Source organism: Chryseobacterium oleae (genome assembly GCF_900115055.1).
Lineage (GTDB): Bacteria > Bacteroidota > Bacteroidia > Flavobacteriales > Weeksellaceae > Chryseobacterium > Chryseobacterium oleae.
The window spans coordinates 230,686-283,409 of the sequence record NZ_FOVD01000007.1 but is presented as its reverse complement, the minus strand read 5'-3'; the positions used below and the strand labels follow the sequence as shown (position 1 = coordinate 283,409).

Annotated in this window: 46 protein-coding genes and 2 tRNA genes (1 of these 48 running past the window's edge); 18 read left to right on the top strand and 30 right to left on the bottom strand. The window is 37.8% G+C overall.

Translation table 11 applies throughout. From position 1 onward, the window contains the following. Positions 1-471: 471 nt before the first annotated feature. Entirely contained in the window at positions 472-633 is a 162-nt protein-coding gene (locus tag BM143_RS24360) for a bacteriocin-like protein (protein WP_165571882.1), read from the bottom strand. 264 nt (positions 634-897) lie between these two features. Between BM143_RS24360 and BM143_RS19885 the strand changes: the two genes are divergently transcribed. Further along, positions 898-1,170, top strand: coding sequence for a bacteriocin-like protein (locus BM143_RS19885; protein ID WP_090026674.1), 273 nt, complete (start codon positions 898-900; stop codon positions 1,168-1,170). A gap of 179 nt (positions 1,171-1,349) precedes the next feature. Beyond that, positions 1,350-1,538, top strand: coding sequence for a bacteriocin-like protein (locus BM143_RS19880; protein WP_090026672.1), 189 nt, complete (start codon positions 1,350-1,352; stop codon positions 1,536-1,538). A gap of 98 nt (positions 1,539-1,636) precedes the next feature. Here the strand turns inward: BM143_RS19880 and BM143_RS19875 are convergent, their stop codons facing one another. Beyond that, positions 1,637-2,587 carry an isopenicillin N synthase family dioxygenase gene (locus BM143_RS19875; protein WP_072925790.1) on the bottom strand — a complete coding sequence of 317 codons (951 nt, stop codon included), beginning with the start codon at positions 2,585-2,587 and terminating at the stop codon, positions 1,637-1,639. Positions 2,588-2,671: 84 nt separating this feature from the next. Between BM143_RS19875 and menD the strand changes: the two genes are divergently transcribed. After that, entirely contained in the window at positions 2,672-4,348 is a 1,677-nt protein-coding gene (gene menD, locus BM143_RS19870) for a 2-succinyl-5-enolpyruvyl-6-hydroxy-3-cyclohexene-1-carboxylic-acid synthase (protein ID WP_090026670.1), read from the top strand. Here menD and BM143_RS19865 read toward each other — a convergent pair. Both BM143_RS19865 and BM143_RS19860 read right to left on the bottom strand, forming a co-directional pair. Further along, positions 4,345-4,971 carry an aminotransferase class IV gene (locus BM143_RS19865; RefSeq protein ID WP_047452811.1) on the bottom strand — a complete coding sequence of 209 codons (627 nt, stop codon included), beginning with the start codon at positions 4,969-4,971 and terminating at the stop codon, positions 4,345-4,347. The two genes, menD and BM143_RS19865, sit on opposite strands and share 4 nt — an antisense overlap. Further along, positions 4,955-5,932, bottom strand: coding sequence for an aminodeoxychorismate synthase component I (locus tag BM143_RS19860; protein WP_090026669.1), 978 nt, complete (start codon positions 5,930-5,932; stop codon positions 4,955-4,957). The genes BM143_RS19865 and BM143_RS19860 overlap by 17 nt, the downstream gene beginning before the upstream one ends. A 47-nt stretch (positions 5,933-5,979) precedes the next feature. On the opposite strand from BM143_RS19860, the gene BM143_RS19855 reads away from it, so the two are divergent. From BM143_RS19855 to BM143_RS19840, 4 genes are all read left to right on the top strand, one after another. Continuing rightward, positions 5,980-6,702: a hypothetical protein gene (locus tag BM143_RS19855; RefSeq protein ID WP_090026667.1), complete on the top strand. Its 723-nt coding sequence runs from the start codon at positions 5,980-5,982 to the stop codon at positions 6,700-6,702. Positions 6,703-6,775: 73 nt separating this feature from the next. Beyond that, positions 6,776-7,513 carry a beta-carotene 15,15'-monooxygenase gene (locus BM143_RS19850; protein WP_034726827.1) on the top strand — a complete coding sequence of 246 codons (738 nt, stop codon included), beginning with the start codon at positions 6,776-6,778 and terminating at the stop codon, positions 7,511-7,513. 6 nt (positions 7,514-7,519) lie between these two features. Continuing rightward, complete coding sequence (locus tag BM143_RS19845) at positions 7,520-8,611, top strand: AI-2E family transporter (RefSeq protein WP_090026665.1); 1,092 nt, start codon at positions 7,520-7,522, stop codon at positions 8,609-8,611. Position 8,612: 1 nt separating this feature from the next. Continuing rightward, a complete protein-coding gene (locus BM143_RS19840) occupies positions 8,613-8,843 on the top strand; it encodes a DUF3820 family protein (protein WP_090026663.1) in 231 nt (76 codons plus the stop codon). Positions 8,844-8,927: 84 nt separating this feature from the next. Here BM143_RS19840 and BM143_RS19835 read toward each other — a convergent pair whose 3' ends face one another. The 6 genes from BM143_RS19835 to BM143_RS19810 form a co-directional block, all read right to left on the bottom strand. Then, a complete protein-coding gene (locus BM143_RS19835; RefSeq protein WP_090026661.1) occupies positions 8,928-9,593 on the bottom strand; it encodes a hypothetical protein in 666 nt (221 codons plus the stop codon). A 19-nt stretch (positions 9,594-9,612) separates the two neighbouring features. Further along, positions 9,613-10,293 (bottom strand): hypothetical protein, encoded by a 681-nt coding sequence (locus tag BM143_RS19830; RefSeq protein ID WP_139222080.1) that lies wholly within the window; start codon positions 10,291-10,293, stop codon positions 9,613-9,615. Positions 10,294-10,702: 409 nt separating this feature from the next. Further along, positions 10,703-11,434 carry a hypothetical protein gene (locus BM143_RS19825; protein ID WP_139222079.1) on the bottom strand — a complete coding sequence of 244 codons (732 nt, stop codon included), beginning with the start codon at positions 11,432-11,434 and terminating at the stop codon, positions 10,703-10,705. A 748-nt stretch (positions 11,435-12,182) separates the two neighbouring features. Continuing rightward, positions 12,183-14,174, bottom strand: coding sequence for an excinuclease ABC subunit UvrB (uvrB, locus tag BM143_RS19820; protein ID WP_090026655.1), 1,992 nt, complete (start codon positions 14,172-14,174; stop codon positions 12,183-12,185). A gap of 151 nt (positions 14,175-14,325) precedes the next feature. Further along, positions 14,326-16,098, bottom strand: a complete 1,773-nt coding sequence (locus BM143_RS19815) for a M56 family metallopeptidase (protein ID WP_090026653.1) — start codon at positions 16,096-16,098, stop codon at positions 14,326-14,328. A gap of 3 nt (positions 16,099-16,101) precedes the next feature. Continuing rightward, complete coding sequence (locus BM143_RS19810) at positions 16,102-16,473, bottom strand: BlaI/MecI/CopY family transcriptional regulator (RefSeq protein WP_090026651.1); 372 nt, start codon at positions 16,471-16,473, stop codon at positions 16,102-16,104. Between the two features lie 106 nt (positions 16,474-16,579). Between BM143_RS19810 and BM143_RS19805 the strand changes: the two genes are divergently transcribed. Then, a complete protein-coding gene (locus tag BM143_RS19805) occupies positions 16,580-17,797 on the top strand; it encodes a PQQ-dependent sugar dehydrogenase (RefSeq protein WP_090026649.1) in 1,218 nt (405 codons plus the stop codon). Positions 17,798-18,124: 327 nt separating this feature from the next. Here BM143_RS19805 and BM143_RS19800 read toward each other — a convergent pair whose 3' ends face one another. The 9 genes from BM143_RS19800 to BM143_RS19760 all read right to left on the bottom strand — a co-directional run bounded on the left by BM143_RS19800 (position 18,125) and on the right by BM143_RS19760 (position 29,277). Continuing rightward, entirely contained in the window at positions 18,125-20,557 is a 2,433-nt protein-coding gene (locus BM143_RS19800; protein WP_090026647.1) for a TonB-dependent receptor plug domain-containing protein, read from the bottom strand. 162 nt (positions 20,558-20,719) lie between these two features. After that, positions 20,720-21,877, bottom strand: coding sequence for a pyridoxal phosphate-dependent aminotransferase (locus tag BM143_RS19795; protein WP_090026645.1), 1,158 nt, complete (start codon positions 21,875-21,877; stop codon positions 20,720-20,722). 5 nt (positions 21,878-21,882) lie between these two features. Then, positions 21,883-22,962, bottom strand: a complete 1,080-nt coding sequence (locus BM143_RS19790) for an FAD-dependent monooxygenase (RefSeq protein WP_090026643.1) — start codon at positions 22,960-22,962, stop codon at positions 21,883-21,885. 243 nt (positions 22,963-23,205) lie between these two features. Then, the gene (locus BM143_RS19785; protein ID WP_034726836.1) at positions 23,206-24,582 is read right to left on the bottom strand and encodes a tryptophanase; all 1,377 of its coding nucleotides are present in this window, start codon (positions 24,580-24,582) and stop codon (positions 23,206-23,208) included. A gap of 91 nt (positions 24,583-24,673) precedes the next feature. Further along, positions 24,674-25,291: a DUF502 domain-containing protein gene (locus BM143_RS19780; protein WP_034726837.1), complete on the bottom strand. Its 618-nt coding sequence runs from the start codon at positions 25,289-25,291 to the stop codon at positions 24,674-24,676. Positions 25,292-25,314: 23 nt separating this feature from the next. Continuing rightward, entirely contained in the window at positions 25,315-25,893 is a 579-nt protein-coding gene (miaE, locus tag BM143_RS19775) for a MiaE family protein (protein WP_090026641.1), read from the bottom strand. 253 nt (positions 25,894-26,146) lie between these two features. After that, positions 26,147-27,100: an alpha/beta fold hydrolase gene (locus tag BM143_RS19770; RefSeq protein WP_090026639.1), complete on the bottom strand. Its 954-nt coding sequence runs from the start codon at positions 27,098-27,100 to the stop codon at positions 26,147-26,149. An 82-nt stretch (positions 27,101-27,182) separates the two neighbouring features. After that, a complete protein-coding gene (locus BM143_RS19765; RefSeq protein WP_090026637.1) occupies positions 27,183-28,271 on the bottom strand; it encodes an acyltransferase family protein in 1,089 nt (362 codons plus the stop codon). A 118-nt stretch (positions 28,272-28,389) separates the two neighbouring features. Then, complete coding sequence (locus BM143_RS19760) at positions 28,390-29,277, bottom strand: neutral zinc metallopeptidase (protein ID WP_090026634.1); 888 nt, start codon at positions 29,275-29,277, stop codon at positions 28,390-28,392. Positions 29,278-29,650: 373 nt separating this feature from the next. Here BM143_RS19760 and rplU point away from each other — a divergent pair, with 373 nt between their 5' ends. The 3 genes from rplU (at position 29,651) to BM143_RS24355 (ending at position 30,869) form a co-directional block, all read left to right on the top strand. After that, entirely contained in the window at positions 29,651-30,226 is a 576-nt protein-coding gene (gene rplU / locus BM143_RS19755; protein ID WP_072925762.1) for a 50S ribosomal protein L21, read from the top strand. A 12-nt stretch (positions 30,227-30,238) separates the two neighbouring features. Further along, complete coding sequence (gene rpmA, locus BM143_RS19750) at positions 30,239-30,496, top strand: 50S ribosomal protein L27 (RefSeq protein ID WP_034726841.1); 258 nt, start codon at positions 30,239-30,241, stop codon at positions 30,494-30,496. 199 nt (positions 30,497-30,695) lie between these two features. Next, positions 30,696-30,869 carry a bacteriocin-like protein gene (locus tag BM143_RS24355; protein ID WP_449384779.1) on the top strand — a complete coding sequence of 58 codons (174 nt, stop codon included), beginning with the start codon at positions 30,696-30,698 and terminating at the stop codon, positions 30,867-30,869. Between the two features lie 120 nt (positions 30,870-30,989). On the opposite strand, the gene BM143_RS19745 is transcribed toward BM143_RS24355, so the two are convergent. Beyond that, positions 30,990-33,518, bottom strand: coding sequence for a DUF5686 family protein (locus BM143_RS19745; RefSeq protein WP_228430897.1), 2,529 nt, complete (start codon positions 33,516-33,518; stop codon positions 30,990-30,992). 538 nt (positions 33,519-34,056) lie between these two features. On the opposite strand from BM143_RS19745, the gene BM143_RS24250 reads away from it, so the two are divergent. Further along, positions 34,057-34,191: a hypothetical protein gene (locus BM143_RS24250; RefSeq protein ID WP_262484255.1), complete on the top strand. Its 135-nt coding sequence runs from the start codon at positions 34,057-34,059 to the stop codon at positions 34,189-34,191. Positions 34,192-34,558: 367 nt separating this feature from the next. Here the strand turns inward: BM143_RS24250 and BM143_RS19740 are convergent. From BM143_RS19740 to BM143_RS19715, 6 genes are all read right to left on the bottom strand, one after another. Beyond that, positions 34,559-34,635: transfer RNA gene (locus BM143_RS19740), tRNA-Asn, on the bottom strand. Positions 34,636-34,771: 136 nt separating this feature from the next. Then, positions 34,772-35,491 carry an AAA family ATPase gene (locus BM143_RS19735; RefSeq protein WP_090026630.1) on the bottom strand — a complete coding sequence of 240 codons (720 nt, stop codon included), beginning with the start codon at positions 35,489-35,491 and terminating at the stop codon, positions 34,772-34,774. A gap of 136 nt (positions 35,492-35,627) precedes the next feature. After that, a complete protein-coding gene (locus BM143_RS19730; protein WP_090026628.1) occupies positions 35,628-38,798 on the bottom strand; it encodes a S41 family peptidase in 3,171 nt (1,056 codons plus the stop codon). Positions 38,799-38,916: 118 nt separating this feature from the next. Next, positions 38,917-38,993, bottom strand: a tRNA-Asn gene (locus tag BM143_RS19725). Between the two features lie 81 nt (positions 38,994-39,074). Then, complete coding sequence (gene rseP, locus BM143_RS19720) at positions 39,075-40,556, bottom strand: RIP metalloprotease RseP (protein WP_090026626.1); 1,482 nt, start codon at positions 40,554-40,556, stop codon at positions 39,075-39,077. 103 nt (positions 40,557-40,659) lie between these two features. Continuing rightward, positions 40,660-41,100 (bottom strand): DUF6646 family protein, encoded by a 441-nt coding sequence (locus BM143_RS19715; protein ID WP_090026624.1) that lies wholly within the window; start codon positions 41,098-41,100, stop codon positions 40,660-40,662. A gap of 106 nt (positions 41,101-41,206) precedes the next feature. On the opposite strand from BM143_RS19715, the gene BM143_RS19710 reads away from it, so the two are divergent. Continuing rightward, the gene (locus BM143_RS19710) at positions 41,207-41,959 is read left to right on the top strand and encodes a nitrilase-related carbon-nitrogen hydrolase (RefSeq protein WP_090026622.1); all 753 of its coding nucleotides are present in this window, start codon (positions 41,207-41,209) and stop codon (positions 41,957-41,959) included. A gap of 54 nt (positions 41,960-42,013) precedes the next feature. On the opposite strand, the gene BM143_RS19705 is transcribed toward BM143_RS19710, so the two are convergent. From BM143_RS19705 to BM143_RS19690, 4 genes are all read right to left on the bottom strand, one after another. Then, positions 42,014-42,313 carry a thioredoxin family protein gene (locus tag BM143_RS19705; RefSeq protein WP_034726850.1) on the bottom strand — a complete coding sequence of 100 codons (300 nt, stop codon included), beginning with the start codon at positions 42,311-42,313 and terminating at the stop codon, positions 42,014-42,016. A 61-nt stretch (positions 42,314-42,374) separates the two neighbouring features. Beyond that, positions 42,375-42,752, bottom strand: coding sequence for a rhodanese-like domain-containing protein (locus BM143_RS19700; protein WP_090026620.1), 378 nt, complete (start codon positions 42,750-42,752; stop codon positions 42,375-42,377). 1 nt (position 42,753) lies between these two features. Beyond that, positions 42,754-44,163 (bottom strand): MBL fold metallo-hydrolase, encoded by a 1,410-nt coding sequence (locus tag BM143_RS19695; protein ID WP_090026618.1) that lies wholly within the window; start codon positions 44,161-44,163, stop codon positions 42,754-42,756. Between the two features lie 114 nt (positions 44,164-44,277). Continuing rightward, positions 44,278-45,348 carry a hypothetical protein gene (locus tag BM143_RS19690; RefSeq protein WP_139222078.1) on the bottom strand — a complete coding sequence of 357 codons (1,071 nt, stop codon included), beginning with the start codon at positions 45,346-45,348 and terminating at the stop codon, positions 44,278-44,280. A 137-nt stretch (positions 45,349-45,485) separates the two neighbouring features. Here BM143_RS19690 and BM143_RS19685 point away from each other — a divergent pair, with 137 nt between their 5' ends. The 5 genes from BM143_RS19685 to BM143_RS19660 form a co-directional block, all read left to right on the top strand. After that, positions 45,486-47,012 (top strand): helicase HerA-like domain-containing protein, encoded by a 1,527-nt coding sequence (locus BM143_RS19685; RefSeq protein ID WP_090026614.1) that lies wholly within the window; start codon positions 45,486-45,488, stop codon positions 47,010-47,012. Between the two features lie 396 nt (positions 47,013-47,408). Next, positions 47,409-48,632, top strand: a complete 1,224-nt coding sequence (locus tag BM143_RS19675; RefSeq protein WP_090026611.1) for a 3'-5' exonuclease — start codon at positions 47,409-47,411, stop codon at positions 48,630-48,632. A 66-nt stretch (positions 48,633-48,698) separates the two neighbouring features. Beyond that, positions 48,699-49,373: a hypothetical protein gene (locus tag BM143_RS19670; RefSeq protein ID WP_090026609.1), complete on the top strand. Its 675-nt coding sequence runs from the start codon at positions 48,699-48,701 to the stop codon at positions 49,371-49,373. Positions 49,374-49,616: 243 nt separating this feature from the next. Beyond that, entirely contained in the window at positions 49,617-50,816 is a 1,200-nt protein-coding gene (gene lysA, locus BM143_RS19665) for a diaminopimelate decarboxylase (protein ID WP_175548931.1), read from the top strand. Between the two features lie 667 nt (positions 50,817-51,483). Next, a protein-coding gene (locus tag BM143_RS19660; protein WP_090026608.1) for a thiamine pyrophosphate-dependent enzyme crosses the window boundary here: on the top strand, positions 51,484-52,724 show its 5' portion. It continues 493 nt past the right edge of the window; only the first 1,241 of its 1,734 coding nucleotides appear in the window; its start codon is at positions 51,484-51,486; its stop codon lies off the right edge, out of view.

The following is a 52,724-nucleotide window of genomic DNA, read 5'->3' as shown; positions in this document are numbered from 1 at the left end:
TACTACTACTACAGAACATCACTTATCATTCATCATTGATCCATAGATTTGCAATAAGCAATAAGCAATAAGCAATAAGCAATAAGCAATAAGCAATAAGCAATAAGCAATAAGCTTGTCTTCTATATTTTTCCTATATATTCAATATGAGCGGGCTTTAGCCCGCTTACACTGTATACCCAATACAATAGGCTTTAGCCGAAACTTAAACGAAACAATATTCCTTCCCTTATTTTCCGGTAACTATAAAAAGAATCTGCTTAATCTGAAAGATCTGCGCGAGATTGTATCCAATTAAAAGGGAAATTAACTTTAACATTTTAACTTCGTATTTATTGTATAACTTATTTTAGCTTTATTGATAGTACTCGAGCCTTATTAGGAGACTTTATACAGAGAATGGATAAAATTATAGATAAAAAAAAACCGCTCTAAAAGAGCGGTTTTCTTATTCTTTCTTATTTTTCGATCTTACATAGTGTTGTCCGGACATTTGAAGTCATCACTGCAAGTTGCGCAAACTACGGTACCGTTACAGTAATACATACAAAATTCAGGTTCAGGAAGTTTAATTGCTCCTGCACCGGAGATGCTTTTTAATTGACCTTTGTCTAGTTTTTTTAGATTTTTCATATTGTTTTAATTAAAAATTTGATAGTAAAGTAAAGATAATTAAAATATTTTTAAGTAAAATAAAATGTGGTAGGTTTTGCTATTAAATTTTATGGGATTATAAATATTAATCAACATAAATTTAAAATTGATGCATAAGATTTCATCATGTAGTGAATAAATTGGGTTAAATCTTTGGTTATTAATTAAAAATATTTAATTTTAGATCAATCAAAGCGGTATCCGAAAAGCTTATAGAGTAGGAAACATCAAAAACAAAGAACTATGAAAAATTTAAAAAAACTTTCTCGTGTAGATCAAAAGAAAATTTCTGCCGGAGACTTAACTCCATCATTCTGTTTTGAAGGGGAAGGGCCGGGAACTGGAGGATGTTCATCAGGACACATCTGCTCAGGCGGAAGATGTGTACCGTATGTAGACCCCGGAACTGGAGGAGGGGGGCCTGGACAGGGTGGTGATACCTATACATGTATTTGCCCATGGGGAACTGTTACGCAGACTACTCCATGTCCGGAGTTTTATTGTATAACGGGATAATTTTGGAAAGTAATGAAGCCTGAAGATAAAACAGAGAAGTTATAAAGAACAATTTTAAGCAACTTTATAGCTATTTCAATGGTTGAGTTGTCTAAACTTAAAATAACCATTAAAATAATAGCTTTTCAGTCTGTTTTACTCGTTTCCGATGTCTTCAGTAATTAATACAAACTATAACTATGAAGAATCTAAAGAAGATTGAAAGAAAAGACCTGAAAGAGATCAGTGGAGGATCAAGAAATTGTTTTGAAATTAGAGATACTTTCGAAGATCCCTGTGCAGAATTGAATAGTATGGGAACAGGATGCTACCGTTTTAACAGCTGTAGCCTTTCCTGTGAGAGAATGTCTTGCGGAATTGGTTTTTAACCAAGCTTCCACGATAAAAATAAAAGTCAATAATTAATCTGAAGGTATCAACACAAGGCTGATAACCGGAATACAGATTAATTATTGACTTGTTTATATTACTTTTTGATAAGTCCTAATTCAATAAGTCTTTCATGTAAAAATTCTCCCGCCGTTGTATCTTCGTATAACTTAGGATTGTTTTCGTCAACACAGTTTTCAAGAGCATTTAACGACATTCCGCTTACGGGATGCATAAAGAACGGGATTGAGTACCTTGAAGTCCCCCATAATTCTCTAGGCGGGTTAACTACTCTGTGAATGGTAGATTTCAATTTGTTGTTGGTATGTCTTGACAGCATATCTCCGACATTGATCACCAATTCATCCGGTTCTGCAATGGCATCGATCCAGTCTCCGTTGTGGTTCTGAACCTGTAAGCCTTTACCCTGAGATCCCATTAAAAGAGTAATCAGGTTAATGTCACCGTGAGCAGCAGCTCTTACTGCGTCATCTGGTTCCTGAGTGATGGGTGGATAGTGGATAGGTCTCAAAATAGAATTTCCTTCTGCGATTTTATCATCAAAATAAAATTCATCCAGACCAAGATAGATAGCCAAAGCTCTTAATACAGACTGACCTGTTTTTTCAAGCATCTGGTAGGCTTCTTTTCCTACTTCATTGAATTTTGGAAGTTCATCAACGATGACGTTGTCCGGATACTCTGATTTGTACTTTGAATCATCAGACACATACTGTCCGAAATGCCAAAATTCTTTTAAATCACCTTTTTTGAAACCTTTGGCGGTTTCTTTACCGAATCCTACGTAACCTCTCTGGCCACCGATTCCTGGAATTTCATACTTCTGCTTCGTTTCTACGGGTTGGTCAAAAAAGTTTTTAACCTCTCCATAGAGTTCATCTACTAGTTTGTCATCAAGAAAATGGCCTTTTAAGGCTACAAAACCAATTTCTTCATAAGCTTTTCCGATTTCATTTACAAATTTCTGTTTGCGTTCCGGGTTGTCCGAAAGGAAATCACGCAGGTCTACACTAGGTATTTTATCCATTTTTAGAAATTTACGAATTACAAAATTACATTTTTTTTGATTGAAATGATTTTAAAATAGGTATTTATCCGTTAAATTTGCTGTATGAAAAAATATTCTTCTAAGAGAAGTATTCAGATACTTGCCCATCTTCTTCAGCAGTACGGAATTTCAGACGTCATCATTTCCCCGGGATCCAGAAATGCACCCCTGGCAATTCATTTTTCAGAAATTGATGCCTTCAACTGTTATAGCATTGTAGATGAAAGAAGCGCAGCTTTTGTAGGAATTGGAATGGCTATAAGTGAAAAAAAACCGGTGGCAATAACTTGTACAAGTGGTTCTGCCGTGGCCAATTATTATCCTGCGGTAACTGAAGCTTTTTACCAGAATGTTCCGCTTTTAATCCTTACAGCCGACAGACCTACCGATTTTGTCGATATTTTTGACGGGCAGACGATCAGACAGAAAGATATTTTTCATCAGCATTCTTACGGTGACTTCCAGCTTATAGAAGACAGCAAAGAGAATGCGGAAGACATTAATTTTGACATTATTAAAAAAGCCATCGAGCTCTGCTTTGAAAAACAGGGACCGGTGCATATCAATATTCCTTTAGAAGAACCATTGTACGAGTTGGTTTCTGAACTTCCTTCTTTCCCGACTGTTGAAAAAACGATCAGACATAAGGAATACGAGATTCCGTCTAACTTAATTGCAGACTGGCATACTTCGCAAAGAATTATGCTTTTGGTCGGAACCAGAGACTACAGTCCGGAATTGGAAAATCAATTGACGCAACTGGTGAAAAATCATTCTGTGGTTGTATTGAGTGAAGCCAACTCCAATCTGTATCATGAAAAGTTTTTCAGACATATCGACCGTTATATCTTTAATTTTACGGAGGAAGATTATAAGACCTATGCTCCGGATCTTCTGATCACGGTAGGGCAGAACGTTGTTTCCAAGAAAGTAAAACAATTTCTGAGAAATGCACGCCCGAAACAACACTGGCACCTGGATGAAGTATGGCAGCCGGATACCTATTTTTCTCTGACGGAGAAAATCGAGGTGAAGCCGGAAGTTTTCTTCTCTAAACTTTTAAAGTTCATCAATCTTGAACCGAGACCTTATTTTAATCTTTGGGATGTTTTAAGGGATAAAAAAGATGCGAAACACGAATTATTTCTGAATAAAGCTGAATTTTCAGATTTTTATTTCTTTAATAAAGCTTCGCAAACCATTCCTGAAAACTATAATATCCATTTCAGTAATTCTTCAGCGATCAGATATGCACAGCTGTTTGATTTCGGAAAGAGAAAAATCTACTGCAACAGAGGAACCAGCGGGATAGACGGTTCTACCTCTACGGCGATGGGCTTTGCAATTAAAAACGCAAACCCCACACTGCTTATTACCGGAGATTTAGGCTTCTTCTATGATATCAACGGACTTTGGAACCAGTATATTCCACCATTCGTAAGAATCATCATTTTCAATAACGGGGAAGGAAATATCTTTAAGATTATTCCGGGGCCTGGAAATGCGAATCCAAATACGCTGGATGAATTTATCGCGACCAAACACCGAAAGCATGCTGAACATTTGGCCAAACATTTCGGATTCTCCTACATCAAAGTGGAAGATGAACCAACATTGGACAGGGTCCTTGAGAATTTCTTCAAGCCCGATCTGCAGCCGAAAATCCTGGAAGTAAATACCTACGGGAAAAACAGCGCAGATGTTCAGAAGGCCTACTTCGAATTTATGAAAGGAAATTAAAGATCCAGATATTCTTCATTCCCCGGCAGATTGTTAATTCTGTCGATCGGGTAAATAAACATATCATCAAAATCATTCAGGGCATTAATCAGTTGGAAATGAGAAAACTGCTTAATGTTCTGAAGGGTGATTTCTGTTTCTTTTATCTTCTTGTTTTTCAATAGGTTCTGTCTCTGTACTCCGTTCAGAAGGTAAGTATTCGGCGTGAACCAATCCTTACCTTTAAGGAAAAGAATGTTGGAAAAAGAAGTATCGGTAATATGATTGTTTTTGACAATAATGATTTCCTCCGCTTTAGATTTCATCTTCATTTTCTCCAGCTCCTTACGGTCCTCAAATTTGAAAGAATAGTCGAAGCTGTTGTTTTCCACCAGCTGAAAGCTCTGTATCTCAGGAATGGCGTACGGAATCATCTGGGTACGGATCCTTTTGTCAAGATCATAGGAAAGTCTCAGCTTAAACAGACCGTCTTCGTCATGCTCAAGGTTTTTAAAGATCTTTCCCAGATCAATAGACCCCTCCTTTCCGAAATGGGCAAATGTCTGGTTGACACGTTTTTGATGTAGATCTAAAAGGAAAATCTCCTTATCTTCTACTTTTATGCTTTCAATGAATTGGGACATAGATTTTATTTTTCATTTCCTGATATTCGTCTTCTAACCTGCTCATGTGTGTTATACCGCCACCGCTTTTGAAATAAAGCTTATCTCCTTCTTTTTCTATAAAGCGTATCATAACGCAACTGTCCAGGTTTTCACCATCAAACCAGCCGCATACTCCGGTATAATATCCTCTGTCGTATCCTTCTGCTTCTAAGATTATTTCCAGCGTTTTAGGCTTTGGAGCCCCAAGAATGGATCCGGCAGGAAGCAGTTTTTTCATCAGGCTTCCTATCCTTCCTGCAAATTCAGGTTTTATGGTTCCCGAAATTTCAGAACTCATCGCATACAGGTCTTTCTGTTGCGTTCTGATGAGATCTATATGCTGGAACTGATCCACTTTCACATCGTGAGCTACCATACTAAGATCGTTCCTCAAAAGATCAACCACCGTATAATGCTCTGCCTTTTCTTTTTTATCGTTTTTCAAAACTTCAGCCGCATTTTCCAAAGATGCATCAATAGTGCCTTTCATTGGATACGTTAAAATTTTGCCGTCTATAATCTTTACAAAAGTTTCAGGAGAAAAAAATACAAAAAAATCTTTAGAATACACTTTGTACTTCGCAATTGAATGATAAAAAATTTCATCAAGGCTTAAATTCGTCTGAATTTCCGTTTTTCGGGTATAATTGGTAAGATAAGAATTTCCGAGGCGAATATTTTTCTGTACTTTTTCAAATCCTTCTTTAAAAATTTCAAGGGATTCTGGCAAGGGATTCCACTCAATTTTTTTATTGAGAACGTGTTCCTGTTTTGAGTTTGAAAAGCTTTGGAAATCAATCAACAAGCCTGATTTTTCAATCTCACTTTCTGGATAGACTTCTACATTTTCCGCAAGGAAATCGATCATGAAAAAGAACGGTACCTTCTGAAGGGAAAGTTCGTCCATTTCCAGAAATTTTTGATGATTCATTGAAAACATCCTGCAAAAATAATTAATGATGATTACTTTTGTGTAAAATTTTTTTGATGCAGAGTAAATATCCACAGAAACCGGGAATAGATTTTATATTGAAGCAGGCTTTTTTCTACTGGAACAAGACACTTTTCTTTCAGTTAGTATTTTCAATCTTTTATTTTGGAATTTTTTTCACCGTGCTTTTCTTCTTTGATGGGAGGTATGGAATTTTAGGGCAGTATGCAGAAGCTGCAAAATATGCAAAAGACGGTTTGGAAGCCTATTCTGCACAGGTTATAAAAATGCAGTCTACTCCGGGATTTCAATATTTTTCATGGGCAATTATGGGGACATCCATCTTCCTTTATCCTCTGAACATAGGTTTTTTCCAGATTTACAGAAAAATTGATCTGAATGAAAAACTGGAATTGGGAGATCTTCTTGTAGGCTACAATGGATTTAATTTTTTCAAATACATCGGCTATTATATTTTCTGGTCATTTGTTTATTTGTACACCCTTCAGACAATCATTCTCGCTATAGTCTGGGTTTTTGTGACTGTGTTTGTGGCTCCGCTTATGTTTTTTAACAATAAAAGGATTTTTGAAGCCATTTCTTTGAGTGTTCAGGCCTTGAGAAGATATTTCCTGGAAATATTGGTATGCACTATAGTGGCTGTTTTCTTTAAATATATCGGTTTCACCTTATTTTTTGTAGGCGGTCTGTTTACATTTCCTTTCTGGAACGCTATGATTTATTCTTTGTACAAAACAGTTTTCTCTGAAAAAAGCTAAATTTTAAAAAGGTTTAATTATGTTTTTCTGCCAAAAAAAGTTAATTTTGGTAAAAATCATTAAATATTAAACTATGTCAGAATTTAACGAATTTGACCAACAAGGGTCCGTTCCAAACAGAGATACGGGATCCATCATTTCGCATTCCTTTGAAATGTTTAAAGGAGTTTTCCTTTACGGAATCGTAGCGATGGTAATTTACATGATAGCAGGTTTTGCGATCCAGTTTCTTACCGGGTTCAATTCTGCTTCCATGATGGAGGAGATGAAAGATGCCGGCGGAGATTATTCCAACTTCAGTTACTGGAATGTTCCTGGGTTTTCATTGTATCTTTCCTTATCAGGTTTACTGGGTCTTTTGCTGGCTCCTTTGTATGTAGGTTTGATCTACATTGTTAATAAGTACAATACCAAAAGCCAGATCGATTTTGCTGATCTATTCATCGGATACAAGCAGAATTTTGTGAATATTCTGATCTATGCTGTTATTTCAGGGATTATTTCTACGGTTGCGATGTCATTGTGTTTCTTCCCTATTATTTTTGTTTATCCATTTCTTTTACTGGGTTATCCCATCTTATTATTTGAAAACGCATCAGCAACTGAAGCTTTAGGGAAGTCTTTCAATATTGCCAAAGAAAATTATGGAACGTTTCTTGGAGTGACAGTATTGGGAGCACTAATCTCCTTTGCAGGAATTATTCTGTGTGGTATCGGTATTCTTGTAACCGCTCCATTCATGATGATTGTGATGTATTCTGCATACTGTGCTTTTTTAGGAAAGCCAAGACAGATTGAATTTAAAAAATAATTATAAATGATAAATAAGGATAAACAGATAAGCAGCGTTGCGATAAAACAGGTCGCTCTGCTGGCCATTATTTTGGTTCTGGCCGGGTTGATCTGCTTTAACCTTTCGCTATTCATACCGTCGGTGCTTGGGGCTATCACCATTTATGTGGTCTGCAGAAGATACAATTTCTACCTGCAGGAACAGAGAAAGTGGAAACCCTGGCTTTCAGCGCTTGTGCTGATGCTGGCGAGTCTTGTTATCCTTATTCTTCCTATCTACTTTATTGCTGATCTTCTGATCGAGAAATTAGGAAATGCCCAGGCGTACATGGCTAAATTCAATGTATTTCTGGATAAAATTCATTCCTATGTTTATTCAAAGACAAATTTTGATTTTCTCAGCAAAGAAAATATGGATAAACTAAAAAGTTCTGCCGGAAGAGTTTCCACATCAGCGCTAAGCGGGACATTCAATACCCTTACAGTGGTGATGTCCATGTATTTTATCCTTTATTTTATGCTGGCCAGTCCGAGGCTGTTTGAGAGAATTCTGAGTTCATCTGCACCTTTGAAAAGAGCGAATATTTCTTTGATCGGCGAAAAACTTAGAAAACTGATTATGGCCAATGCCATTGGGATTCCCGTAGTAGCATTAGGGCAGGGGATTGTAGCGCTTATAGGATACTTCATCTTTGGAGCACCCAGCGCGGTTCTTCTTTTTGCTTTAACGGCTGCTGCTTCCATGGTTCCGGTTGTGGGGGCGGCTATTGTTTATGTGCCGGTCTGTATCTTTATGATTGCAGAAGGGAATACAGGCCAGGGACTTGGTCTTGCAGCTTACTGTTTGATCGTTGTAGGTCTTACGGATAATCTGCTTCGTTTTACACTCCTGAAAAAACTGGAAAATATCCATCCGCTGAATACCGTATTCGGAATTATCATGGGGATGAATTTATTTGGTTTTATGGGGCTTATCTTTGGACCGATCCTGATTTCGTTTACCTTACTGCTTATTCAGGTTTACAGAAATGAATTTTCAGATGAAGATACGCCGCCAGAGCTTGAACTGCCGGATAAAGATAATGATCAGGGAAATAAAGTTAATTTAATCGTATAAAGTGGAAGGAGTCAATTCAGAAATACTAAAAGAGATCTGCATCATGAAGATGCCTTTCGGAAAATACAAGGGAACAGTGCTTGCTGATTTACCTGTCAGCTATCTTGAATGGTTCAACAGGAAAGGAATGCCCCCGGGAAAATTGGGAATGCAGCTGGCCACGGTGTATGAAATTAAACTGAACGGTCTGATGGAACTTCTGATTCCGATCAGAGCTTCAGTAAAAAAATAAAATTACAATTCGCGTTTGATAGAGATCAAACGCGAATTTTTTTTATGGCTTGTCTTAAATGATTCCAAATTTTGGAATCATCATTTAATTTGTTCTTACATCTGCAGCTACATATTTTTTCTTAATAAATAAAACATCTACAAATTGGGTTTCATTAAAAAAAGATATATCCCCGAGGATACGCCAGGTTCCGGATGATGCCCCTTGAGCCCTCAATCTGAAGCCAAATTGATATTCGGTACGAAAAATAGATGATACTGGGATATTGTTTACATCTGTCACAAGTGTGGTCATCCATCCGGAAATAATGGCTTCCCAGCTGGAAACAGACATACCGGTATCAAACCCCAAATTACCACCTTGACCAGATGCCCAGTCTCCAATAGTAAATCTTTTGATCACCATCATCGAAGTAGAGGCATCTAAAGAATTAAAACCGGAAGGGGTCGTATTATTAGGAACCACATCTGAGAAGGTAGTGCGACCAACAACACCATCGTTATTCATAAGTAAAGGAGTGGCTGCCGTAAAGGTCTGAGTGGGAGATGTGCGGGAATGGGTATCTGTTCCTGTGGTATAGATGGAGTTAGCTACGCCTGTGTTGGGCAAAGATCTTATCCTTAACGTACCTTTTACATCGAGATTTTCTGTTGGGGTATTGGTGTCAACCCCCGCTTTTCCCGTTTGTGCAGCTAGCAGATTGGTGGATCCTGCAAATAAAATAGAGAATAAAAGTTTTAAATGTTTCATTTCGTGATATTTTACAGCATTAGTTTGTTCTTGTTTCTGTAGCTACATTCTTTTTACTGATAAAGAGAACATCTACAATTTGTGCTTCGTTGACGGTTGCAATGTCGCCGATGATGCGCCAGGTAGCTGCTCCTCCGGTTTGCGCTCTCATTCTGAACCCAAACTGATTAGGTGTTCCAAAAATTTGACTGGCTGAAGATGCAGTAGAATTATTGGTAAACGTACTCATCCAACCGGATAAAATCGCTTCCCAGTTGGCAACCGACATGCCTGTGTCGAATCCTAAATTACCGTTTTGTCCTGAAGCCCAATCTCCAATCGTAAACCTCTTGATCACTAACATGGCTCCGGAGGTGTTTGTCGTGTTAAAATTAGGAGCGGTATTATTAGGAACCAGATTTGAAAAAGTAGTGGTTCCTAAAACCCCGTTGGTGTTGATCATTAAGGGAGTGGTTCCTGTAAATGTCTGGGTTGGTGTTGCCCCGGAATGAGCGTCTGTACCTGTCGTATAGATCGAGTTAGCTGTACCGGTATTCGGTAAACTTCTTACTCTTAAAGTACCTTTGACATCGAGGATTTCAGTAGGTGTTGTCGTGTTAATCCCTACCTTTCCTGTCTGAGCAAAAACTGAGTTTCCTATGACGATCAATAAGATATTCGGAAACAAATAAAATGGAGATGTACGATGTGATTTTTTCATAAAATTGTGTTATAAGACGTTGAACTCTATTGCTGTATGGTGAGAAATATTTCACCCGAACAAACTTATAAAGTTTACAGAATTTTTCAAATTTATAATTGAGAATTCACCAATTACACCCTATGAAAGATGTATTGCCCGCTTTTTTATTTAAATTTTATGTAGAAAAAAAGCATTAATAAAAAATTATGTGTAAATCAGTTTTATATCACTATTGTTTGATTTATTTAAAGTATAATAGCATAATGAGTCTATTTTAGGGCCGCTTTAAAAATATCAATGAACAGGACTTGGGAATCTTCATCTTATCTATCCGGAATGGAAGGCTTGCTTGGGAAGATGATGAATGTATTGATGACCGTTGTCAGATTTGTTTTTTTCTTAAATTTTAAGGAAATAGGTTGATATTCTAAGGCTTGATTGCAAGCAATGTATTTAACAGAAATGTGCCTGCCCATGCATTATAAAAATGATCAGTTCTGGCAATAGTAACGGTAAGCCTTGATTTTCCTGCAACAGTTTGTAACGAGATAAAAGAGGCAACAAATACATCCGGAAACCCGGCGTTATTACCCGCTGTTAGTAGGGCGAAAATATTGCTGGCGTTTCCGAATGCTGGACCTTCATATTCATAAACTATTGTCATTTTTGCAGGAGCAGTAGAAGATGAATTAAATGATGTTTTTTGTACAACCCACCAGTTATCTGAATCATAGGCGGTATTGGAATGGTTATTAAAATCTGCCGTAAACTGATTATGCGGTGGGATTTTTAATTGAAAGCTTTGTAATGATACATTGGAAGCTTTTGTAGTGCCTAATGTTCCATCTGCCTTCATTACTACAGCACTGGGAAAATCTATTACATTGCTCCCATTAAGAGGCTCTCGAACCCTGATATTACCCTGTACATCAATTTTTTCCGTGGGCGCATTAATCCCTACCCCTACATTCCCTGAAGAAGTTACAATAACGTCATTCAACTGCTGAGCGGTAGTAGGTGGCGTTACAACAGTAGAGGGATTGTCTTTTGCTGCGTCTACGTGAAAAACTCCCTGCGGTCTAGCGGTGTTAATTCCTACCTGACAGTAGGCTATACCCGATAACATAGCGATGAATAAGGTAAAAACGTTTTTTTTCATAATATTGCTTTTTGATGATGCCTTGAATGTCTTTTATATTGTGAAGTTATTTCACCGTAGCAAACCTATAGAGTTTGTCATATTTTTCAAATTTAAAATTGTTAATTCATCAATTTTGCCTTTAAAAAGGGTGTAATAAGCTTTTTGAATTTAAATTTTATAGTCAAAAAAAGCATAGATAAAAAATTATATATAAAAATTTATTACATCACTTTGTATTGATTTATTTTAGTATTTGAAAAAATAATGATACTATTTTATAATATCTTTAAAAATACTCATCAGCAGTACTTGCTGATCAACTGGAAACACAGCTAACCCATATTTAAAATGGCTAATTTGTCAATTCGCACTTTGAATTGTTATTTTAGATTGAAGCTTTATTATAAAATGAAAATGAATAAAAAAATAAGGGTGGATAATTATCACCTATTACATGAAATTGAATGGCTTTAACTTCTTTTGACGCAGAAACTGAGTTTTTGTGAATAGTTGAACATATATGTTTAGGGGCGGCATCTTCGATGCCGCCCCTAAACTGTTTTTAATAATGTAAGAATTCCGAAGCTGGAAGAGAGAAGCTATCCCAGTCCCAAGAGAAATTTGCAGTTTAGTTTTATTAATTTTTTTTAATCAATTTAACTGCTAGAGCCAGTTGTGAATTGTGCTACGCAAGTGAAGAGTGAAAACCCTTTAACTCCAAAATAACTCATCATTTATAACTCATAAATTCTCAAAATTCTCAAACTTATTCTCTCAGCGCTGCAATCTCATCTCTCAGCTTGGCTGCTTTTATAAAGTCAAGATTTTTAGCTGCTGCTTCCATTTCTTTCTGCTTCACAACGATCATTTTTTCAATGTCTGCATCTCCATAGTTAGCTTTGGTTTCGGCTGCTTTCTGAAGGATCTCTTTTTGGGTATATTTTGGATCAGGGAAATCCTTGCTTCTTCCTACAAGATTTTCAGAAATCTTTTTATTTAAAGCGGTAGGAACCTTATTATGGTCTGTGTTATACTTGATTTGCTTTTCACGACGGTAGTTGGTTTCGTCTATCGTCGCCTGCATCGATTTTGTCATTTTATCAGCATATAAAATAGCTTTCCCGTTAAGGTTTCTTGCAGCACGACCCACCGTCTGAATCATTGATCTTCTGCTTCTTAGCATTCCTTCTTTATCTGCATCTAATATGGCCACCAAAGAAACTTCAGGTAGATCCAGACCTTCTCTCAATAAATTGACCCCAATCAATACGTCGAAAAGACCCACACGCAGATCGTGCATAATCTGGATACGCTCCAGTGTTTCTACATCCGAGTGGATATATCTCGTCCTTATCCCAAATTTCATAAAGTATTTGGTCAGCTCCTCAGCCATTTTTTTCGTTAGAGTTGTTACCAGAACCCTTTCGTCTAAATCTGCTCTTTTCCGGATCTCTTCCATCAAATCATCGATCTGGTTTAAGCTGGGTCTCACCTCAATGACAGGATCCAGAAGACCAGTGGGACGAATAATCTGTTCTATATACTCTCCGCCGGTTTTCTCCAGTTCATAATCAGCGGGCGTTGCAGAAACATAAATAACCTGATTTTGAATAGATTCATATTCTTCAAATTTCAATGGTCTGTTGTCCATTGCAGCAGGAAGTCGGAATCCATATTCTACCAAAGCTTCTTTTCGGCTTCTATCGCCACCATACATCGCATGTACCTGAGGTACTGTAACATGACTTTCGTCAATAATCATTAAATAATCTTTTGGAAAATAATCCAATAGACAGAACGGTCTTGACCCGGGAAGCCGGCCATCTAAGTAACGTGAATAATTTTCAATTCCGGAGCAATATCCAAGCTCTTTGATCATTTCCAGATCGAGCTCAGTTCTTTCTTGTAATCTTTTAGCTTCCAGTGGTTTTCCTATCTCGCTAAAGAAATCTACCTGCTTTACCATGTCATCCTGAATGTTTTTTATGGCGCCATTCAATGTTTCTTTTGACGTAACAAAAAGGTTAGCAGGATAGATCTGAATTTGGTCAAAATTAGCCGTTACATTTCCCGAAACCGGATCAAAACTCTGAATTTTTTCAATCTCATCACCATAAAACTGAATCCTCACCGCATTATCTGCATAGGCAGGAAATACATCGATCACATCTCCCTTTACCCGGAATGTACCTCTTTGAAAGTCGCTTAAGGTTCTTGAATACAAAGCATTAACTAAAGAGTGAAGAAAAGCGGTTCTCGTTACCTTCTCTCCGGTAGAAATTGATATTAATGATTTGTGAAATTCTGCAGGGTTTCCCACACCATAAATACAGGATACGGAGGCAACAATTAAAACGTCCCGTCTTCCGGACAGTAAACTTGCAATGGCAGAAAGACGCAGTTTCTCAACCTCCTCGTTGATGCTCAGATCTTTTTCGATATAGGTTCCGGTGGTGGCAATGTATGCTTCCGGTTGGTAGTAGTCGTAATAACTTACAAAATATTCTACGGCATTATCAGGAAAGAATTCTTTAAATTCCATGAAAAGCTGTGCAGCCAATGTCTTGTTGTGAGCCATGACAATCGTTGGTCTTTGCACATTTTGCACAAGGTTGGCAACGGTAAAAGTTTTCCCGGACCCTGTTACACCCAGCAGGGTTTGATACTTCTCACCAATTTCTATTCCTTTGGTAAGTTTTTCGATCGCTTGGGGCTGGTCGCCGGTAGGTTTATATTCTGATTGAAGATTAAAGTTCATAGGAAATGATGTATACAACAAAAATACGAAAGAAATTTTTAGCCTTCATAAAGTATTTGAAGATGACTATTTTGATAGTAAAATTTTCACTTGTTTGGAATGTATACAACATAAAAAGAGCGCTGAATAATTGCGCTCTTATAAATTGATTTTACTCAAAAGTCATGGTTGCCGGAAGTTTGTAGATGGAAGCTACTGCCTTTCCGTCTTTAGTGGCGGGCTTCCATACGGTTTCATTGTTGATGAGTTCAGCGGTTTTGATAATTTCGTTGGTAAATATCTCATTATTTCCTGATCCTGTTACCTTTGTTCCTTTTCCGTTTTCGTCAATATGAATATAAACCGTTGAACTGAGTGTTCCATTTTTAGAACTGAACTGGCTTGTGTCTACTGTCATACCTATTTTTTTTCTTAAAGCGGCTTTTCCGCCCGGATATTCTGCTTCAGTAGTATTTTGATTGGTGTTGGTGCTGATATTTGTGTTTTTACCTTCATTGTTATCTGTCTGTGTTGTTTCTTTAAGAGGAATGGCATCTGTGATCTCTTTGATGCTTTCCTTTTTAATTCCCATGGCCGTATGAGGTTTTTCTTCCTTCTTTTTTTCGAAATAATCATGGGTCATTAGACTCACCTGATAGGGTTGCGGATTTTTTGCTGTTCTTGCGTTCTTACCAACTCCACTAATGATAATACTGGCAAAGTCAGATGTTTTGTAGTTGTTCAGACTGCTGTTATCTACCTTTTTAGAATCAATCCACACCGCATAATTGCTTTTATCCAGGAATGATTTCAGTTCATTTTCAGTAGGAACTCTTTTTATTAAATCAGGAGTATTGAAGAAGGTGATTTTCTGCTCACGCTTTTGTGCATCGGTCAATTGGGAGTAAAGCTCTTCAAGTCTTTTCTTATCATTATCAGAGATCTTTTTAGAGAATTCTGCATATTTCCCACTGTTTAAAAGTTCTGAATATTTGCTTAAAATACTTCTGAACTCCTTATAAGGATCTGTTGTTAATGAATGGTCTGTTGCTATACTGCTTACTTTTTGAGTTTCTGCTGTCGAAACAGGATCCATAACATACGTTCGCTCTGCGAATAAAGCTGCAGCTGCAACAAGAGCTGTAAGGCCGGCTGCTTTTTTCAATACAATGAATTTAGATTTTTTTGCGGTCATCATAATAAATCGTTTTTTGGTGTTGTTAAAATTAAATGAATGGGTTAGGTGTAAACTTTGTCCGGCTATAATCTCCTCAAGGATTAAGCTTTGATAATCTTTTACGCTGTATCTGCTTTTCAGAACAGCTTCATCTGCCAGAAATTCATGGTTGGTGATAATCGCTTTTTTATAAAGAAATAAAACAGGATTGAACCAAGTGAAAATCTTTAAGATGTCCATTAAGATTAGATCGATACTGTGCTTTTGATCCAGATGGCTCTTCTCGTGAAGAAAAATTCTAGGATCGATTGTATTATTTTTTATATAATCTTCGCCCAAATAAATCGTATTCCAGAAGCTGAAAGGCGCAAGATTTTCTTTCGTTATAACTACTCTGTGATTCTGATACAGATGTTTTTCCCCTTGCAATTTTTTAACTGCACGAATGGATAGTATACTTTTTATCAGGAAAAAAAGTGTGACAATTCCGTATATGATCCACATTACATTCATCCAGTCAAAACTCTCCTGCACCGGCTGTGTGTACATAATCTGCTGGGCCGTTTCTTCAAAGATGATCTCAGGCTTATTCTCCGGTTTGGGCTGTTGTACAGTGATCGATATAAACGGAATCACATAAGAAAGAACCAGGGAAGACAGTAAATAGAACCTGTTGAACCGATACATTTTCTCCCTTTCCAAAAGCAGATAATATACAGCAATGAATACGGAAGAACACAGAATGATTTTTAGAATAATGGTCAGCATTTTTTATTCTTTTATCTGTTCGTCTATAATATCACGGAGTTCTTTCAGCTGCTTTTGACTGAATTTTGCATTGGAAGTAAAAAACGAAGCGAACTGAGTCACTGAGCTGTTGAAAAAGCGGTCAATCATGGAGGTCATCTCCTCGTTGAAATATTCCCCTTTTTCTACTTTCGGATAGTATTCGCGGGAATTTCCATACAGTTTGTATCCTACCAGGTCTTTATTCTGCATTCTTTTCAGCAGCGTGGCGACGGTAGTTGCGGCAGGCCTGGGTTCCGGATAAGCATCAAGAATATCTTTCATGAAAACATGTTTCTTTTCCCAAAGGATTTCCATAAGATTTTTCTCGGAACCGGTTAATTTTATGTCTTTCATTCTACAATGTTGTAATTTGTTCTACAAATGTAGAATAAAAATTTATACTCACAAATTTTTATGGCATTATTTTTCTATTTATCTTTTGACCACTAATCACAACCCTATGAAATTCAATCATTTTTACGTACCGGCGCTCAGTGTTTTTTTGTTTTTATCTTCGTGCAATAAGAACAGTGCCAGCGCCCAGAAGACAGGAAACGACGGCAGTGTGGAAACTGAAAAACCGAATACTGATTACCAGCCGGCTTTTAAAGGACAGACCCGGATTAAAGCCGTAAAAACAACAGCTGCCTATAAAGTGGAGGTACTGAATAAAGATCTGGGAAGACCCTGGGGAATTATCAACCTTCCGGATGGCAAGTTTCTGATAACCGATAAAAACGGACATATGAACGTCGTTTCAACAGACGGAAAACAGGTTTCTAAAATCGAAGGGTTTCCAAAAGTAGATGCAAAAGGACAAGGGGGAATGCTGGATGTTGCCCTGGATCCGGATTTTAAATCCAATAATATCATTTATTTCAGTTTCTCAGAACCTTTCGGAGAAGGAAATCTGACTTCGGTGGCCAAAGGAAAACTTTCGGCAGACCTGAAAAATATTTCGGAAGTGAAAGTTATTTTCCGTGCAGAGCCTTCCTATGATGGAGATAAGCACTATGGAAGCAGGCTTGTTTTTGACAAAGACGGTAACTTATTTGTAAGTACGGGGGAAAGGTCTGACAAGGAAACCCGGGTTTATGCCCAGAAAACAGATAATTATTTAGGGAAAATCTTGAAAATTACCAAAGACGGAAAACCTGCTCCCGGAAATCCGTTCATCGGGAAACAGGGATATAAACCCGAAATCTATGCATACGGGATAAGAAGTCCACAGGGATTGGCTATAGATCCGAACGGAACACTTTGGGACGTGGAAATGGGGCCAAGAGGCGGAGATGAAATCAATCTGATACAACCCGGAAAGAATTACGGTTGGGGAGACGTAACCTATGGAATTGAATATTCCGGAGCAAAAGTAGGAAGCGGAATCACTCAAAAAGCAGGAACAGAACAGCCTGTTTATTACTGGGATCCTGTAATTTCTCCAAGTGGAGTTACGTTTTACACAGGAAATATAGAAGAATGGAAAGGAAACCTAATCATTGGATGTCTGAGTGGAGAACACATTAACAGAATCGTGATGAAGGATAATAAAGTAGTAGGTGAGGAACGTCTTCTTGCTGATCAGAAGGAACGTTTCAGAGATGTTCTGGATGGAATGGATGGTAATCTTTACGCCGTAACCGATAGCGGAAAACTATATAAAATTTCTAAAAAATAGAAAAGAGACTGTATCAAAAGAACGTTTCATTGAATCAATGATTTGAAAAATTCTTTGCGTTAAAAAATTATACTTACTATTATATCCAATAGGGGACACAAAGCGAGATAGAATTTTTTAACGCAAAGTTTAAAGGCAATATACACTAGTTTTAAGGAAGAAAAAGAGATGTGGCTGCGTCACTGAATTAGCGAACGTTTTATCCGTACGCTTCATCGAATCAATTTTAATTGATTCTTTCCTTTGCATTCCTAAAATATAGAGCATGATATTCAAACTTTGCGTAAAAATCAACTACGCTTTTGATATAGTCTCTTTATAAATATTCTAAAACTTAAAGTTTAGTCTTGCGAAAGCCTGTCTTCCCGCAAAGCCCATCTGTACCGGATCGAAAATCCCTCCGGACTCTGTGTTGCCGTCTACATGAGCTTTTTGTAGTGTAGGATATCGGTTAAATAAGTTCTTACTTCCAATGGTTAAGTTGAAATTCTTTGAGAACTCGTAGCCGAAAGAGATGTCAGTGGTTACTTTCGCGCCATAGAACTGGTAGTCATCAGCACCACCATAGCCTATAAGCTTTACTTTATCAAATCTTACCAGCTGAAGGTTGGCGTTGAACTTATCAATTTTATAGTTTAAATTCAAATTGATCTTTGTTTTCGGAGCCGAAGCCAGAATAAATGCTCTTTCTCTCGGGCTCAGATAGACCTCTTCTTTACCCTTCAGTTTATCTGACGTATTGACTTTGGTAATCTCCATTTCATTATAGTTTCCAGCTAAAGTAGCGGTTAGTCTTCCCGAACCAATATTTTCATTGTAGCTTAAAATAACATCTACTCCTTTCGTTCTGGTGTCAATAGCATTGGTGAAGAACTGGGCCTGGTCAATATGATTTTCAGCCAGAATTCCGCCTATCGCATCATCGTCCTGTGAAAAGTTACCGGTCAGTACAATTCTGTCTTTTACTTTGATGTAATAGCCATCTACAGTTGCCGTAAATTTTCCGGTATTAAAAGTAAATCCGGCACTTCCGTTTAATGAAGTTTCTTGTTTTAATTGCGGAATTCCCACTGTTTTTGCCAGATCGCTATCATTAGATGCCAATTGAATAGTCACCAGATTTCCTCCCTGGAAATTGGTAAACTGAAGGCTATAATATTTCTGTGCTAAAGATGGTGCTCTGAATCCTGTAGATACCGAACCTCTGAATGCAAATTGAGGGGTAAAAGCATATCGTGTGGCAAATTTCCCATTCAGTGTACTGCCGAAATCGCTGTAGTTTTCAAATCTTCCCGCTACACTGATCATCCATTTTTTAGTAATGTCAAGCTCTGTGTCTACATAGGCGGCAAAATTATTCCTGTTTTTATCTACAGCTTGCGAATAACCTGGGAAACCCTGCGATCCACCGGGACGTACATCTCCCGAAATCGGATTGGTAACGAGTAAACCTTGAGGGGTATTTGGGGTAACAATATTTCCATTGATATCATACATTGCATAAGATGCTTCTTCTCCCTTAATGATTTCAAACTGTTCATATCTGAATTCGGATCCGAAGGCTACGTTTAGTCCTTCCAGTACTTTAAATGGTTTGGAGGCATTAAATCCCGTTGTATTCTGAAGAAGAGAGTGACCTCCGGCATTAAAACTTCTCGGGGATTGTATTCCTAAAGTAGCATTGATGGTATTATCAATATCATAAGTAAATCTATTGCTCCCGAAGGCATTGTAAAAGTCTACATCCCAGTCAGCGACTTTAAATTTAAGCCCATTGTCAAAAGTAAAATCTGTAATGCTGGTGTTCTGCATCGGGTTGAATCCATTTGGATAAACTTCCGGGATGTTTCCGTCTGCATCTGCAGATCTTGTCCACGCATATGCATTGGTTTTACGGTGAGAAAATCCTTGACGGGAATAAAACTTCAAACCGTCAGATAACGGAAGTTCCACGTTTCCGAAGAAATAAATATTCTGGGACTTCGCATCTCCGAACTTTTCTCTTGGAGACGAATATTTTTCCGGGTTGGCATTTCGTATGGTACGCTCTTTATTGACAAATTCTACTGTGAAGTTTCCAAAACCTCCTTTGTTCCCGATTTTTGTTCCCAGATTTCCATTGAAATTGAAAGTGGTTCCGTCTATTTTACGCTCGGATACTACATCTTTATCTCCCGGACTTTTAAACAGGTTCATTCCGTAAAAAGCATTCCCTTCAAAGCCATGATTCCGGTCGTTAAGAATCACGTTGATCACCCCGGCAATCGCATCAGAGCCATATTGAGCCGAAGCTCCGTCACGGAGAACTTCAATTCTTTTTATCGCTCCAATTGGGATTGTATTCATATCTGATCCGGTATTTCCCCGGCCTTTTGTCCCGAAGAGATTGATCAGTGAAGATTGATGGTATCTTTTTCCGTTGAGTAAAAGAAGTGTCTGGTCCGGTCCGAGTCCACGAAGAGTTGCGGGATCTACCGCATCAGCTCCATCTGACCCCGATTGTTTATTAGAGTTAAATGAAGGTGCACTGAACTGGAGAAGTTGGTTTACCTCTATCTGCCCTGTCGACTGGCTTACTTGCTTAATGTCAATAACGTCAACAGGAACAGGAGTATTGGTAACGGTTCTTTTTTTATTCCGGCTTCCGGTAACGGAAATCTCATCTATTCTGGATTCTTTGGAAATAGTATCATTGGTGTTTTGCGAATAAAACATCGATACAGACCCTAAAAAAAGAACACTTGTGTATATTATTTTCATATTTCATATCGGATTTGGTGATTGTTTCAAAAATATTGAAATTTATCATCAAATCAATGTGAAAATGAAGTATTGTGTATGAATTATTTAAATGAACGCTGATTTTGTTTAATTTAAGAAAAAAATTAACTATTTAATTAAAAATAAAGAATTTTATTAACCTTAAAAGCTTCTAATAATTCGATCGAGTCCTTCTTCTAAAATTTCCTGAGAAGTGGAAAAACAAATCCGGATATGGCCTTCTGCTCCTTTTCCAAACCATCGCTCAGAGCCGGGAACAACCGCTACTTTTCCGTGCTGCAGGACATGTTGGGTGAATTCATCACTGGTCAGATTGTTTTTAATCTTAGGAAACAGGACGAAAGTGGCTTCCGGTAAGTTCGGACTTAAAATCTCTGAACGGTTCAGAATATCAAAAGCGAGATTTCTGTTGTTCTGCAGATGGCTTAGAAATTCCTTGTACCAGGGCTTTGCTCTTTCCAAAGCGACACTTGCTGCAATCTGTGACAAGGTAGAAACCCCTTCTATTGTTGAATTGAAATTTGATTTCTCTGTAAAATCATCCAAAATATCCTGATCATTGCACAAAACAGCCCCGATTCTCAAGCCTGCAATTCCAAATGATTTTGAAAAACCATATACGGTAAAACTTTTCTTCTTCGCCTCCTCTGAAACAGATGAATAGGTATGAAAATCTTTATTGTCATAAATAATATCACTCCATATTTCATCACTCATCACCCAAAGATCATGGGCTGAGGCAATTTCAGAAATCTTTTTCAGGACTTCTTTAGAATATACTTTTCCAAGAGGATTGTGAGGGTTGCAAATGCTGATCAGTTTGGTTTTCGGATTGATCAGCTGAACCATTTTCTCGAAATCAATAGCTCCCGTTGTGTGGTCTACAGGACATAATTTCACCGTTCCGCCTGCTGCTTCTACAGATCTTTTGAACAGAAAATCTACTGGATCTAAGATAATAGCTTCATCTCCGGGTTTTAAAACATAGGATGCGATCAGGAACATTCCCTGAGCGGCACTATTGATAGCAAGAATATTTTCAGGTGAGAAACTTCCGTGTTTCTCTGTATTAAAATGTTCTGCTACATTTTTTTTGAACTCAGGAAGCCCGGAGAAAGGTCCGTAGCTGAGGTAGCCGTCTTTGATGTACTCAATGATTCCCTGCTCGATTTCCGGAGCGGTCCTGAAGTCGGGATCTGCAGCTGTAAGTGGAATAATGCCTTCTTCTATGGCTGCCCATCTTCCGTTGTAGGCTTTTCTTTTTAGTGCTTCAAAATTGATGTCGTTATTGCTAAACATTTTCTCTATTTATATGATATTGGTAAAATATTTTCGGTTTGCTGGTCAAGCGGTTTTAGAAACTGGTCGAGCAGAATTCTTCCGTTTCTGATGTGGATTTCTATTTCCGGTTTTCTTTCAGCTTCATATTTTCTGAAAGCGTCAGTCATGTTTTCTTCTGATGTTAAATATTGCGTAAGGGTATAAGAATCCTTTAATGCTGAGGTGACGCCCTGACTTGTAAAAGGGATAAGCGGGTGGGCTGCATCGCCAATGAAAACAATATTATCTTTATAAAAAGGATTAAGCGTTTCCAGTTCGTAAACCCGCCACAGATGTACATTTTCATAATTTGACCCTTTTACAATGGAAGAAACCATGGGATCCCAATCGTCAAAAATGTCAAACATATAATTTCTAAGGCTCTCAACAGAAGATTTTTCACTGATCTTGTATTTTTGGTTATCAAGCTGGGAATACCATAAGACTGTATCTTCGGAAAGTTTAAGGATGCCAAATGTTAATCCGCCATCTTCATGGTGGTATTTCATGAAATTACTTTCTAAACGGGCGGCAATGTCTTTGCAATGGATGATATTCACGATTTCGTTTTCCTGAACGGTCTTCATCGTTTCATCTTTGAATGTTTCTCTTCTGATACGGCTTTTGGAACCGTCTGAAACAATGGTAAGATCAGAATCGAGATAAGTTCCGTCCTGCTTTTTCAGTTTCCCTTTTTGAGTAGCGCAGGGAGTAACCGTTTCCTCATACGTAATTTTTTCAGGAGGAATATTCCGGGCAAGGATGTGGATCAGAGAACTTCTTGAAATTACGAAAACGTCTTGAAGATCTTTTTCTGCCAATATTTTCCCTTTGTGAGAATACCGGATGTACTTCTTTAAAAAGTTACCCTGTTTGAAAAGTTCAGAAGGATCAACAATCTGTGAAAGATATTCTATTCCTTCCTTGGGAAGGAGAAAGCCGTGGCCTGTAAGATCATCTTTTTTTCTTCTCTCATAAATGTGGTAATCCAGTTGGTGTTTTTCTAAGTAACTCGCTATGCTTAAGCCGGAGATGCCGGCGCCCACGACAGCAATTTTGTTCATTTCGGAATAGTGGATTTTTTCAGTTAGTGTTTCAGCTTACATCATGTAAACTGTTATTTTGATAAGTGCAAATGTAAATTAAAAACACTCACTAATTGAAAAAAATAATTGAATATGATTTAAAACTGTTTGAGAATAAACCGAAATATGTAAAGTATGCTATGTTTCTGAAAAAGAGCGACTAAAATATTTTTAACCAAACTAAATACATCAAAAAACCGGGAAATAAATCCCGGTTTTGTTTTATGCTTCTTCAAGTTGTACTGTGAAATGTCGTAGTAAATCTGGTTCCCAGGTGATTTTGTATCCCTTGGAGATTTCATCACGTCTTTCATAAACGTTTTTGATCCCTGCTGCGATATAATCCATGTGATTATTTGTGTAGGTTCTTCTTGGAATGGCAAGGCGCACCAATTCCAGTTTCGGATAACGGTTTTCTCTGGTTTCAGGATCTCTGTCTGCCAGTAAAGTACCGATCTCTACAGTTCTGATTCCGGCTTCCTTGTAAATCTCAAGTCCTAAAGTCTGTGCTGGGTATTCTGCTCTGGATACGTTGGGAAGGAAATTTAGAGAATCGATGAAAACAGCGTGTCCTCCGATGGGTTTCTGAACCGGAATTCCATACTCAATCAGTTTGTTTCCAAGGTATTCTACCTGAGAAATTCTGCTTTCAAGGTAAGCGAATTCTGTAGCTTCGTCAAGTCCAACCGCTAATGCAGCCATATCTCTGCCGGCCATACCACCATACGTGATGAAACCTTCGTAGATAATCGTGAAATTAGATGCTTTTCTGAAGGTTTCCTCGCTGTTTAAAGCAATAAATCCTCCGATGTTTACCAATCCGTCTTTCTTAGAGCTCATCGTCATTCCGTCTCCGTATGAGAAGATTTCTTTACAGATTTCCTTGATGCTCCTGTTTTCCTGGCCCTTTTCTCTTTTTTTGATGAAATAAGCATTTTCAGCGAATCTTGCAGAGTCAAAGAAAACTGGAATTCCATAACGGTTGGAAAGTTCTCTTACCGCTTTCATATTCTCTAGAGAAACAGGCTGTCCTCCTGAAGAATTACAGGTAATGGTGATTAAGCAGAAAGGGATGTTTTCTTTTGGATGGCTTTTATAGATCTCTTCCAGTTTTTCAAGGTTGATGTTTCCTTTAAACGGATGAAGATCATTGATGTCAAAAGCTTCGTCGATTGTACAGTCCACAGCATGTGCTTTTCTGAACTCAATGTGGCCTTTGGTAGTATCGAAATGAGAGTTTCCGGGAACGACGTTACCTTCTTTTACCAAAACTGAGAAAAGAACATTTTCTGCAGCTCTTCCCTGGTGCGTAGGTAATAAATATTTAAATCCGGTGATTTTTTCAACGGTATTCTGAAGCTGCTCGAAAGAGCGGGATCCTGCATAGCTTTCATCTCCGGTCATCAATGCGCCCCACTGTCTGTCGGACATAGCACCTGTTCCGGAATCGGTAAGAAGATCAATGAATACCTGTGATGATTTCAGGTTGAAAAGATTGTAATTGGCTTCTTTAAGCCACTGCTCTCTTTCCTCTCTCGTAGACTGGCGGATTTCCTCCACCATTTTGATACGGAATGGCTCCGCGTACGGTAATTTCATGCGTTAAAATATTTTTTGGATTGTTTTTAAAGAAAAGTTGTTTGAAAAAATTTCAAATTCATCAATGTATATTTAAATGGAGCAGCAGAAATTACTCCGGAGCTTTAAATATATTGTCGTCAGAATGGAACCCGGCTACACCGCCGCTTACGGCAAACTTCATGGCAGAAGCCGCAGTCATTCCCACTACAGGTTTGATGTTTTTTTCTTCAGTAACAATTACCCATCCTGAAATAGCATAGGAATGGGGCAGATATACCGCAACGTAATTGTGCTTGTCAACGTCCGACATCTCTTTTTGGGTAAGAAAGCCGATTCTCCAGATTTCCGGATTTTCATTAGTCTTTACCCAGACAGGATCGTTGAATTTCTTTTTGTCTCCTACAAATGAAGACATGACGTCTTTTGTAGGCGTATAGATGTGTTTTACCCCCGGAGTTTTCTCCAAAAGGCTGTCCATAGTATCAAAAAAGAATCTTCCGACTACGAATTTATTTCCCAGATAACCCAGGATCGCAGTCATCAGAATGGTTGAAACGAAAACCAGACCCGGGATTTCCTTTGCGACGGATGGTATGATATTGTCGATAGCACTTACAATATACCAGATCACAAAAATGGTAAGCCCGATGGGACCAATAATAACCAGTCCCTGAAAGAAATTTTTCAGGAAAAAATTGGCAATATTTTCGAAGGTCGGTTTTTTCAACGTGGATTTTTTACTTTTTTATTTTAGCCGTGAATGGTTTCTTTGTTTCCGTAAGATTGAATGATTTTAGCTTCGTATTCCAGCCATTCTTCCCAACGCTTGTTTACCTTTTCAATGTCGCCCAGCTGTCTTGCGAAACCAATAAAAGTAGTATAATGATTGGCTTCTGAGATCATAAGTTCTTTATAAAAAGCCTTAAGCTCTTCGTCTTTGATGTTCTCGGTAAGCACTTTGAATCTTTCACAGCTTCTTGCTTCAATCATGGCGGCAAAAAGGAGTTTGTCAACAATTAAGTCTTCTCTGCTTCCCTGAACGACAAACTTAGCCAGTTCATTAACGTAATCATCTTTTCTCGCTTTTCCGAAAACGTATTCTCTCTTCTTGATGATTTCATGCACCTGGCTGAAATGGTCAAGTTCTTCCTGCGCAATGGCAATCAGTTCCGTAACGATTTCCGGGTGTTCTGGGAGCATATTGATTAAACTGATGGCATTGGTTGTGGCTTTCTGCTCGCACCACGCATGATCCGTTAAAATTTCTCCTATGTTTCCTTCTGCAATATTTGCCCACCTTGGATCGGTAGGAAGTTTCAACTTAAACATGTTTTGAATTTTTTGTAAAATTAAAATAAATTGTTATAAGTAGGAAACATTATTAATATTTATAATAGAGCATTGTTTTTTTACTCAAAATTAAATTTTTATTTTACTTTTTGTCGAAAACTGTCAATAACCGGAATTCAGATCGGGGATGTGTAATGGTTGCCGGATTCATAGTCCGCGAGTTGAGCGTTTTAAAGTAAATCAATTGTGAGAAGGTTTTTTGCGCAAAATTATAATGAAAGAATAGCCTTTATTATTTTGTTAAGGCATCGGACAGGTGTTTTCTGAACAGATTGGGATGGTCTATCCAGCTATTATGTCCTGCGTTTGGAATGAGTTTAAGTTCGATTTTGCGATATTCTTTCAGTTGAGATTGAAGGATCTCCCCGTGAAAATCCAGAAAATCATAGTCTCCATTTATGATAGTTGTTTTGATTGTGTTGAGTATATTTCTGTAATCATATTTCCAGTTAACAGATTCAGTCATGATGGATGCATCTTGGTTATAGTATGCCCTGCCTCCTTTTACAAAATTGTGCTTCCTGATATCATAAATATTTGCAGCCGCAAAATTGATTCGCCAATATGTGGTTAATTCTTTATGAGATAGTTTTGATTTTTCTATATCCTGAATTGATTTTAATTCGTTGATGCCTTTCTCTTTAAATGGTTTCAGAAGGGCTTTTACTTCTTTCCTGTTCATGAGAAAATCAACCTGCTTATTCTGACGGTCTGAAAAAACGCTTTTTAAACTGTCTGATTTGGGAACAATGGCTCCGGCGAGAACCAGATGAGACACCAGATAAGGATTTTGTTTGGCAAATTCCATACCGATCAAAGTTCCCATTGAATGGCAAAAAAGCTTGACCTTTTTCAATTTTAATGCATTGGTTAAGGCTAAAAGATCATCAACGTTTTTTTGAAAGGTAAGATTCTTTTTTTTTGAAGATGAAAGCAATGAGCCTCTTTGGTCATACAGTATAAAATGAAATTGATTTGTTAATCCCCTTAAAGCATCGGTCATATAATCATGATTGGCCCCAAATCCTCCGTGAACTACAATTACAGTGTCTTTCCCCTCACCGATTTCTTTCACGAATATATCCAGGTCTTCCCGTTGCAGGTACCATTCTGAATAGTCTTTATCCTGTGCTGAAAAAAAGGGGAATACTAAAAAGAGAGAAATATGAAATAAATAATTTTTCATGTTTTTATTTTTATGACAAATTACAAAGCCTATTCATTACAATTTTTGTTTTTTACCGATAAAGCACAGTGTACAAAATACCTTAGCCAGCTGTTTTTTTTCTCAGATATTCTAAGAGATTCCATCCAAGGTCATCCACTTTTTTTAACCCTGCAGCAATGATGAAAGCAAGAATAGTATTAATGATGTAGATGAAAATCATCAGTATCCACCAGGGCATGTTTTCCTTTAAGGCAACGACAATAAAATAGACGAGCGATGAACTTATTCCCTGGGCAAAGTAAAAAAAGATAGCATTCTTCCCGATATGGGTAACGAAGTTTTCTTTGGTGATTTTCAACCTATTGTAAAGAACAAATAAGGTGGTGAGAGAGAATAATGACCAAATGATGTAAGGAATTTTTGGTGGAAATTTATTTTTGTTGATCTTATAAAATATCTCGCTTCCGTAATACCAGAACATCCAGATCAAAGCTGCAGCAACGATAGCATATAACACAGGAATCATTTTTACAGGAATTTGTTTTCCACGCATTCTGTTGGCAATTAAAAAGATAGCAAGATAAAAAGCGACATATCCCACCTGGCCCGCCGGATATATTTCCGGGAAAATATTGAATAATAATGTAAGGGCAATGCAGAGTCCTATGAACCAGTTGACATGCTTTGGAAAAAATCGTAAGATCAAAACTCCGAAAACCGCCAGAATAAAATATACTTTCAGATACCAGAAACTTCCCATGACCACTGGGAAAGTATCCGCATTGGTGTATTGATGAAGATACCAGTTTCCAAGATTCTGCCATTGGGGAATATCGGAAACGCCAGTCGTGGCGTATTTTGATCCGAAGGTTGAATAGAAACTCTGAAGCCATTCTATAGAAAAAAATGTGAGCCCAAAAACTTTAAAAAAGTAATCCATAAAGAACAGGAAGGTCACAAAGATCATATAGGTGATCTGAAGTTTTAATAGCCTGTAGAATGTTTTTTCTACATTCGATCCGGATGTGATTCCGCTTAAAGCATAAAAAAGGGCAACATCAAATACCAGAGAAAAGACTCTGACCTCTGCCGGAATATAAAACTGTCCCGACCAGAAAGCGGTATGGATGAATATAATGGAAAGTGTTGCCATTCCTTTGGCAAAATCAATGTAGAGGTCTCTGTTCATTGTTGTAGGATATGGTCCAAAAATAAATAAACTTTAGGAGATTTATTCATAAAAAAGAAAAGAGACAGGACATCGCTGCCTGCCTCTCTTTGTTAAATATGCTAAAAATGAATGTTTATTATTTAAGTTGTTTAAATTCTTCCGCGGAAATTTCTCCCGTCTGGATTTTTCTAAGTTCATCCATGTATTGGCTCATATAAGCATCGATCTCTGGATTTGCAGAGTTCTTGCCCATTTTATACGTGCCGTTTAATACACCTTGATAATAATAGAAGAAGTTATAATCGAAATTAGCTGCGTTAAGATCATACTGTCCCAAAAGGAAGCCTAAACGTACCGCAGATCTTCTTTGTGGAGGAGTTCCGTGGTGATTGGCGCTCGTAGTCTGATAATCTCCGATGCTCTGTGCGAATTCATAGGCAGCAGCAATTTCTGCGAAATTCGTTTTGTTGTAGCCATTGGGTCTTCTTAGGTAATATCCTGCGAAACCGTCTGCTTCCAGTTCATTTGGTCTTGCTGTGGATTCATTTACTGTTGGAAGATTAAAGATATATTGTAGCTGGTGGCCGTATTCATGAGCAAGGATCATGGCATTGACAATGTCTCCGCCTTTGTTTTTGGCATCCGCGTAAATTGCGTAACCATAATAAATTTTTCCTGTAGAATACGAGATTGCATTGTAAGTGGAATTGAAATTAGATGGATCATCTACAAAACGAAGCGTTGGGTTGCTTCTTCCCCAAAGACTTGCAATCTTAGTCATTTGAGCATTCATAAAGTTGGTGTCTGTAGAATTGGAAAGGGTAGTTTTAAGAACTGCAGATGAGCTCCAGTATTGGTCTACGTAGGAGCAACTCTTTTCAAGGTCTCCCGGTTGTTCAAGCTTGGCGCTTGCAGATTGAGATTCAGGAAGAACAGATTCCTCCATTTTGTCATCACGGCACGCTGACAATGAGAAAGCGGCAATGGCTCCCGCCAACAGGCAGAATTTGAAGTTTCTTTTCATATAAAATATTTTTGGTGATAACGAAGGTATAAAATTATCTTTTAATTATCAGCACTTTGATGTGAAAAATTATTCAAACCATAGTGAATTTATATTTTTGCCATGCTTTTGATAAAAAAAATAAACCTAATTGATGTTTTGTGTAGAAATTTATTAGTTAATTTTTGTTTATGTATTGAAGTAACGGATGGTTATGAACTGTTTGTAGGAAGTAAGCCCGTTTTAAGGGTCTGTGTGCCAGTGAATATTTTAGTGGAGGAAATTTATCCAAAGACAGTAAATTGTTTTTATTAAAAAATACAGATCTGATTGCAAGCTATTTAGAAATTTATTCATATATTTGCACCTCGAAATAACTAAAAATTTATAAACAATGTTTGCAATTGTAGAAATAGCAGGGCTTCAATATAAAGTTGAGCAAGACCAGAAGTTGTTTGTAAACCGTTTAAAAGGAGAAAAAGGAGACAAAGTTTCTTTTGATAAAATTCTTCTTACTGTAAACGGTTCAATCACTGTTGGCGCCCCAGCTGTAAGCGGAATCACTGTAGATGCAGAGATCCTAGACCACGTAAAAGCTGATAAAGTAATCGTTTTCAAGAAGAAAAGAAGAAAAGGTTACCAAGTTAAGAACGGTCACAGACAATCTTTAACTCAAATTAAAATCACTGGTATCACTGGTTTTGAAGGAGGTTCTAAGAAAGCTGCTAAAAAAGAAACTGTGAAAGCTGAAGTTCTTTCAGACAACGCAACTGTTAACTTTAGTGAAGATCACGAGCTGAACTATCACTTGAAGAAAAACAACTTGTCTCAGTCTAAAGAAAACAGAGAAACTTTAATTACTTTAGGTAAAGCAGTTAAAGTTGAATTAGAAAAAACTATTCTTACTCACGAAGAAGTAGATGCTGCTATCGTTAAGAATATTGATACATTTAAAGCACTTAACAAATAATCCAGTAATAAAATGGCACACAAGAAAGGAGTCGGTAGTTCCAAGAACGGTAGAGAGTCTCACTCTAAGAGATTAGGTGTGAAGATTTTCGGTGGACAAGAAGCTATTGCCGGAAATATTATTATCAGACAGAGAGGTACTCAGCACCACCCAGGTGAAAACGTGGGAATGGGTAAAGACCATACTTTGTTTGCACTAGTAGACGGTAAAGTAGTTTTCAGAAAGAAAGCAAACAACAGATCTTTCGTATCTGTAGAAGCAAACGCATAATTATTTAAGCGTTTTATAAAAAACTAAACCTCGGCATTTGCTGAGGTTTTTTTATGTCTATATGTTTCGAGAATAAAAATATTTTCGTTAATATTCCATTTATTGTGAAATATTTATATATTTGTTAACGATCAAATAACAAATCATTTGCAATTGCCTGAAACTTATAAGTCAGGCAGGCAGATTAAAACTAATTACTATGAAAAATCTAAGAAAACTAACTAAAAAACAATTGAAGACCATTGAGGGAGCGGCTTTAGCTCTAGCGTGTCCACCTCCTGCAACTACTTGTGTGCAATGGTGCAGCTGGACGGCGCAACAAAGGCGCATATGTAAGAATATGATTATGGATGCGGATCCATGTCCATGTTAACATAAATAAAGTTATTGAAAGAGGGTCCCTGGCAGTGATGTCGGGGGTCTTTTTTTTTGATAAGAATAAAATTATACTCAAAAAAGGCTGCCTCACAAGTGAAGCAGCCTTTTTTATATTTTAAAATCCTACCTGGAATCCGGCTTTTACTCCAAATGTGGAGATGTCCGGTCTGTCAAGATAATTTCCTCTCCAGTTAAAGTCCACCCTGAATATCCTAAGGTTTCCGATTCCGATGTTTTCAATTCCGAATCCGTACTCAAAATAGATCTGTTCGCTTGGCGCAGAGTATTTAAATCCATCTACGTTGATCGCTTTGGAAGCATCGCTTAAGGTTCCGTAAGCACTTCTGATAAAGGCAATTTCTCTCAGCTTCAGTTTTTTGATCAATGGAATGTATGAAAGTATCTTTCCGTTGAAATGGTGCTCAAGGTGAAGCGTTGTATATGTGTCGGCTACAAATTCATAATAATTAAGCTGTGCAAAAGTGTTCTGGGCTAAGCTGTAAGATTGGTTTCCGGGAATTACGTTTTGTAAAGCTAAAGGAACAGTGTCAAAGGTTTTTCCAGCCTCAAAGCTTACAAGGGTTTTGCCCCAGCTTCCGATCAGTACAGGTTTATAAAACATGAACTGAAGCCTGTTATAATTAAAGTCACCATTGAAAAGGCCTTCAATTCCTCGTGTGTACTTCAGGATGATAGTTGGTGCTAAGGTTCCGTGCTCGTATCGGTCTACTCCGGTTTGGGAGAATTTGGCGCCGGGTCTTGCGATTAAACTAAGGGTAACGTGAGAGTCATTAAGTGTTTTACGTAAATCACCATCACGGAAATACATCAGGCTGAATTTCTCCGGATTGGCAGATTTGATGCTCTGTAAAGTTCCGTCTACTCTAATCTGAAAGTTTTTCCATGGTTCAATGGACGCAAAAATATTGGTTTTATTGATAGAGCTTAAAGATGCATTTTCCCCTCTTGCAAAAAGGGTAGAGGAAGCAAAAGTACGTGCCATAATTCCGTCATCAGTCGTAAGTTGTACCCCAAGCTGCTCAATATCTCTTTTGGTTCCTGCTCCGATCATGAATCTATTGACTCTGTTAAACATGTAGCGCGCTTCAGCTCCATATTTTACCTTTTCATCCTTGAATCCGTAAGCAGTATAAAACTGAACTCTCCAAGGGTCATTTTGTCCAAAATAAGTTCTTGCACCCAATCTTATTCTATCGCCTTCTACTTCGTTTTTACCGTAAATTGAAAAGATAGGGCCGATGTCGATGCCTTTAAAAGCGTTGTAATACCCTGATGCGAGCGTTTCGTAAAGTTTTACAATACGGTTGAATTTTGGAGTCTGCTGTAGTCTGTCAAGCATCTCATAGACTCCCTGTTCAGCTTTGGATAATGAATCTGGTCTTGCTTTTACCCAGTAGGCATCATCTTTATCCACGAATTTTGCGTCGTATTCTTCTGCTTTTCGGTTAAAGGTTTTGTCGTCAATAGGTTTGTTGAATTCATATTGTGAATAATCCACCGACCGTTTTGCAATAATGCTTTTCGAAGTTCTCTTTTTGGCGAAAGGAGTAAGCTCTATCTCTGTAATGAACTTTTTCGGAAGGAATGTATTTTCGTCCGGATTATCATATTCCAGCTCTGTGGAAATACTGTTGATAAAGTTGACATTGATTTTCTGTGTAGATTTTAAAGTAGCGCCTAAAACCGCATAACTGTCTGTGTCTATATAAAGATAGCCCTGGAAGGCCAGAACTTCTTTTCTTTTAGGCTGGTACCTGATCTTATAAGCATTTTCCCCGTGGATGGAGATGGTGTCCGTTAAATTATAATCGTAAGTACTGAAACCGTTTGAGCCTACAGGACTCGGAAAACCGATATCAAAATAATTTAAGGTATTGTCGTAAATGTTAATATCCCTGTAAAGGTTTTTGGCAGTAATCGTGATCACCTGATTGTCCTGGAATCCTGAGGTTTTCTGAGCAACCAGTAATCTTTTTGTCTTTTTTCCCGGTTTGTTTTCTCCGAAATTTTCATAGATCGACTCATTCAGGAAAATGGGGAGTCCTATTTTTCCGCTGGCTGTAGAATCTGCATACTCAAAGATGAAATCCAGTTTATTGAAAATCTTTTTGCTCATGAAAGCGCTGTCCAGATTATTGGCGTCAAACTGAATTTTTTCGTATTCTTTGTAAGTATACGTATCGAATTTTTCTAAACCATTATTCCTTTTTCTTTTCCATACCTCCTGCATAATAGCGTAAGCAGGGTTTTCCTTCTTGTTTTTATACTTAGGTTTTTCGTTATGGATTACAATTTCATCAATGCTACTTACTTTTTCCTGTGAAAGCTTCACAAAAATATTCTGAGCATTTTCCGGTGTAACGGTAACTGTTTCTGATGAATAGTTCTTTTTCGAAAATTTTAGTTTAGTAATAAGACTGTCGGACTGAACTGTAAAACTTCCCAAAGTGGTCTTCAGGAGAGGTTCAGTATGGTCATTGATAAATATATCTACACCCGTGATTTCTTTGTTCGTTTTCGCATCTGTAATTCTGCCGTTTGCTGTGTTTTGGGCATACGTAAGAGTGGATATAAAAAGCAGAAAAAAAAGGTTATAATATTTAGAGTTGTTATTTAACATCATTTGGTTCTTCAGGCAATTAGCACAAACAAAAAGCGTGCTGTTTATTTAAAAAAGATCATATTTTTTAACGTTTTCTATGAAAAATCACAAAACTACAAATGTAACGAAAATAACAGTAAAAGATTGTGATCTTTAATTACTTAATAGGAATGTATTTCATAATAAAAATAAACACGATTAAAGCTGATACAAAAAAGGTGAAAATGGGATTAATTGTCGGGGGTTGATTTCCGCTAATCCCATCGTTTTCCACAATTTCTTCACACTATAATTTCATTTATCAATGGGCTTTTCACAGGTTTCTGACACACTATTCACAGTTTGTCCACAAGTTTTTAAAGTGTTCTTCATAATGTACTCATATCTTCTTAATAGTTTTTCCACAGGTTATTAACAATGGTAATTGTTTTATTTTCAGCTGATTATTTTGTTAAAGAATGTTTTTCCACAAATATGGGTCTTGGATTGTGGATTTCGTAGTTGTTGTAAATAAGAAGAAATAACTAACGTTTTTACTGTTTTGTGGAAAAGTAGAAAAATGGGGATGTTTTTACAGCAGGTTTATAAAGGAAGCTATGAAGAAATTAATTTTATTGATTCTCATGAAAACAGTGGGAGGATTAAATATCTCAAGCAGATTAATCAGATGATGCAGATTTATGCTTTCGTATAATCAGCGAGAGCAGTAAATTTTCGTTTACGTTTCAATTTTTGAGACTCGTTAATGATAGATTAATCTCAAAACTTGGGAAGTAAAATAATTACAATCTGTTTAAAATTGACCTTAATTTCTTTAACCTCAATAAACTTTAGTTTATTTCTTAATTTAAACATTAAGGATTTAAGCAGTATGCTTATTGTTATGAATGAAGAAATCAATAAATTGATTTTTTTTAAGTTCTTTAAGCGCCCATCGTTTAAGATCTTAATTTCTTAATGTTTAAAAAAAACTGCTCCCTAAGTTTTGAAATTGATCCTTAATAATGACAGGTTATTTGAATTCAGGGCACAAAAAAAGACCTACATTTCTGTAAGTCTTTTGGCTCCTCCTGCTGGGCTCGAACCAGCGACCCTCTGATTAACAGTCAGATGCTCTAACCAACTGAGCTAAGGAGGAATTTTCCTCTGTTTAAGGTGCTGCAAATATAAAAGGAATATTAATATCAGGCAAATTTTATCCCCAATTTACCGTCAATTTTAACCAAAAATGTTGAATTTCAGATAGAAATATTTCAGTCTCTTTTTATTTAACTCTAATAATCTTCAAATAAATGCCGGAAATAGTGCTCCGGAGATTCTAAAAAATTCTTTGTTAGCTGATAGTGTTCGGTTTCTTTATAATTTGTCTGTTGAATTTTATCGTCCAATAAATAAATTTCAGCGCCGGGATAACACATCAGAATCGGTGAATGGGTTGAAATAATAAACTGAGCTTTTCCGGCTTTCTCCAGTTTGTGAATGATGGATAATAATGAAAGCTGTCTTTGGGGTGAAAGGGCAGACTCAGGCTCATCGAGAATATAAAGCCCATTCTGGAAGTGATTGTGGAATAATGACAGGAATGCCTCGCCATGGGACTGTTGGTGCAGGGATTTACCTCCGTATGCGTCCAGAACTCTTGCATCTTCCTTAGCGACTTCATCAATATAGGTGGCGAAGTTGAAAAAACTCTCGGCTCTCATGAAAAATCCCTGAGCGGTCTTGGTTTTCCAGGAAAGAGTAAGATAATCGGACAGTCCGGATTCGGTTTTGTGGAAATCATAACGATGATTCCGGCTGCCTCCCGCTGCATTAAAATCACACTTCTCTGCAATAGCCTCCAAAAGGGTAGATTTACCAATCCCGTTTTCTCCAACGAAAAAAGTGACATTGCTTTTAAGTTTCAGATCTAAACCGTTGCTCAGAAAAGGAAGATTAAAAGGATAATCTTTAGGATGTTCGTCTTTTAAATATATCCTGGACAGATAAGGCATGATGTTTATTTGATTAAATGATTTTTTATCATGCAAAATATATGCAAAAAAATAGAGGCTGTTCAAAAGACAGCCTCTATTTTTTTATAGAATCCCATTTACGGTCTGTGCAATCCACAACCTGATTCCTGGCTTTCTATTTCTTTAAGTCTTTCAGTATTTCCTGAACAGCCCGTTCCAGTTGAGGATCATTGTCTTTTTGGCGGTCTATGAAGGTGTTTTTAATGTAAATATCCGGTTTTACCCCTGTTTTTTCAAGATTCTGCCCATCAAGGGTGTAGGTTCCCCACGAAGGCAGTCTGTAATAAGAGCCATCCACCAGACTTTTTCCAGAAGTGAAGATGATCCATCGATAGGTGTCCTGGCCGATGATTTTCCCCAGTTTCAGTGCTTTAAAGCCGGCTGCAGTCAATTCAGCATCACTTAGTGAGGCTTCATTAATCAGAAGAACGATAGGTTTCCCGGAAGGAGCAAAGTTGGGTTGAGTCGTCATTTTTCCTTCACGGTATTTCCACTGCAAATAAGGCTTCTGAGCCAGGAAATTCAGTACTTTATCATGAACATTTCCGCCGGTGTTGTATCGTAGATCAAGGATGACGGCGTCTTTCCTGTTTTCCTGTTCTACCATATCCAGCAGGAAACGGTCCAGTTCGTCGGTGGACATGTTTTTCATGTAAGAATAAGCAATACGATTATCACTAAGCTTATTCACGCGTTGGCGGTTGTTGAATATCCAGTCATCATAAAGCAGTCCTTTTAGATCTGGATTGGCAATCGGGTGTACTTTTGTTGTTATATTTTTCCCGTTACGGCTGAAAGTAAGAATCAGCTCATCCTGCTTTTTCGGACTTGTAAAATAGGATTCGCGGTTTTCGCTGGCATCAACATTTTTTCCGTTCACGGCAATAAGCTGATCTCCGGGCTTAATATCAACATCCGTGCGGAATGCCGGGGATTTTCGCACAATGCTTTCTACGGTATAAGGCTGATCTGTTTTAAATACAATTCCGGCTTCGTTTGTAAAATAGTTCAGATATCTGGTTTCCTCTTTTCCGGATGAAGAAAAACCGGTGTGTGAAGAATTAAGTTCACCCAAAAGATCATTTAATAGAATTCGCAGATCGTTTCGGTTGTTTACATATGGTAGATATTTGGCGTACTGTTCCTTTTTTGCTTTCCAGTTGATGCCGTGAAAGTTTTCATCATAAAAATTTTCTTCAACACCTGTCCAGGCTTCATCATACATCTGAGTGAATTCGGAAGCCAGATCCTTATCAAAAGTATATTGAATATTAATTTTTTCCGGCTTTAATGCGTCCAGGGTCATTTTGTAAATATTCCCTTCTATTAAGGCGAAAAGATTTTTTTCAATTCTGGTAATATTGGAAGCCTCTTTATCGAAGACTTTTTCAGATTTTGCAGGCTCAAAATCAGTAAAAACCTTTTTGAACAGCTGCTTTTTCCCATTATCCTGATTAGAATTAAACAATAAAATCTCTTTCTTGTCATCAGCAAAAACTATAGGATCGTCCTGATATCCGTATCTGTCGGTCACCAATTCTATCCTTTCCAGTGTGTTTTCCGGATTTACTTTGAGCTCCTTTATAACGGGTTCTTTGTCTTTCTTCTTGTCTTTGTCTTCGTCTTTTTTCTCTTTGGTGTCCTTTGTTGTTTTGGGGGATTCTTTATCTTTTTTCTCTTCAACAAAAAGTTTGTCGAATTTTTCAGATTTATAAGGTTCATCAAACCAGTCCAGAGCCATGCGGTAAATATTGGATTTTTGCATGCCTAAAGGATAGGACGGATTGGTTCTGTCGCTGCTGAAATAAATGTATTTACCATTAGGAGACCAGAACGGATCTTCCTCTGAAACGCCTGTATTGGTAAGGTTTATGGTTTGGTTCTTTTTGATGTTGTAAATGAAAATATCCAGCTCGAAATTCCTTTTTGCGGAGAATAATACATATTCGCTGTTAGGAGAAAAAGAAGGTCTTGAATTTTGGAAAGCCCAGATTTCATCTTTTACAATCGTGGTAGACTTGAAGTTTTTCAGATCCATTATTCTTACTTCATCACGGCCGCTTAGATAAACCGCCTTTGTAAGATCATGATTAAGGGTAATACTGCGATTGTTGCGTAAATCTTGGGTCAATTGTTTAGGTTGGCCCTTTCCGTCTGCGGTAATACTGAACCAGTTCTGATAACCCTTGTCGGTTTGGCTAAAAAGTAAGGTGCGATTGTCTTTCAGCCATTTTACTTCCATGACACGTTCCTTTCCATTGGAAATTTGCTGGGTGAATTTTCCTTCAATATCAGATACAAACAAGACGCCGCGGCTTACAAAAGCCATCTTTTTACCGTCCGGTGAAACATTATAATAGGAAATATTGTTTTCCACGCTGAAATTTTGTTCTTTTTCCAGTGTTTTATTGGTGTTCAGGCTGACGTTCAGGGCCTTTGTGCTTTTTGTCGGAACATCATAAATATAGAGTTGATAGTCCTTTTCAAAGATGACTTTGGATCCGTTTGCGGAAACAAAAGGTTTTTTGATAGAGGTGTCAAATTGAGTCAGCGGTGTCTTTTTGCCGTTTTCAATTTGATAAAGGTTGTATTCGTTATTATTCTCATCAGAGATAAAATAAATGACGCCATTTTTATCGACAGTTGGATTGAAATCTTTTCCTTCGTAATTCGTGTATTGTTTGAAAGCGCTGCTCTGTGGATTGTATCCTAAAATATCAGGGTTGTTTTCGCCTTTATAACGCTTACGGTGCGTCTGATTGGCGGCTTCCGAAGAGCTTGTGAAAAGATATTCTCCCGAAGGAGTTTCGGCGAGTCCACTGGTGTTATTAAAGTAATTGTTAAAAAGTTTTTGTGGAGTTTTTCCCTCAATGGTCGTTTTAAAACTTCCAAAATTATTATTTCTGTTTGAAGTAAAATAAAGCGTTTTGCTGTCCCATCCCCAGTTTTCTATTTCATCCTTTCCGGTATGGAAGGTGAGTTGTTTGATGGTGCCGCCTTCTACAGGCATTATATAAACATCATAATTACCATACTGATTGGAGCTGAACGCCAGCCATTTTCCGTCGGGAGAGATACGAGGGTTAATTTCTTCTCCTTCCAAAGCTGTAATTCTGGATGCGTTTCCTCCATTAGAATCTGCTTTCCAAATGTCTCCGTCATAAGCGAAATAAGCAGTTTTTCCGTCAGGGCTAAGTGAAGGACTTGATAAAAAGTAAGATTTTTCCTGCGCTGAAATCTGAATGATAGAAAACGCTGTTAATAATGAAATATAAAGTTTTTTCATGAAGCAATTTGATATTTATACCCTATTGTACTATTAATTTAATGCTAAGATATAATTGATTTATCAAATCTGAAAAGTTTAAAGCAAAAAAAAAGACCTACATTTCTGTAAGTCTTTTTGGCTCCTCCTGCTGGGCTCGAACCAGCGACCCTCTGATTAACAGTCAGATGCTCTAACCAACTGAGCTAAGGAGGAATGTCCTTTGTTTTAAGTGGTGCAAATATAGGACGAATATTTATACCTTACAAATATTTTTTAGAAAAAATTTCAAAAAAATTATAAACTGCCGGTCACTGCTTTGAAAATGTCGCTTCCGAAGATCAGTAACATCAATCCTAACAGGAAGATAACCCCGATCATTTGTGCGTTTTCCAGGACTTTCTGAGGAACAGGTTTCCCCGTAATCACTTCCCATAGCGTAAATAATACGTGACCACCGTCAAGACCCGGGATAGGAATCAGGTTAAGGAATGCCAACCATACAGAGAACATCGCTGTAAAACTCCAGAACATACTCCAGTTCACTGATACCGATCCGTCTTTCGACTTCTCAACCGGCATATTCTTGATGATCGCTAGCGGACCTCCCACTTTCTTATATCCCTGAACTTTTTTGTTGAATACCAGTTTAAACTGCTTCACCTGATACGTTAAGCTTTCAATACTTCTCGTAAATCCTCTTCCGATAGACTGCACGAAAGTGAAATGCTGTGTATTGGCATATTTTTGAAGTTGCTTATAAGAAGCAATCCCTAAAGTACCTTCCTTAGAAACCTCAAGGCTTAAAGGCTGCACTGCGTCAGCTCTTATTACCTCCATATTGATAGTCTTTCCGGCATTTTTTACAACAACACCCTGCAGCTCGTCATAATAACTGATTTTCTGACCGTTTACCGAAGCCACCTGATCTCCTATTTTTAAACCTGCCTCAGCCGTTTTAGGATTCACGATGGTGTCAATTATTGGTGCATATCTTGGTGTAAGGAATGCTCTTGGGTTTTCATCTTTGAAAGCCAGTGCTTTTCCGTCGTCATTTGTGTTAAAAGTAACATCCTGACCTTTTCTTAAAACCGTTACCTGGTCACTTAATAAAATATCTAAAGACAGCTTATCCAGGTTGTTCTGAACTTTTCCGTCTACTTTTAAGATTTTATCACCATCCTCAAAGCCCATTGCTTTTGCAATACTGGTATAATGCATCGGTGCCTCCACTCTTGTCGTATCAAAAGATGTTTCCCCGTTGAAATACGAAAGACATCCGAAAATAATCCACGCCAGAAAAAAGTTAACCGTAACTCCTCCAAGCATAATGATCAGTCTCTGCCAGGCCGGTTTTGATCTGAATTCCCATGGTTCTGCAGGTTTTTTCATCTGCTCGGTGTCCATACTTTCGTCAATCATTCCGGCGATTTTTACGTAACCACCGAAAGGAAGCCATCCGATTCCGTATTTCGTCTGTTCCGGATGTTTTCTCCAGTCGTTGTCAGGAAGTTTTGATATATCGATAGGAACTTCTTTCTCTTTTCCGTCTACCACGATAGTTTCTGTATCCGGAAGGTTTTTGGAAAGAAATTTATACTGCCATTTTCCGTTGATCTTCTTCATTGAAAAGATCGAAATCCATGGATCGAAAAACAGGAAGAATTTCTCAGCTCTGGTCTTAAACCATTTTGCCGGTAAAAAGTGTCCAAGCTCATGAAGAACCACTAAAATAGAAATACTTAGTATGAACTGGAAAATCTTGATTGCTAATTCCATTAATAAATTTTAGATTTTAATTTGCAAAGGTAACAATTATCAAAACTATGCCAAATAAAAAAGCCCCTCTAAATGAGAAGCTTTGTCATATATTTAGCGGATATTACAGATTGAAAGAAACACCGATACTGCCGTTGTTGCCTACTTCTGCAAAAACACCCACTTTCTCTGTGAAAAAGTAACGGGCTCCAATGTGCGCTCCGATTCCAAAATCTCTACCCAGCACTCCTACGTCTACACCGGGATAGATGTCCCATTTGGACGGCAAATCAAGCGCTTCCTGAAGGTGGAAATTCAGTCTTCCGAATACAAAAACACGGTTGTCTTTGTCATTATCTTTATAGTCGCCAAAATACGCATTAAGACCGGCACCTACCGATATAAGCTTGTTAAGCCCATAGTCATAAGTTCCCGTAACTCCCGTTCCATAACCCCATGCACTCAGTCCCAGCTGAATTTTCTGGTCACCTTTTCCTGTATAAGCCTGAGCGTTGGCTGCTGTTCCGAAAAAAGCGATCATCAACACAAAAAACAATTTCTTCATAAACTTTACTTTTTATTAAATGATAATAATGAAAAATATCCTCATCAAAAATAGAACCGAAATCATTGGAAAATCGTATTTTTATTGAAGTTATTTAACAAAGTTTATGAGAATAGCAGGACTTAATTTAGATATTGTCTGGAAAAACAAAGACAAAAATTTTCAACTAATCGAAGAACACTTTAAAGAGGTGGAGGCTGATATTTTCCTGCTTCCTGAAATGTTCTCTACCGGTTTTTGTATGGATGCGGCTGAAGTTTCGGACAGAAATGAAGAATCTCTGGAGTTTCTGAAGAAAATGGCTAAAGAAAAAAATGCAGCCTTCTGTGGGAGTGCTCCTGTAGAGCAAGGTGGACATTTTTACAACAGAATGTACTTTGTGCAACCTGATTCTGAAAGTTTTTTCTATGATAAAAGACACCTGTTTTCATTTTCAGGAGAAGATAAAGTGTATAGTCCGGGATATAAGAGAGAAATTGTGAATTATAAAGGATTCAGGATATTGTTGCAGGTATGCTATGATCTTCGTTTCCCTGTTTTTGCAAGGAATAATGACGATTATGATGCCATCCTGTATATTGCCAACTGGCCTGAAAAAAGAGTAGGAGCCTGGGAGCATCTTTTAAAAGCAAGAGCTATAGAAAACCTGTCTTTTGTTTTTGGTTTAAATAGAATTGGAACGGACGGTAATAATCTTTTTTACCAGGAAAGCTCACACTGTTTTTTTGCCGATGGAACGGAAATTTCTCAAAAGAACGGAAATATCATCTCTGCAGAGCTGAATATGGATGAATTAAAAGATTTCAGGCAACATTTCCAGTTTCTGAACGACAGAGATCGATTTTCACTTGAATTATAAATTAAGGCTGAGGTTTAGACTTTAATATGAGCCTAAACCTTAGCCTCAGTCTAATTAAGCATATTGTTTAAGCAGTTCCGTAAGTGAATTCACATCATGGACACCGCTTTCTTTCCATAAGAGTTCGCCATTTTTGAAGACGGCAAGGGTAGGAACACCTCTCACTCCGTACTGAGCTGCCAAAGCCGGATATTGGTCTACATCTACTTTGATGATTCTGGCTCCTTCGCCTATATTTTCCTTTACAGTATTTAAAACTGATGATTGTACTTTACATGGCTGACACCACGTGGCAAAAAAATCAATAAGTACCGGTCTTTCCGAATTGATGATTTCCTGAAATTTTTGTGACATAGTTATGGTTTTTTTGTAAACCATCAGGCTTCATAAGATCAATCCTGATGGTTGTTATATTTTATTTTCCGGAAGCTGTTTCATCCTGAATAGCTTTTACATTTTTCCAGCTGGTGCCGTCGTAAGCTTCCACGCTGTTTTTCTTTAAGATTTCCATTGCCTGGTCAGCCTGGATTCCTTTATTGCAGAAAACAACTACCTTTTTGCCTTTTAACGAACCGATATTGTTCTGTATTTCAGCTAAAGGAATGTTGACAGCACCTTTCGCGGTTCCTGCTTCATACTGTTCCTGAATTCTTACATCGACCAGTGTGACATCAGAACTGTTAACTATTTGTTTGATGTCTGCTTTTGGATAGCCAGCTGTAGCCGTTGTTTTACAGGCTGTTAACACTAAAGCGCAAGTCAGAATATATCCGAAGATCCTTCCTTTCAGCATACTATAATGTTTTGGACTGACAAACAAAATCTGTAGTCGGTAATTTTTCTGTTTTTTTGATGCCGTTGAAGCCTCCTTCTATTTCAGTAAAATTCCTGATTCCGTGTGCGTTAAGGATGCTTGCTGCGATCATGCTTCTGTATCCTCCGGCACAGTGCAGGAAGAAATGTTCAGAATCATCAATGGTTTTTACCCAGTCGCTGATGGTGTCCAATGGCTTGTTGAATGCATTGTCAACATGTTCAGCAGAATATTCAGTCAGTTTTCTTACATCGATTACTTTAGCGTTTTCTGTAAACTGTTCTGCGAATTCAGCAGGAGTTATCCTTTTAATTTCATCAGTTTCTTTTCCTGTAGATTTCCATGATGCAAAGCTTCCGTCCAAATATCCTACCACATTGTCGAATCCGACTCTGCTTAATCGGGTAATCACTTCTTCTTCAGTTCCTTCATCAGCAACAAGAAGAATAGGGTGTTTCACATCTACGATCATATTTCCAACCCATGGCGCGAAATCTCCTTTCAAACCTATGTTGACAGAATTAGGAATAAATCCTTTGTGGAATTCTGCCGGGCTTCTTGTATCTAAAATCAAGGCACCGGTTTCTTCTGCAAAATCTTCGAAATCTTCGGCAGCAATAGGGCTTAATCCTTTAGTCATCACCACATCAAGGCTTTCGTATCCGCCTTTGTTCATCGCTACATTCATTCCGAAATATTTCGGTGGAGCGGTAAGGCCGTCAAGAACTTCTCTGATAAATGATTCTTTATCCGGCTGGTTAAGCGCATAATTGGTCTTTTTCTGATTTCCCAGAATGTCCACGGTTTCTTTCTGCATATTTTTTCCACATGCTGAACCGGCACCGTGCGCAGGGTAAACCGTAATGCTGTCATCCAATGGAAGAATTTTGGTATGAAGACTGTCATACAGAATTCCTGCAAGATCTTCTTGGGTAAGACTGGTTGCTTTTTGCGCAAGATCTGGTCTTCCGACATCTCCTAAAAACAGAGTGTCACCAGTAAAAATAGCGGTTTCGGTTCCGTTTTCATCTATTAAAAGGTAAGTGGTGCTCTCCATCGTATGTCCGGGAGTATGCAGTACTTTGATTTTTATGTTTCCGATCTCAAAGATCTGGTTGTCTTCAGCGATGATAGCCTCAAATGCAGGCTGTGCGGTAGGTCCGTAAACAATAGGAGCTCCTGTTTTTTTACTCAGATCCAAATGTCCTGAAACGAAATCAGCGTGGAAATGGGTCTCAAAAATATATTTTAAAGTTACATGGTCTTTATCAAGGCGATCCAGATAAGGTTTAACCTCTCTCAAAGGATCAATAATCACAGCTTCATTTTCTGATACAATATAATATGCTCCCTGGGCAAGGCATCCTGTATATATTTGTTCAACTTTCATCTTATTTATAAACAATTTTGTTATTGATATTAATCTACAAAAATCGGGTTTTATTTTTAAAACGGGTCATTATAGAGAAACTATAACGATAGAATAAATCTATATACCCTTTATTTATTCTAATTTATAAAATATTTTATACAAAATCTGATTGGTGTCTTCCGAAATGTTTTTATCTATCCTGAACTGGATGTAATCGTCTTTTCTGGCTGCTCCCTGTTCATAATTAATCAGTCTGTTGTATTTTTCGTAAATGTGATCTTTGATTTTTCCGTTGTCGGCTATTCGGATCATTTCATCAAAATATTTTTTAGTATCCCGGTCCATAGTCCAGTCTTTTTCATGTTTTTTATAAAACTCTATCATTTTTTCAATGGCAAATACCTCAGAATCAATATTCATATCATTGAAACCTGTGAGCAGCTCTTTCTTTTCCAAATGAGTTCCCAGCCATTCAATTTTTGCCTGTGCAGCGGTGATTGTAGAATTAATCATCATAGAATCTCTTTTGACCACAGGAGATAGAACGATGTCGGGAGTTTTGCTTATCGGAAGAGGTCTTTTAGACGCAATATTCAGCAGTCCGAAATAGTTTTCGGTTTTGTCTTTTAATTCCGCGATCTGATCTGAGGTCATATCATCACTGGATATTCTGATCTTAAAGCCCCAGCCTCCACATTCGTAGATTGCGAGAAGAGACTTTTTGTCTGTGTATTTTACCCCTTTAAAAAAATCAGGCTGCCCCATGGAATGATCAAAAATGGAATATATATAGTTGACTTTCAGATGCTCATTGGAAGCACTTCCGAATGAAGGTTTGAGATCGGTACCTTTGTTGGAATTCTGGTTAAGAGCATACTCGTAGGTAGAAAATTCATCTCTTAACAGCTGATTGTCAATTTCTTTTTTAGGATAAATGTAGAGCGTAAGTGTTGTTTTATTTTTTTTCGTTGTTTGCTGAACGTAGCCTACTGCCAAATGATTGTTTTTAAGATCATAAGAGTAGATCGCCTCCCGCTGAAACCCTGACCATAACGCCGGGAATATAGTGGAAGTTGATTCATGGGTATAATCTCCCTTTGCCGATAACTTTGCCGGCTGTGCCCTTTGTTGGGAGAAAACAGTTGCGAATACAAGGGAAAAAATAATCAGTAAATTTTTCCTGAACATAATGGGATGCTGCATATGAAATGAGTTGTACTTTCTTGTACTAAATTAAGTATTATTTGTACAAGTTAAAACTAAATTTAATCATGTAATATGACTTTAATACCCGAATATTTTGCAAAAACTTTTATATTTATAAGTTAAAAAAAGATCAGATGGCAGACAAAACACAATTTATTGAAGAACTGAATTCAAGATATACTTCAAAAGGAGAGCACATTATATTAGGAAAAGGAATGCTGGACGGGGAAGTTGTCCCGGAAGTCAACGTAACGATTCCTTTGAAAACAATCAACCGACATGGACTTATTGCAGGCGCTACAGGAACAGGTAAGACGAAAACGCTGCAGGTTTTTGCTGAACAGCTTTCTCACGCCGGAATTCCTTCTTTGGTTTTAGATATTAAAGGAGACTTTTCAGGAATTGCAGAAGCGGGACAGATGAATCCTATCATTGAAGAAAGGTATGCTAAAACGCAGCTTCCCTACAATCCACAAACCTTCCCGGTAGAGCTGATGAGTATTTCCGGAGGAAAAGGAGTTAAGCTAAGGGCGACTGTGACGGAATTCGGACCTGTTTTATTAAGCAAAATTCTTGAACTGAATGATACTCAACAAAGTATCATGTCTATTGTTTTCAAATATTGTGATGATAAAGGTCTTCCATTAATTGATTTAAATGATTTAAAAAAAGTTCTGCAGTACGTAACAGACAATGCACAGGGAAAAGCTGAACTGGCGGCCAACTACGGATCCATTGCTTCGGCTTCTTTGGGTACGATTCTAAGATCTATTGTTGCGCTTGAGCAGCAGGGAGCTTCTGATTTCTTCGGTGAATTAAGCTTTGATGTTCATGACCTTCTTGAAACCAGAGATGGAAAAGGAGTCGTAAACATTTTAAGAGTAGCCGAGATTCAGAGTAAGCCACAGTTGTTTTCTACATTTATGCTGTCGCTTTTTGCCGAAATTTATATGACTTTCCCTGAAGAAGGAGACAGCGGAAAACCAAAATTAGTTCTTTTCATAGACGAAGCCCACCTGATTTTTGATGAAGCTTCAAAAGCACTGCTTTCACAAATTGAGACGATGGTAAAACTGATCCGTTCCAAAGGAGTGGGGATTTATTTTATCACACAGATTCCGGGCGATGTTCCTGAAAATGTTTTGTCTCAGCTGGGACTGAAGATTCAGCATGCTTTGAGAGGATTTACCGCAAAAGATAAAAAAGAAATTACGAAAGCTGTTGAAAACTATCCGACAACGGAGTTTTATAATGCATCAAGCCTGATCCAGAATCTGGGGATCGGAGAAGCATTTGTGACCGCTTTGGATGAAAAAGGGATTCCTACACCGCTTGTTCACACCTATCTGATCTCTCCGGAATCGAGAATGGATGTTTTAAGTGATGCGGAAATTTCGGAATTAACAGGGAATTCTGCTTTGGTTGCTAAATACGAACAGCCTGTTGATAAGGAATCAGCATATGAAATATTAACGAACAGAATGGAGCAGGCAGCCCAAAATCCTGCACCTACCCAAAAGACAAAGCCGGTGAAAGAAGAGCCGGGAATGTTTGAACAGGTGCTTCAAAGTAAAGCCGGAAGAACTTTTACCAGCACTTTGATGCGTGAAGGGGCAAAAGCCATCCTGGGAATGTTCGGATTGGGAGGAAGAAAGAGATAAGGTTTTAAAATTAATTCTATAAAAAAATAATCCTGCTAAGAGAAGAGTATCAGCTTTTTATTGGATCGGGCAAGCCGTTTTGAAGCTGGCAATGGACAGTATCAATGCCCGTTTTACTTTTTTTGACATAATTTTTGTTATTTTAGCAGGACTGCCTTTACTGGTGGATAAAAAATGGCTGTATCAGTTATTGGGCGGAATAATTTTCGTTGATCAGTCTGTGTGTACGTTCTACGGTGTTCTTGTGAATATCAAAGACAGGCAGCAGATACAATTGCAGCTGACAGGGACAGATGGCATGGGTTATGTACTAAGGCTCATAAGTTTATGTTCCGGGCTGATGATGACGGGAATTATTAATATTAATCAAAAAAATAGCAGTATAACTACAATTCAATGTATTCGATTATAGATATAGAAAGTAATGGTGCAGGTTATAGAAATGAATGCATTATAGATATAGCCATCTACAGGTATGATGGCCAGAAAATTACTGACCAGTTTATATCTCTCGTAAATCCTGAAAGTGATATTACCCCTTTTGTGCAGAAACTGACAAGTATTACGCCCAAAATGGTCAAAACCGCTCCTAAATTTCATGAAATAGCCAAAAGAGTCATTGAAATCACTCAGAATACCATCCTCGTAGGGCACAATATTGATTTTGATTACAGAATGCTGCGCCAGTCTTTCAAAAGGCTGGGTTATGATTTTCAGACCAATACTTTAGATACCATTCCTTTAGCGAAGAAAATGATCCCGGATGAGGTAAGTTATTCATTGGGGAAATTGGTAAAATCGCTTGGAATTCCGTTAACGAATCATCACAGGGCAGATGGTGACGCAAGAGCAACATTGGAACTGTTCAAACTGCTGATCTCAAAAGATACAGAAAATGAAATCATCCAGAAGCAGCATGATGAAACCAATGCCAAGACCTACATTAATAAAATCAAAATCCTGACTCAGGATCTTCCGAATGAAAAAGGTTTTGTCTACTTCCAGAATGAAGCGGGGAAGATCATTTTATCGGATTACGTTCAGGATATCAATAAATTTTCAAAGAAAGTATTTAATTCCAAATCCAAGAGGTGGGAAGAGATTCAGAGAGAGGTTGAGCAGATCAATTATGAGCTTACAGGTTCAGATATTATTGCCAAGCTGATCCTGAATTCCAAAAATATCAAGAAAAAAGAAGCGTTTCAGTTCGGGTTGTATTTCAAAAACAATAAATACATTGTTGAAAAAAATAAACTTAATAAAGCCGAAAAGCCTATCCTTAAATTCAAATCATTTACTCAGGGCACAAAAGCAGTTCAGTTTATCAGTTTGCACGAAGAATTTAATGATGTCAATGTTTTCATGAAAAAGATTGATTTCAGAAAGAGAAATGAATTGTGGCTGGGACAGGGAAAAAAATTAGGAGAAAAAATGTTCCTGATCATTGGAAACGGAAAAGTCATGTCTTATGGTTTTTACGACCTGTTTACGCAGATTCAAACCATGAGCAAGCTTGCGAAGCTGAAAATTGATCTTCCGTTACCTTCTACGGATCTTCATAATGATCTTCAGCTGGCATTGCTCAGAGGAGATTTTGAGACCTTACCACTGCCTAAATAAAATTGACCCATTAAGTCCTGATTTTTATTATCTTCAAGCTTCGTTCAATATTAAAATCGCAAAGCTATGATCAGTAAAAAATTATGGGGAACTTTGGTCTTAAGTATTCTAACCTTTGCTTTATCCAAAGCGCAAAATTTATCGTTGAAAACAACGGATGTGCTTCCTTCTCAGGTAAGTGTGAAAGAAGGGAAGTACAAAAATAAAAATGCTTTGGTTATTGAAATTCAGGGAGAAGTCACCAATGAAAAGACATTGGCTGTGCTGAAAAATACAGATTTTCACAATGGCATTATCGAAGCTACGATTTCCGGACAAACCAATTCGACCGCCAGTGAAACGGCCCGTGGCTTTGTAGGAATTGCTTTCCGGGTGACCGATGATATTTCTAAAATGGAAGTTTTCTATTTGCGGCCAACGAACGGACGAGCCAATGATCAGGTGCGCAGAAACCATTCTACTCAATATATTTCCTGGCCAGGCTATCCCTGGGAAAAATTACGAAAAGAAACCCCGGAGAAATATGAAGCCTATGCCGATATGGTGCCCGCCGAATGGATTAAAGTGAAAATAGAAGTAAAGGATGAAACTGCAAAACTTTTTGTGAATGGCGCCTCTCAACCTACTTTAATTGTCAATGATCTGAAACAGGGAGCAAGTCAGCGCGGAAAGGTCGGACTTTGGATTGGTCCGGGTACGCTTGGGCATTTCACAGACCTCAAAATTACCAAACACGATTGATCCATAAGGCCTTCAAAAAGAAGATGTTTTGAAATCAATTCTCCTGAAATAAAAAATAAATAGTATTTTTGCAAAAAATAAATAGAAGCAATGCAACATTTTAAACAAATTAAAACTGGAAAAAAGGGAACTGTAAAGTTCTCTAAGGTTTGGAATATTTAAAAGACTTGTCTTGCATAAAAATAATCAATGTGGCAGGTTCTTTATCTAAGAATCTGCCTTTTTTTATGTTAAAATAAAATTATGAATTCAAAAGAATTATTAAAGATTGCCAATGATTTTGGCACCCCGGTGTATGTTTATGATGCTGAATCCATCAAAGTTCAATACGAGAAACTTACATCCTCTTTTTTAAAACACACAAAGTTTTTCTATGCGGCAAAGGCGTTGACGAACATCAACATTTTAAAGTACGTCAAGAACTTGGGTGCTTCTTTGGATTGTGTATCTATTAATGAAGTCAGACTAGGACTAAAGGTAGGATTTCCGAAAGAGAAAATCCTGTTTACTCCCAACTGTGTAGACCTGGCTGAAATAGAAGAAGCAATGGCTTTCGGAGTTCATATTAACATAGATAATATCTCTATTCTTGAGCAGTTCGGGAATAAATACGGAAATACGTATCCTATCCTTGTAAGAATCAATCCGCATATTTTCGCGGGCGGAAACTATAAAATTTCAACGGGACATATCGACAGCAAGTTCGGGATCTCTATCCACCAGGTTCGTCATATCGAAAGAGTGATGAAAAGTACCAACCTTAATGTGGAAGGTCTTCACATGCACACAGGAAGCGAGATCAAAGATCCGGACGTTTTCCTTCAGGCACTGGATATCATGCTGGAACTTTCCGAGCATTTCCCTAATCTTAAATATCTGGATATGGGAAGCGGTTTCAAAATTCCTTATCAGGATAGCGAAGAAGAAACAGACGTGAGAACATTAGGTAAGAAGGTGGAAAAAGTAATATCCGATTTCACAAAATCTACAGGAAGAAAATTCGAACTTTGGTTTGAACCGGGAAAATTCTTGGTAGGAAAAAGCGGATATCTTTTAGTAAAAGCTAATGTCATTAAGCAAACGACAGCTACTGTATTTGTAGGGGTAAATTCAGGATTTAATCACCTGATCCGTCCGATGTTCTACGACTCTTATCACAAGATCGAAAACCTTTCTAATCCAAAAGGAGCGGAAAGAATTTATACGGTAGTAGGAAACATCTGTGAAACCGATACATTTGCCTGGGACAGAAAACTGAATGAGGTAAGAGAAGGAGATATTCTGGCTTTCCATAATGCAGGGGCTTACGGTTTTGAAATGAGTTCAAACTTCAATTCAAGATTAAAGCCGGCTGAGGTTCTGTTCTTAGACGGGAAAGCACTCCTGATCCGTAAGAGAGATGAATTTGAAGATTTATTAAGAAATCAGATAGAAGTAATTTAATATCAACTATAAATAACAAAGACTCCGCAGATTAATGCGGAGTTTTTTGTTTTAGAAGTTAGAATCAAGAAAAAAGAAGAGATCAATTCCAAAGCTTCGGGGCTAGATAAAAAGTGGATCAGTCTCAAAACTTAAGATGCGGATAAGGTTTTTTTATTACGCAAAGAAATTGATTAATCTATTGATAAAGGGGAGCAAAGGCGGAATCAATGAAATTGATTCGATTAAGCAGACGCTATCCGGCAGCTTCATCATTGACGGAGTCGAACTCTTTGCCTCCTCTAATTCAAAAGCATTTTTCATAGAACTTTGCGTGAAAAAAAATTCATTTCTTCCCTAAGTTTTGAAACTAAGCCCAAACAAGAGCAGAGAATCTAAACATAAAACAATAACTCATTAGCTTGATTGCGATTAACCAGCAACCAACAACTGACAACTGACAACCGATTCACCCGAAACTCTCACCCTGTATCTCGTAACTTTCTTTCAGTCTCCGAATTTTAATTTCTCTTAAACCTGTTGAAATTTTAATACTATAGAAACCTCAGAATTGTAATTTATTAGCTAAATTTGAGAGAGGGAAGGATTTTTTAATGCTTACAAGGCCTGCCCATCTATACTTTCTTCAGTATTCTATAACTAAAATAACCACCAAAAAATAGTAATTATGGCTAAAAACATAGCAGAGCAGATTGTTGAAATGCTCGAAAATGCCAATGTGAAAAGAATTTATGCAGTAACCGGCGACAGTCTTAATCATCTTAATATTGCCGTTAAAAAAAGCAGCATCGAATGGATCCATGTAAGACATGAAGAAGTAGGTGCCTATGCCGCCGCCGCAGAAGCTGAGCTCGATGGCTTTGCGGTATGTGCAGGAAGCTGTGGCCCGGGACACGTTCATTTGATCAATGGAGTCTATGAAGCGCACAAATCTCATGTTCCGATGCTTGTTATTGCATCCACGATTCCCAGTGACGAAATGGGGATGGATTATTTCCAGGAAACCAATACCATAAAGCTATTTGATGACTGCAGCCATTACAATCAGATGATCACCAGACCTGAACAGGTACAGAGAACATTGCAGACAGCCATCCAACACGCGATTTCAAAAAAAGGAGTAGCCGTGATTGGACTTCCTGGAGACGTGTCAGAGCTTGATGCCGAAGAGGGATCTACTTCTACCCAGATATTTAAGACAAACCCTGTGATCAGGCCTTCAGACGACGAATTGAAACGTCTGGCAGCTTTGATTAATGAAAGCAAAAAAGTGACGCTGTATTGCGGAATCGGGGCAGGAGAAGCCAATGCTGAGGTAGTAGAGTTGTCAAAATTTTTAAAAGCTCCGGTAGGATATTCTTTCCGTGGGAAAATGGCTATTCAGCCGAATAATCCCAATGAAGTCGGACTTACTGGCCTTCTGGGATTTCCATCCGCTTATCATGCCATGCACGAGGCCGATCTTCTGATCATGCTGGGAACCGATTTCCCCTATCAGAAATTCATGCCGGTAAAAAATAAAATTGTTCAGATCGACGAAAGCCCTGAAAGACTGGGAAGAAGAGCGAAGCTGGAGCTTGGCTTGGCAGGGGATGTCAAAGAAACCATCAAAGCTTTGCTACCGTTACTTGAAGAAAAAACAGATGTCCACTTTCTGAATGAGCAGCTGGCATTTTATGAAAAAGTAAAAGAAAGTCAGCTCACCTACGTGAAGGATTCCGGAAAGGAAGATGCTATTCAGCCTGAATATGTAGCACATACTTTGGATCAGTTGGCTAAGAAGGACGCTATTTTTACCGTAGATACTGGAATGTGCTGTGTGTGGGGTGCCAGATTTATTACAGGAACCGGCGAAAGAAAAATGCTGGGATCTTTCAATCACGGATCGATGGCCAATGCTATGCCGAT

Coding starts and splice junctions, on each gene's coding strand:
- BM143_RS24360 (WP_165571882.1), bottom strand. CDS start 633: ATGAAAAATCTAAAAAAACTAGACAAAGGTCAATTAAAAAGCATCTCC.
- BM143_RS19885 (WP_090026674.1), top strand. CDS start 898: ATGAAAAATTTAAAAAAACTTTCTCGTGTAGATCAAAAGAAAATTTCT.
- BM143_RS19880 (WP_090026672.1), top strand. CDS start 1,350: ATGAAGAATCTAAAGAAGATTGAAAGAAAAGACCTGAAAGAGATCAGT.
- BM143_RS19875 (WP_072925790.1), bottom strand. CDS start 2,587: ATGGATAAAATACCTAGTGTAGACCTGCGTGATTTCCTTTCGGACAAC.
- menD (WP_090026670.1), top strand. CDS start 2,672: ATGAAAAAATATTCTTCTAAGAGAAGTATTCAGATACTTGCCCATCTT.
- BM143_RS19865 (WP_047452811.1), bottom strand. CDS start 4,971: ATGTCCCAATTCATTGAAAGCATAAAAGTAGAAGATAAGGAGATTTTC.
- BM143_RS19860 (WP_090026669.1), bottom strand. CDS start 5,932: ATGTTTTCAATGAATCATCAAAAATTTCTGGAAATGGACGAACTTTCC.
- BM143_RS19855 (WP_090026667.1), top strand. CDS start 5,980: ATGCAGAGTAAATATCCACAGAAACCGGGAATAGATTTTATATTGAAG.
- BM143_RS19850 (WP_034726827.1), top strand. CDS start 6,776: ATGTCAGAATTTAACGAATTTGACCAACAAGGGTCCGTTCCAAACAGA.
- BM143_RS19845 (WP_090026665.1), top strand. CDS start 7,520: ATGATAAATAAGGATAAACAGATAAGCAGCGTTGCGATAAAACAGGTC.
- BM143_RS19835 (WP_090026661.1), bottom strand. CDS start 9,593: ATGAAACATTTAAAACTTTTATTCTCTATTTTATTTGCAGGATCCACC.
- BM143_RS19830 (WP_139222080.1), bottom strand. CDS start 10,293: ATGAAAAAATCACATCGTACATCTCCATTTTATTTGTTTCCGAATATC.
- BM143_RS19825 (WP_139222079.1), bottom strand. CDS start 11,434: ATGAAAAAAAACGTTTTTACCTTATTCATCGCTATGTTATCGGGTATA.
- uvrB (WP_090026655.1), bottom strand. CDS start 14,174: ATGAACTTTAATCTTCAATCAGAATATAAACCTACCGGCGACCAGCCC.
- BM143_RS19815 (WP_090026653.1), bottom strand. CDS start 16,098: ATGCTGACCATTATTCTAAAAATCATTCTGTGTTCTTCCGTATTCATT.
- BM143_RS19810 (WP_090026651.1), bottom strand. CDS start 16,473: ATGAAAGACATAAAATTAACCGGTTCCGAGAAAAATCTTATGGAAATC.
- BM143_RS19805 (WP_090026649.1), top strand. CDS start 16,580: ATGAAATTCAATCATTTTTACGTACCGGCGCTCAGTGTTTTTTTGTTT.
- BM143_RS19800 (WP_090026647.1), bottom strand. CDS start 20,557: ATGAAAATAATATACACAAGTGTTCTTTTTTTAGGGTCTGTATCGATG.
- BM143_RS19795 (WP_090026645.1), bottom strand. CDS start 21,877: ATGTTTAGCAATAACGACATCAATTTTGAAGCACTAAAAAGAAAAGCC.
- BM143_RS19790 (WP_090026643.1), bottom strand. CDS start 22,962: ATGAACAAAATTGCTGTCGTGGGCGCCGGCATCTCCGGCTTAAGCATA.
- BM143_RS19785 (WP_034726836.1), bottom strand. CDS start 24,582: ATGAAATTACCGTACGCGGAGCCATTCCGTATCAAAATGGTGGAGGAA.
- miaE (WP_090026641.1), bottom strand. CDS start 25,893: ATGTTTAAGTTGAAACTTCCTACCGATCCAAGGTGGGCAAATATTGCA.
- BM143_RS19770 (WP_090026639.1), bottom strand. CDS start 27,100: ATGAAAAATTATTTATTTCATATTTCTCTCTTTTTAGTATTCCCCTTT.
- BM143_RS19765 (WP_090026637.1), bottom strand. CDS start 28,271: ATGAACAGAGACCTCTACATTGATTTTGCCAAAGGAATGGCAACACTT.
- BM143_RS19760 (WP_090026634.1), bottom strand. CDS start 29,277: ATGAAAAGAAACTTCAAATTCTGCCTGTTGGCGGGAGCCATTGCCGCT.
- rplU (WP_072925762.1), top strand. CDS start 29,651: ATGTTTGCAATTGTAGAAATAGCAGGGCTTCAATATAAAGTTGAGCAA.
- rpmA (WP_034726841.1), top strand. CDS start 30,239: ATGGCACACAAGAAAGGAGTCGGTAGTTCCAAGAACGGTAGAGAGTCT.
- BM143_RS24355 (WP_449384779.1), top strand. CDS start 30,696: ATGAAAAATCTAAGAAAACTAACTAAAAAACAATTGAAGACCATTGAG.
- BM143_RS19745 (WP_228430897.1), bottom strand. CDS start 33,518: ATGATGTTAAATAACAACTCTAAATATTATAACCTTTTTTTTCTGCTT.
- BM143_RS24250 (WP_262484255.1), top strand. CDS start 34,057: ATGGGGATGTTTTTACAGCAGGTTTATAAAGGAAGCTATGAAGAAATT.
- BM143_RS19735 (WP_090026630.1), bottom strand. CDS start 35,491: ATGCCTTATCTGTCCAGGATATATTTAAAAGACGAACATCCTAAAGAT.
- BM143_RS19730 (WP_090026628.1), bottom strand. CDS start 38,798: ATGAAAAAACTTTATATTTCATTATTAACAGCGTTTTCTATCATTCAG.
- rseP (WP_090026626.1), bottom strand. CDS start 40,556: ATGGAATTAGCAATCAAGATTTTCCAGTTCATACTAAGTATTTCTATT.
- BM143_RS19715 (WP_090026624.1), bottom strand. CDS start 41,100: ATGAAGAAATTGTTTTTTGTGTTGATGATCGCTTTTTTCGGAACAGCA.
- BM143_RS19710 (WP_090026622.1), top strand. CDS start 41,207: ATGAGAATAGCAGGACTTAATTTAGATATTGTCTGGAAAAACAAAGAC.
- BM143_RS19705 (WP_034726850.1), bottom strand. CDS start 42,313: ATGTCACAAAAATTTCAGGAAATCATCAATTCGGAAAGACCGGTACTT.
- BM143_RS19700 (WP_090026620.1), bottom strand. CDS start 42,752: ATGCTGAAAGGAAGGATCTTCGGATATATTCTGACTTGCGCTTTAGTG.
- BM143_RS19695 (WP_090026618.1), bottom strand. CDS start 44,163: ATGAAAGTTGAACAAATATATACAGGATGCCTTGCCCAGGGAGCATAT.
- BM143_RS19690 (WP_139222078.1), bottom strand. CDS start 45,348: ATGCAGCATCCCATTATGTTCAGGAAAAATTTACTGATTATTTTTTCC.
- BM143_RS19685 (WP_090026614.1), top strand. CDS start 45,486: ATGGCAGACAAAACACAATTTATTGAAGAACTGAATTCAAGATATACT.
- BM143_RS19675 (WP_090026611.1), top strand. CDS start 47,409: ATGTATTCGATTATAGATATAGAAAGTAATGGTGCAGGTTATAGAAAT.
- BM143_RS19670 (WP_090026609.1), top strand. CDS start 48,699: ATGATCAGTAAAAAATTATGGGGAACTTTGGTCTTAAGTATTCTAACC.
- lysA (WP_175548931.1), top strand. CDS start 49,617: ATGAATTCAAAAGAATTATTAAAGATTGCCAATGATTTTGGCACCCCG.